This window comes from Pseudomonas sp. MPR-R2A5 (assembly GCF_058793055.1).
The window spans coordinates 57,672-113,992 of sequence record NZ_JBXAFK010000006.1; the positions used below are offsets into that span (position 1 = coordinate 57,672).

The following is a 56,321-nucleotide window of genomic DNA, read 5'->3' on the forward strand; positions in this document are numbered from 1 at the left end:
CGTTGGCCATCGTGGTGTTTGCCGCATTCGGTTGGCTGGGGGCCGCGGGGGCAATGATTGCGGCGGTGCTGCACAACCTCAGCACCTTGCTGGTGCTGGGTAACGCCGGGCGTTTGCTGCGTTTCCAGGAGCCGCTGTTGAAGCTCGACGAATAATTCCGAGGAATTTTTGCAAGCGGCTGTAACGCCGATAGGGGGCCTCACTCTAGTGGTGTGTCGAGACTGAGCAATCCGTTCAGACCGACTCCACTACTGATTGATGAGGACTACACAATGAACATCAAACAAGCCGTTTCCGGTGCTGCCCTGGCGATCGCTGCCGCTTCCATGTTTGCCGGTGTCGCCACTCAGGCGCAGGCCGCAGACGCGGCGGTTCATTGCTACGGCGTGACTTCCTGCAAAGGCATGAACGACTGCAAGACCGCTGAAAACGCCTGCAAAGGCCAGGCGGTGTGCAAGGGCCACGGCTTCAAGGCCATGACCAAGGCTGAGTGCGACAAGGCTGGTGGCAAGGTCGGCGAGTAAGCGCAAGCCGAGTGCACCCGCAGCGGGTATTCCGACCGCTGCGGACACCTTTCCAGGAGTCCATGATGGCCAGCTCTTTCCCCTCCCTGGGTTACGGCCTGGGTTTACGCAACGAATACTATGAACAGATCCTTGAGCAATCCCCTGCGGTGGATTGGTTCGAAGTGATCTCCGAGAATTATCTGGTGCAGGGCGGCAAAGCCTTGTACTACCTGGACGCAATCGCCGAGCGCTACCCCCTGGTGATGCACGGCGTGTCCCTGTCCATCGGTGGCCCCCATGCCCTCGATACCGATTACCTCCAGCACATCAAGCAGCTCGCCGAGCGTATCCAGCCAGCGTGGATTTCCGACCATCTGTGCTGGAGCCGCGGCAACGCGCATCAGCTGCATGACCTGCTGCCGCTGCCTTACACCGAAGAAAGCCTTTACTACGTCGCCAACCGTATCCGCCAGGTGCAAGACGTGTTGCAGCGCCCGTTGGTGCTGGAGAATGTCTCCAGCTATGTGCGTTCCAAGCTGGATGAATTCACCGAGTGGGAATTCCTCAACGCCCTGTCCCATCTGTCGGGCTGCCAGCTTTTGCTGGACGTCAACAATGTGTATGTCAGCGCCCGTAACCACGGTTTCGACGCCTGGACCTTCATTCTCAACCTGCCGCCCGAGAGCATTCGGCAGCTGCATCTGGCCGGGCATAGGGACTACGGCGACTATGTGGTCGATACTCATGACCAGCCGGTGTGCGATCCGGTATGGGCGCTGTATCAACGGACGCTGGAGCACCTGGGGCCGGTCTCGACACTGTTGGAGCGTGACGATCATTTCCCGCCCTTCGAAGAGTTGCTGACCGAGTTGAGCAAGGCCCGCGAACTGGGCGCCACCGCGTTGGCCAGGAGGTCGCGATGCGCCTGATCGATTGGCAGATGGCCTTCGAACAGCACCTGTTATCGGACACCTCGACTGCCGACAGCGGCTTTGCCGCGACCTTGCTCGGCGGGCCCACTTTGGATGTGGACACCGGCCTGGCGATTTACCACAACGCCTATCTGGAACGGTTGCGGGATGTCATGCGGCATGACTTCGGCGCCATCTGGTATTGGTTGGGGGATGATGAGTTTGCGCGGCTGGCCGAAGCCTATGTACGTCGTTATCCCTCGGCTCATTACAGCCTGCGCTGGCTGGGTGAGCGGTTTCCCGCGTTTATCCTTGAGCACCTGGTGGCTGCACAAAGTGCGCCGCTGGCTGAGCTGGCGCGCCTGGAGTGGGCGTTTACCCTGGCCTTCGATGCGCCGCTGGGGCAGCCGTTGACCCTGGACGCCATGGCGTCGTTGCCGCCTGACGAGTGGCCTGGGCTTAAGGTTCAGTTGGCGCCGACCGTGCAACAACTGCTCTGTCGCTTCAACACGGTGGCGATCTGGCGTGCGAGCAAGGATCAATCGGAATTCCCCGGCAGCCAGGCGCTGGAGCCGGCGCAAATCTGCCTGGTATGGCGTCATCAGCAAATCTGCCATTACCGCAGCATGGACTCGGCGCAAATCTGTGCGTTGGCCGGAATGGTGACCACCGGTTGGAGTTTTTCAGAACTGTGTGTGCAGTTGCTAGTCACTTATGGAGAGGGCGCACCACTGCAAGCGGTCACGTGGCTGAAACAGTGGGTCCAGGACGGTTTGCTCGAGCGCCGAGCCCCATAGAAGGCTGCTATTAAATCGATAGCCTCCTACTTTGTCTTCGGATGGTCTACCCTCATTCCAGACGTCTGAAACAAGGGGGGACTACTCATGCTCGCGCAACTTCCACCGGCCTTACAGAATCTTCAGCTACCGCTGCGTCTTCGACTCTGGGATGGCCATGAATTCAACTTGGGCCCTGAGCCCAGTGTGACCATCGTGGTGAAGGACCCCACGGTTGTGTCCAAGCTTAGCCATCCAACGCTCGACTCACTGGGCGAGGCCTTCGTCGAGGGCAAATTGGAGCTGGAAGGCTCCATCACCGAAGTGATCCGGGTTTGTGACGAATTGAGTCACGCCCTGGTCGATGACGACGCAGGGAATCGTCCGGTGCGCTCGATCCACGACAAGGCCACTGACGCAGCGGCGATTTCCTACCATTACGACCTGTCCAACGAGTTCTACCAGCTTTGGTTGGACCAGGACATGGCCTATTCCTGCGCATATTTCGAAACCGGCAGCGAATCCATCGACCAGGCCCAACAAGACAAATTTCGCCATCTGTGCCGCAAGCTGCGGCTGCAGCCGGGGGACTATCTGCTCGACGTCGGCTGTGGCTGGGGCGGGCTGGCGCGTTATGCGGCGCGGGAGTTCGGGGCCAAGGTGTTTGGTATCACCCTGAGCAAGGCCCAACTGGCCTTGGCTAAAGAGCGGGTAAAAGCCGAGGGCCTGGAAGGTCAGGTCGACCTGCAGTTGCTCGACTACCGTGACCTGCCCCAGGATGGCCGTTTCGACAAAGTGGTGAGCGTGGGCATGTTCGAGCACGTCGGCCACGCCAACCTGGCGCAATACTGCAAGACCCTGTTTGGCGCGGTGCGTGAAGGCGGCCTGGTGATGAACCACGGTATTACCGCCAAACATACCGATGGTCGTCCCGTAGGCCGTGGCGCCGGGGATTTTATCGAGCGCTACGTATTTCCCAACGGCGAACTGCCGCACCTGGCGATGATGACCGCAGAGATCAGCGAAGCCGGGCTGGAAGTGGTTGATGTGGAAAGCCTGCGCCTGCACTACGCCCGCACCCTGGACCATTGGAGCGAACGCCTGGAGGATAACCTGGAAGCGGCGGCGAAGATGGTGCCGGAGCAAGCGTTGCGTATTTGGCGGTTGTACCTGGCGGGGTGCGCGTATGCGTTTGCACGGGGCTGGATCAACTTGCACCAGATCCTGGCGGTGAAACCTCACGCGGATGGCAGCCATGAACTGCCGTGGACGCGGGAAGATATCTACCGCTGATCACGATGACGAAAGCACTAAAGAACTAAAGGTGGGAGGGGCGGTGCCCCTCCCACCTTTTTTCTACTGCGTTGGCTGTTAGAGAATCGGTGAGATCAAGCGCGCGATCCGCATGCCCAGGTGTTGCAGGCGGCGGGTTTCGCGGCTTTCCTCTTGGCTGACTTCATGCGCCAGGGCAAAGTCGTCCAGCAACATGTGCTCCACTTCCTTGGCGAAGGCTTCGTCGACGGTCAGTAACATCACTTCGAAATTCAACCGGAAGGAACGGTTGTCCATATTCGCACTGCCGATGGCGCTGATTTCGCTGTCCACCAACACCACCTTCTGATGCAGAAAGCCTGGCGTATAGCGGAATACCCGCACCCCGGCTCGTACGGCTTCGATGGCGTAGAGGCTGGACGCGGCATACACGATTCGGTGGTCGGGCCTGGATGGCAGCAGCAGGCGTACGTCCACCCCGCGCAGGACCGCCAGGCGCAGGGCGGCAAACACCGCTTCGTCGGGAATGAAATACGGGCTGGTGATCCACACACGCTCGGTCGCCGCGTGGATGGCCTCGACAAAAAACAGCGAGCAGGTTTCATACGGGTCTGCCGGGCCGCTGGCGAGCAATTGGCAGAGCACACCGTCGTCGGGGTAGGTGTCCGGCAGGATCAAGGGCGGCAGTTCTCGTGCGGCCCAGAACCAGTCTTCAGCGAACGACTCCTGCAGGCAGGCCACCACCGGGCCGGTGACTTGCACATGGGTATCGCGCCACGGAGCCAGCGGCGGTTTTTTGCCCAGGTATTCGTCACCGACGTTGTGCCCACCAACAAAGCCGGTGATGCCATCCACCACTACGATCTTGCGGTGGTTGCGGAAGTTGACCTGGAAGCGATTGAGCCAGCCGCTACGGGTGGCGAACGCCTTGACCTGCACCCCGGCGTCGCGTAGCGATTGCACGTAGCGATGGGGCAGGGCATGGCTGCCGATTCGGTCATAGAGCACGTAGATGCCTACGCCTTGTGCGACCTTTTCCTTCAATAAGGCGTGCAGTTGGCGGCCGAGTTCATCGTCATGAATGATGAAGAACTGAAACAGCACGGCAGTATTGGCGTTGCGAATGGCGTCGAAGATCGCACTGAAGGTGGCGTCGCCATTAATCAGCAAACGCACTTCATTGTTTGCCAGGCATGGCATGCGCCCCAGCTTGGGCATGGCACGCAGGGAGGCGTAGGCGCTGGAGTTGCGCGCGGCCAAGGCTTCCTCGACCCACGGGCGCCAGTTCAGCTCGGTGATAGCAGTGTGCATTTCCTGGTTGGCCTGGCGCCGCGCCTGGATGTAGGCATCGAAGGTGCTGCGGCCGAAAATCAGGTAGGGGATCAGGGTCAGGTAGGGCATGAACATCAGCGACAAGGCCCAGGCGATCGAGCCTTGGGCGGTCCTGACGGTCAGCACCGCATGGATCGCGGCGAGGGTCCCGAGAAAGTGCAGCGTGGCGATGAAGTAGGCGAGCAGGTGCGGGCCAAAAAAATCCATGGACGACATGACTCCAGACAATCCAATGCGTAACAGACCATGTTCGGCCACGAATGTCGCTATTTTATTTGTCGTGCAACACTGGCACGTTTACGGCGTCTAACGCCAACAATTGCCCAGGAGTTACCCGATGAATGCTCGTCTGCTTGGTTTGGCCATGGTTGTTGGTTTGTCGTTGCCCGTGGCAGCGCAGGCGCAGATGCTGGCGCCGGGCTTGTGGGAATTGACCACCAGCAATATGAAAGTCGATAACCAGGACCTGCCGGACCTGTCGCTGATACTGGGTCAGCTCAAGCAACAGATGACCCCCGAACAGCGCGCCATGTTGGAAAAGCAGGGCGTCACCATGGCCGGCAAAGGCGTGCAGGTGTGCCTCACGCCCGCCCAGGTTGCCTCTGACACGATCCCCCTGACCGACCCGCAATCGGGCTGCAAACAGGAAGTCACCGACAAGACCGGTAACCAGTGGAAATTCCGTTTCAGTTGCCCCAAAGCCCAGGGCACGGGGGTTGCCACCTTCCAGAGCCAGAAGGAATTCACCACCACCGTCAACGGCACCTTCAATGCCACTGGCATTCAACAGAAGGGTAGCCTGGACAGCCATGCCCAGTGGCTGGGCAGCAATTGCGGTACGGTCAAGCCTCGCGCTTAACGCAGGAACTGCAACGGTAAACCCTGGCAACTGTCGACCACCTTGCCGTTGTGCCAGGCCAGGTGGCCGGAGACCAGCGTGGTGCTGACGCTGTGGCGGAAGCTGCGCTCGGCGAAGGGTGTCCAGCCGCAGCGAGCCAGGATCGGCTGGCTGCTGACGGGCTTGCCCGCCGGCTCTGGTTTGATCAGCACCAGGTCGGCCCAATAGCCTTCGCGTAGATAACCCCGATCCGGGATGGCGAACAGGTCGGCGACCCGATGGCTGGTCTTCGCCACCAGGGTGGTCAAGGGCAGCAGCCCGTCGGCCACCAACTCCAGCAGCGCCGGCAACGCATGTTGCACCAGCGGCAAGCCCGATGGCGCTTCACAATACCCCAGCTGTTTTTGCGCCCAGGTATGCGGCGCATGGTCAGTGCCAATCACATCCAGACGATGACTGAGCAAGGCTTGGCGCAGGGCGTCGCGGTCGGCGTGGGTCTTGATCGCCGGGTTGCATTTGATCTGATGGCCCAGGCGGTGATAGTCGCGGTCGTCGAACAGCAGGTGGTGCACGCAGACTTCAGCGGTAATACGTTTTTGCGCCAGGGGTTTGTCCTCGAACAAGGCCAATTCGCGTGCGCTGGTCAGGTGCAGCACATGCAGGCGTGTGCCGTGGTGCCTGGCCAACTCCACGGCCAAAGAGGAGGAGCGATAACAGGCCTCGGCGTCCCGGATCAGCGAGTGGGCGACGGCGGGGATCTTGTCCCCGAAACGCTCGCGCAGGCGCCGCTCGTTGGCCAGGATGCTCGGCGTGTGTTCGCAGTGGGCCAGCAGGATGGTCGGCACTTCTGCAAACAGCCGCTCCAGAATCCGAGGGTCGTCTACCAACATATTGCCGGTGGAGGCCCCCATGAACACTTTGACCCCAGCCACTTCGCGGGGATCGAGCGCGGCGATGATGTCGAGATTGTCGTTGCTGACGCCAAAGTGAAAACCGTAGTTGGCGACTGAATGCAGGCCGGCGCGGCGCTTTTTTTCGGCCAGGGCTTGCAGGGTCAGCGTGGCCGGCTGGGTGTTGGGCATGTCCATGAAACTGGTGATGCCACCGGCTACGGCCGCCCGGGATTCGCTGTAGAGACTGCCTTTGTCGGGTGCGCCAGGGTCGCGAAAGTGCACCTGGTCATCGATCATCCCTGGCAGCAGCCATTGGCCCTCTGCGTCGATCGCCAGGGGCGCATTACAGTGCTCGATACTGCTGGCGATTTTCTCGATGCGGCCGTTGGCGACCAGTACATCAGCGTCAAATACCTGGCCTTCGTTGACCAGGCGGGCGTTACGGATCAGCAGGCGGCTCATGGTTCAGAACTCGTTTTGCAGGGCTTTGTAACCGCGGACCAAGTCGACGTTGGTGCGTGCCACGTCTTCGGAAAACTCCGAGGCGCTGACACTGACCGGCGGGAACTGCGAAAGGTCAGTGTTCGGCCCGATGCGGGTAGTGGAGGGCACGTAGAACGCGGTGGGCAAGTCGCGGCCGTCGACCACCGAGTTATGACGCACCACGCAGCCGTCGCCGACGGTGCAGTTGAACAGCACGCTGTTGAAGCCGATGAAGACACGGTCGCCGACGCTGCAGGGGCCATGGACGATGGAGCGGTGGGCGATGGAGGTGAGCTCGCCGATGGTCACCGCCGCGCCCGATTTGGAGTGGATCACCACGCCGTCCTGGATATTGGAGTTGGCGCCGATGGTGATAGGGTCCATGGCGCCGCTGGCGTTGACTTCATCGGCGCGGATTACGGCGTAGGGGCCGACGAAGACGTTCTCGCCAATGATGACCTTGCCGCAGATGATCGCCGTCTTGTCGACGTAGGCCGATTCGGCGATCACCGGCAGATCGCCGGAAGGGTTCTTGCGAATCATGGCTTACCCAACGCGGCGCATAAGGTATTGAGGTTGTATTCGAACAGCCCGGTAAAGGTGCTGGCCGGGCCTTCTGCTGCAAGAGCGTCGGAGTAAAGCGTGCCGCCGATCTGCGCGCCGCTTTCGTCGGCGATCTGCTTGAGCAGGCGTGAGTCCTTGATGTTTTCCATGAACACGGCTTTGACCTTGTCTTTACGGATCTGGGTGATCAGCGCGGCGACTTCGGCGGCCGAAGGCTCACGTTCGGTGGACAGGCCCTGAGGCGCCAGGAACTGGATGCCATAGGCCTGGCCCAGGTAGCCGAAGGCGTCATGAGAGGTCACGATGCGACGGTTGCCCGGTGGCAGCGCGCCGAATTTGGTCTTGGCTTCGGCGAGCAGGCGGTAGATTTCTTTCAGGTAGGCTTGGCTGTTGTGCAGGTAGTCGGCCTTGTTGGCCGGGTCGGCGGCCACCAGCGCCTTGGTAATGTTGTTCACGTAGATTTCGGCGTTGGCCAGGTTGTGCCAGGCGTGTGGATCGGGGATGGTTTCGCCGTCCTCCTCCATGGTGTGGGAGATCACACCTTTGCTGGCGGTGACCACCGTGGCCTTGGTTTCGGTGCTGGTGACCAGGCGGTCCAGCCAGGGTTCAAAACCGAGGCCGTTCTTGATGATCAGCCTGGCCTTGAGCAACGCCTTGGCATCGTCCGGGGTGGGCTCGTAGGTATGGGCGTCCGCGTCGGGGCCGACCATATTGCTGATCTGGATGTGATCACCACCAATCTGGTGGGTGATGTCATCGAGGATACTGAAGCTGGTAACCACTTGGAGTTTGTCGGCGGCCTGGGCCGTCGATAACGACAGGACGAGACTGAACAGCACGAGTAAAGCGCGCATCGGGAGACACCTCATTGGGATGACAGCAAGGGGGGGCGGCGCAGCAAGCCGTGCACCGGACCGAAGACCACGGACAGCAGGTACCCGCCGCCAGCCACCAGCACAATCGCCGGGCCGCTGGGCAGTGAGTAATAGAACGACAGCAACAAACCCAGCCATACCGACAGGCATCCCAGCACCGCCGATATCGCGATCAACACCGGCAGGCGCCGGCTCCAGAACCGTGACGCGATGGCCGGTAACATCATCAAGCCCACCACCATCAACGCGCCGATGGCCTGGAAACCGATGACCAGGTTCAACACCACCAGGGTCAGGAACAAACCGTGGGCCAGCGGGCCCAGGCGGCTGACGGTTTGCAGGAACAGCGGGTCGAGGGTATCCAGCAGCAGCGGCTTGTAGATCAGCGCCATGGCCACCAGGCTGAACCCGGAGACCCAGAGCATGCCGGTCAGGGTGGCCTCGTCGACGGCCAGCGCTGAGCCGAACAGCAGATGCAGCAGGTCCAGGCGTTTGCCGGCAATGCCCAGGATCAGCACGCCGGCGGCCAGTGAAATGGGGTAGATAGCCGCGAGGCTGGCGTCTTCACGCAGGCCGGTGCGGCGAGTGATCCAGGCCGCCAGCCCGGCCATGCCCAGGCCGGCACCCAGGCCACCGACGGTCAGCGCGGGCAGGCTGAGCCCGGCGAACCAGAAGCCCAGGGCCGCACCGGGCAGGATGCCGTGGGCGACGGCGTCACCAATCAGGCTCATGCGCCGCAGGATCAGGAACACGCCCAGCGGCGCGGTGCTGCAGGCGAGTACCAGGCCTCCGATCAGGGCGCGACGCATGAAGACGAAGTCAGCAAAGGGCATCCACAGATGGGAGGCGAAGTGCATCAGGCCACCTGCATGCGAGGGTGTGGACGGATCAGTTCTTGACTGGGGCCGACGACGCAGCCGGTGCTTTTGATCTGCACCACTTGCTGGGTATGTTCACGCACGGCGGCCAGGTCATGGCACACCACTACCAGCGTGCGACCTTGGGCATGCCAGGCGTGGATATGTTTCCAGCACAAGGCCTGGCCATCTTCATCGAGGGCGGCGTGGGGTTCGTCGAGCAACAGCACCGACGCCTCGGCCAGGCTCATGCGGGCGAGCAGGGCACGTTGCAGTTCGCCGCCAGACAAGGCCATCAACGGGCGATGTTCCAGGCCACTGAGGCACCAGTCCTCCAGCACCGCTTGCAGGCGTTGGCTGCGTTGTTGCGGGGTGAGTTGGGTGCCCCAGAAGCCGGCGGCCACCAACTCTTGCAGGCTGATGGGGAACTGGCGGTCGAGGTGCTGCTGCTGGGGCAGGAACGACAGGCCGCCGCGCCGTGGCACATTCACGGTGACTTTGCCCGCCAATGGCTTTTGCAGCCCGGCGATAACCTTCAGCAGGCTGCTTTTGCCGGTGCCGTTGGCGCCGATCACACCGGTGAGGCTGCCTTTTTCCAGGGTGAAATCCACGGCGGGGGTCAGCGGTTGCCCAGGGGCACCCCAGCGTAAAGCGGTACAGGTGATCATGCAGAGGGTCTCGTCCAGCGGCTTTCAGCCACGGCATCGTGCGCGTGCAGGCTTTCGGCGTGGATCACTTTGAGGTGGAAGGCTTTGACGGCATCCGAGCGTTTCAAGGCGAGGTTCAGGCGGCGGGCGGCGTCTTCGCAGAACATCAGGTTCTGCCCATTGGCCAGGGCGAAGGCTTGTTCGTCTGCACGCTTTACGGCGGTTTGCACGGCAGTGCCAAGGGCGGCTTCTGCGTCGTTGATCAACTCGGTCAGCGCCAGATGCTCGCCTTGCAGGTGGACGCGCAGCTGTGCGCTGCTGCGCTGGCTGTGGGGCGTGGCCACAATGCCATTGGCGCTGCCGAGCCAGGTCAGCACGTCTTCATGTCGCAACGGTGTGTTGGCGAAGTCATCGACAAATTGCTGCTGAATCAACTGCCTGGCGAGGGCAGCAGAGCAGGGGCAGGTTGAGGAATAAGTAACGTCAATTTTTAGTTCCACGTGGAACATCTGGTTTTCCAGGTGCGCCTCGATGCTCACCGGGTAGGCCTTCCAGCCGGCCAGTGGGCTGACCAGGGCCGGACGATTCAGGAGCAAATCGGTATGGATACGCAGGTAGGCGTTCTTAGATAAACCTTCATGACTGGCAAGAAAATGCTGCAGTACATTACGCAGAAGTGTCGGCGTCAGGGGCTGTTGGCCGAGCATTTCCAGCGCCAGGTACAGGCGTGACATATGAATGCCACGGGCGGTGCCGTCGTCGAGGCTGACGCCGGCATCGGCTTTGGCCGTCAGACGCTGGCCATCGATCAAGATGGGCAGGGCGATGCCGCACATGCCGACCCAGTCGAGGGGCAAGGCTTGGCGTGATGCTTGCGCGGCGATATCCGGCAGAGTCAGCGCATTCATAAGCAGGTCCATCGTTGGAAATAAAAAGACATGTTATATTATAACCATTGAGTCGACGATGAATTTTCTGCTCCAGCCTTTGTTCAGTCATGTCGAGCAGGGACGCTCCTTTATTTGCGGTATATGTCATGCACAGACGTCAGCTCCTCAACCTGCTCCTGGTCAGCCCGCTGTTCACCTTGCCGTTCGCCGCATCGGCCACGCAGATTCGCAATGCCCGCCTGTGGCGCTCGGACGACAAGCTGCGGTTGGTGTTCGACCTGAGCGGCCCGGTGCAGTACAAGACTTTCTCCCTGGCTGCACCCGAACGGGTGATCATCGACCTGAGCGGTGCTGGCCTCAGTGGTGACTTTTCTCAACTGGCCTTGAAGAACAGCGGGATCACCTCGATTCGCTCGGGGCATTTCGGCAAAGGCGATACGCGGATCGTGCTCGACCTGGCTGCGCCGATGCAGCTCAACAGTTTTCTACTACCGCCTCAGGATGGCCAAGGTCATCGCCTGGTACTGGACCTGACCAGCGCCACCCACGCGCCACGCCAGATCGCAGCTGAACCGGCGCCCTTGGTCGCTCCGATCGACAAGGCGCATCCCAAGCGCGACATCATTGTGGTAGTCGACCCGGGCCACGGCGGCAAGGACCCCGGCGCGGTCGACTCCAAGGGCCAGCGCGAAAAAGACGTGGTGTTGTCGATCGCGCAATTGCTGGCCAAGCGCTTGAAACGCGAGAGGGGCTTTGACGTGAAACTGGTGCGCAACGACGACTTCTTCGTGCCGCTGCGCAAGCGCGTGGAGATTGCCCACAAGTACAACGCCGACATGTTTATCTCGGTACACGCAGATGCGGCACCGCGGATCACCGCCTCGGGGGCGTCGGTGTATGCCTTGTCCGAAGGGGGGGCTACCTCGGCCACTGCGCGGTTCATGGCACAACGGGAAAACGGCGCCGATCTGCTGGGCGCCACCAGTCTGCTGAACCTCAAGGACAAGGACCCGATGCTGGCCGGGGTGATTCTCGATATGTCGATGAACGCCACCATCGCCTCCAGCCTGCAATTGGGCAGCTCGATCCTCGGCAGCCTGGAGGGCATCACCTCGTTGCATCAGAAACGCGTGGAACAGGCCGGGTTTGCGGTGCTCAAGTCACCGGATGTGCCGTCGATCCTGGTGGAAACCGGGTTTATCTCCAATGCGCGGGACAGTGCGCGCCTGGTCACCGCGCGTCATCAACAGGCGGTAGCCGATGGCTTGTTCGAAGGGTTGAAAAAATACTTTCAGAAGAACCCGCCGATGAACAGCTACGTGGCCTGGCTGCAGGAGCAGAAAAACGGCCAGGTCTAACAGCCGGTTATCCGGCTGCAGGTGAACTTGGCGCTGGTGCCACCGGAACTGGAAAACCGGTTGAGGGTGGTCCAGCCCACGCGCCGTGTGTAGCCGACCCACGCTTCACCGTCCGACGCCAACCCGGTAAAGAACGTCAGTTGCCCATAACGGCTATTGGTCTGGGCCCAATAGCGTTTGCCGATGACTTCGAAACCGCGCAAATACGTGGTACTGCCGGCCGTCGCCACGCTGTAGGCATTGCCTTGCGAGTCCACACACGCCAGCAGGTTGGCGCTGCGCGTGCAGTTGGCCAACAGGCTCGGTACTTGGGCGCAGGCAGATCCTGCTGCTGCCAATAACAGGCCGCACACCAGGTATTTCATAGGGGTTCTCGGGGCAGGAAGATGATCAAGCATTGCGCCCTTCGTCGTGACGAGCAAGGGGGATTGGCTTATTTGTGTTGTTATAATATAACATAAAAGCACAGCCTGACCCGTGAACCGTTCCCATGACCGAACAAGACCTCCTGGCCCAACCGCCCGCCGACTACATGAACGAAGCCCAGCAAGGCTTCTTCCGCACGCTGCTCCTGGCCCAGCGCAACGAGCTGCAAGCGCGAATCGACGCTGAGTTCCTGGTGCTGCGCGAACAGGAACCCAACAGCGACCCTGCCGATGTGGGCAGCGCCGAAGAACAGCGCCAATGGCAACTGCGCCTGCTGGAGCGGGAAAAGAAGCTGTTGGACAAGATCGATGACGCCCTGGAACGGCTGGCCCGCGGCGAATACGGCTGGTGCCGCGAAACGGGCGAACCCATTGGCCTGCAACGCCTGTTGCTACGCCCCACCGCCACCCTGTGTATCGAAGCCAAAGAACGCGAAGAGCTGCGCGAACGCCATAAACGGGCGATTTGACCGGCCAACCCTGATGAGGACTACCTGATGCCCAATCGTCTCCCCGTTACCGTGTTGTCCGGCTTTCTCGGCGCCGGTAAAAGTACGCTGCTCAACTATGTCCTGCGCAACCGCGACAACCTGCGGGTTGCGGTGATCGTCAACGACATGAGCGAAATCAACATTGATGGCAGCGAGGTTCAGCGCGACGTCACCCTTAATCGTTCCGAAGAAAAACTGGTGGAAATGAGCAACGGCTGCATCTGCTGCACCTTGCGCGAAGACTTGCTGGAAGAAGTCGGAAAACTCGCCAAAGAAGGGCGGTTTGATTACCTGTTGATCGAGTCCACCGGCATCTCCGAACCCTTGCCCGTGGCCGAAACGTTTACCTTCCGTGATGAAAACGAACAAAGCCTGGCCGATATCGCGCGCCTGGACACGATGGTCACCGTGGTTGACGGCATGAACTTCCTGCTCGACTACCAGACCGCCGAAAGCCTCGCTTCTCGTGGCGAAACCCTGGGAGAAGAAGACGAACGCTCCATCACCGACTTGCTGATCGAGCAGATCGAGTTCGCCGACGTCATTTTGATCAGCAAGATCGACCTGATCAGCAGCCACGAACGTGAGGAGCTGATGGCCATCCTCGAACGCCTGAATGCTCAGGCGGAAATCATCCCGATGGTCATGGGCGAAGTGCCGCTGAACAAGATCCTCAACACCGGCCGCTTTGACTTTGAACGCGCCGCCCAGGCCCCCGGCTGGTTGCAGGAATTGCGCGGCGAACACGTACCGGAAACCGAAGAATATGGCATCGCATCCACTGTCTATCGCGCCCGCCGACCTTTTCATCCGCAACGCTTCTTCGACTTTATCGATCGCCCGTGGGTGAACGGCAAGTTGCTACGCTCCAAGGGGTTTTTCTGGCTGGCCAGCAAGCACCAGGACGCTGGCAGTTGGTCACAGGCGGGTGGCCTGATGCGCCATGGCTTTGCTGGACGCTGGTGGCGCTTTGTACCGAAAAGCCAGTGGCCGCAGGATGAAGAAAGCGTCGCCGCGATCATGGGCAACTGGCAACTGAGCACGGGCGACTGCCGCCAGGAACTGGTGTTTATCGGGCAGAACATCGACTTCGCACAGATGCGTGCCGAGTTGGACGCTTGTTTGCTCACCGACGAAGAAATGGCCCTGGGCGTCGACGCCTGGCGCTTACTGGCCGATCCTTTCGGCCCTTGGTATGAAGAGGTGGCCGCCTGATGCTGGCGCCGGTCATGTCCCTGCGTCCCGTGATTCGCCAGACCCGCGGTGAAACCCCGCTGGCGCTGTCCGATATCCTTGAGGATGGTGTGAACCTGGCGCTGTGGCAGCGCCAATTACCCCTGCATATCGCCGAGTTCGGCGCCTTGCTGGTGGCGCTCAATGAGCCGTTGGCTGAATCGCTGGTGATCGAGCTGGACAGCGAAGGCGCCGAGCCCAATCTGCACGGCCTGGCGTCCAGTTGCCGCGATCTTGAGGGTTATGAGGGCTTTATCGCCGATGTGTCGTGGCTGATCAGCGCCTTTGCCTGCCTGCTGGGCGCCAGGCGCATCGGCGTGCGCCTGCGGTTGTTGGACAAGGCCATGTGCCCGCGTTTTCATGTTGATCATGTGCCTGTGCGGCTGATCACCACCTATGCCGGCATCGGCAGCCAGTGGTTGCGCGAGGGGGTGATGGACCGTCGCACGTTGGGCCAGTCGGATGCTGAACCCACTGACCGCATCGAGCAAATCCTCTGCGGTGAGGTGGCTCTACTCAAGGGTACGAAATGGCATGGCAACGAGGGTCATGGCCTGATTCACCGCTCGCCGGCCTTGAAGGCGGATGAGCGACGCTTGATCCTGACGCTGGATTGGCTGGCATAACCGCGTAGGATCAAGCGCTCTACACGGTCAAAATGATGCCTCTTATGCTGCAGAACATTCCCACCCACGTGATTGCCGGGCCCCTGGGTGCCGGCAAGACCAGCCTGATCCAGCACCTGCTCGCTCAACGTCCGGCCAACGAGCGCTGGGCGGTGTTGATCAACGAGTTCGGGCAGATTGGCCTGGACGCCGCGCTGCTGACTCAGGATGACGATGGCATTGCCTTGGGCGAAGTTGCCGGTGGCTGCCTGTGCTGTGTGAATGGCGCCCCGTTCCAGGTGGGCCTTGGCCGTCTGCTGCGTAAGGCCAAGCCTGACCGTGTCTTTATCGAGCCTTCGGGCCTGGGCCACCCGGCGCAATTGCTCAAGCAACTGCGGGACCCGCCGTGGCAGGACGTGCTGACGGTTCAACCCTGCGTCCTGGTACTGGATGCCCAAGCCCTGGCGGCGGGCAAGCCCTTGCCACCTGCGCAGCTGGAAGCGCTGGCCAGTGCCGGGCTGTTGGTCTTGAACAAAGATGAGGCGCTGGACACCGCACAGCGTCAGGCCATCGAACGGCAGTTACCCGATTGCCCGGTGTATTGGACCCGCCAGGCGCAATTGCCGCTGAACCGCTTACCAGGCTCAAGCGCACGGGCCGGCGCCACTGTGGATAACTTCACGGTGCCCAAAGGCCTCGCACAAATACCGGCCATCTGGAGCGATCCCCTGCTGCCGATCTGCCTGAGCCAGGCTCAGGACGGTGGCTGGAGCATCGGCTGGCGCTGGCACCCGAGCCAGCAATTCGACCCGCAGCGCCTGCATCAGTGGCTGACCGGTCTCGGCTGGCGCCGCGCCAAACTGGTTATCCACAGTGGCGAGGGCTGGCTATCCGCCAACGCTGTGGATAACAGCCCGATTGCCTGGCAACCCAGCGAATGGCGGCGCGACTCACGCATCGAATTGATCTTCAGCGAACCCCAGGACGTGGCCCTGCTACAGCGTTCGCTGGCCGCCTGCCGTCAGTGACGATGCTTGGTGGCGTGGTCCTGGCGCCATTGGCTCAGCTCGATGACCTCGGCGCTGGGCAGTGGTGTCTTGATCTCGAAGGGGTAGGGCGCCAGTTCGATTTGTGCGCTGTGGGCGCCGAACTGGGTGATGGTTCCCGGATGGCGGGTTTCCCCGGTCACCGTGAATTCAAAGTTGTAGACCCGCGCCAGGCGCCGGCGGCCGTTGGCATCTTTCACAAAGCCGATGCGCTTGAGTGCCACGGCGCCATCCAACAGCTCGATGTCGAGTTTGGCGCAATGCTGCTTGACCCGCTCCAACGCCCGCTCGCGCAGGCCGTGGTTGTGCCAGACCCAGGCGGCACCGGTCGCCAGCAGCATCAACACGAAGATGTTTCCCAAGGTCAGCATGCGAAAAACTCCAACAAAGTGAGAGCAGCTTAACTGTGTCGCCGGTCTGTCGTATAGGCTGCGTTTAGTCGCATACTGCGCGGCCAGAATTTAAACGGCTTTACGGAAATCTCCTGCATGAAACGCACACCTCATCTGCTTGCGATCCAGTCTCATGTGGTCTTTGGCCACGCCGGAAACAGCGCCGCCGTGTTTCCCATGCAGCGCGTCGGGGTGAACGTCTGGCCGCTGAACACGGTGCAGTTCTCCAACCACACCCAGTATGGACAGTGGGCAGGGGAAGTGTTGGCGCCGCAGCAGATTCCGGCGTTGGTGGAAGGCATTGCGGCCATTGGTGAGTTGGGCAACTGCGACGCTATCTTGTCCGGTTATCTGGGCAGCGCGGACCAGGGCCGCGCCATCCTCACCGGCGTGGCGCGGATCAAAGCGATCAACCCGAAGGCCCTGTACCTGTGCGACCCGGTCATGGGGCACCCGGAAAAAGGCTGCATCGTGCCGCAGGAGGTCAGCGATTTCCTGCTGGAGGAGGCCGCCGCCATGGCCGACTTCCTCTGCCCAAACCAACTGGAGCTGGACAGCTTTGCCGGTCGTAAGCCGCAGTCGCTGTTCGACTGCCTGGGCATGGCCAAGGCGTTGCTGGCCCGGGGGCCGAAGGCGGTGCTGGTCAAGCACTTGGATTATCCGGGCAAGCTGCCGGATGGCTTCGAAATGCTGTTGGTAACTGCCGACGGCAGCTGGCACCTGCGCCGCCCGCTGTTGGCGTTCCCCCGCCAGCCAGTGGGCGTTGGCGACCTGACCTCGGGGTTTTTCCTGGCGCGGGTGCTGCTGGGCGATAGCCTGCTGGCCGCCTTCGAATTCACCGCCGCGGCGGTGCATGAAGTGCTGCTGGAAACCCAGGCCTGTGCCAGTTACGAGTTGGAATTGGTGCGAGCCCAGGATCGTATTGCTCATCCGCGCGTGCGCTTCGAAGCGACGCCGATCGGTCTGTAAATACGCAGAACCCCATGTGGGAGGGAGCAAGTCCCTCCCACATTTTGATTGGGTTTACCGCTTGGGGTTTATAGCGCGTCGGCTTTTATTTCCTGGTAACGCTTTTCCAGCTCCTGGCGAATCTGCCGGCGTTGCTGGGCCTGCACGAACCGGCGTCTTTCCTCACTGTTATGCGGTTGCAGCGGCGGCACGGCGGCGGGTTTGCGCTGATCGTCCACGGCTACCATGGTGAAGAAGCAACTGTTGGTATGGCGCACCGAGCGTTCGCGGATGTTCTCGGTCACCACCTTGATGCCCACTTCCATCGACGTATTGCCGGTGTAGTTGACCGACGCGAGGAAGGTCACCAGCTCGCCGACATGGATCGGTTCGCGAAAAATCACCTGGTCTACCGACAACGTCACCACATAGCGGCCGGCGTAACGGCTGGCGCAGGCGTAGGCCACTTCGTCGAGATACTTGAGCAGGGTGCCACCGTGGACATTGCCAGAGAAGTTGGCCATATCAGGGGTCATCAATACCGTCATCGACAGCTGGGCGTTTCCGGGTTCCATAGCACACTCACGGTTGTAGGCATTGGTTGGGGAGGCACCTCTTCGGGTGCTGGAATCTTTGCAGCGCCATCCCTAACGGGACGCCGGTGGGCGCCTTGCCGTCACGCCTGCACCGATCTGTTTCCATATATTGCACCGGCTTTCCGGCGGAAGTCGCGGTGTTAACCTTCAAAAGCCCATATCAGGGCATTTCTTACGATCAAGGCAGACTTTTCCTTCCGCACTTTGCGACCGTTCAAAGGTGCGGGCGGAAGTGGGAAAAGCGCCAGCACCCTCAAGGAGGCCCTCGCCATGCACGCCATCAGCTTTATCCAGGACCTGGCCGTGATCATGCTGGTGGCCGGGGTTGTCACCATCCTGTTTCACCGTCTCAAACAACCTGTGGTACTGGGGTACATCGTCGCCGGGTTCATCATCGGGCCCCACACCCCGCCATTTGGCCTGATCCACGACGAAGACACCATCAAGACCCTCGCCGAGCTGGGGGTGATCTTCCTGATGTTCTGTCTGGGCCTGGAGTTCAGCCTGCGCAAGTTGTTCAAGGTGGGCGCCACGGCATTTATTGCCGCCTTCCTCGAAATCATCCTCATGATCTGGATCGGCTACGAGATTGGCCGCTGGTTCGATTGGAGCACGATGGACTCGCTGTTCCTCGGCGCGATCCTGGCGATCTCCTCGACCACCATCATCGTCAAGGCACTCAATGACCTGAAGATGAAAAACCAGCGCTTCGCCCAGCTGATTTTCGGCGTGCTGATCGTGGAAGACATCCTCGGCATCGGCATCATCGCTTTGCTGTCGAGTATCGCCGTCAGTGGCACGGTCAGCTCGGGCGAAGTGTTTTCCACGGTCGGTAAGCTCTCGCTGTTCATGATCGTCGCGTTGGTCATCGGCATTTTGCTGGTGCCGCGTTTGTTGGCCTATGTGGCCAAGTTCGACAGCAACGAGATGCTGCTGATCACTGTATTGGGCCTGTGCTTCGGTTTTTGCCTGCTGGTGGTCAAGCTGGAATACAGCATGGTGCTGGGGGCGTTCCTGATCGGCGCGATCATGGCTGAGTCCCGCGAGTTGATTAAGATCGAGCGCTTGATCGAGCCGGTTCGCGACATGTTCAGCGCGATCTTCTTCGTGGCGATTGGCTTGATGATCGACCCGCAGATCCTGTTGCAATACGCCTGGCCGATTGCAGTGATCACCGTCGCCGTGGTGTTGGGCAAGATGCTGTCCTGTGGGATCGGCGCGTTTATCGCTGGCAACGATGGCCGCACTTCGTTGCGGGTTGGCATGGGGCTGTCACAGATTGGCGAGTTTTCCTTCATCATCGCCGCGCTGGGGATGACGTTACAGGTGACCAGCGACTTCCTGTACCCGGTGGCGGTGGCCGTTTCGGCGATCACCACGCTGCTCACGCCGTACCTGATTCGCGGTGCCGACCCATTGTCGTTGAAGATCGCGGCAGTGATGCCCAAGCGTATGAGCCGAGTGTTCGGGTTGTATGGTGAATGGTTGCGCAGCATTCAGCCTCAGGGTGAAGGCGCGATGCTGGTGTCGATGATCCGCAAGATCATCCTGCAAGTGGGGGTGAACCTGGCGCTGGTGGTGTCGATCTTTTTTGCAGGCAGCTACTTCGCGGTGCGTATTGGCGCGTCCCTGGAAGGTTGGATCAGTGATCCAAGCTGGCAGAAGGCATTGATCTGGGGCGGGGCATTATTGTTGTCGCTGCCGTTCCTGATTGCGGCGTACCGCAAGCTCAAGGCATTGTCGATGTTGCTGGCAGAGATGAGCGTCAAGCCGGAGATGGCCGGACGACATACCCAGCGCGTGCGTCGGGTGATCGCCGAGCTGATCCCGATCCTGTCGCTGCTGGTGATTTTCCTGCTATTGGCCGCCTTGTCGGCGAGTATTCTGCCGACCAACAAGCTGCTGGTGCTGATCGCTGTGGTCGCGGCGGCGGTGGCGGCTGTGCTGTGGCGCTGGTTTATCCGTGTGCATACGCGGATGCAGGTCGCCTTGCTGGAGACGCTGGATAACCATAAGGATACGCCGGAGCACTGATGGGGGGCTGCTGCGCAGCCCAACGCGGGCGGTGCGACGATTCGACAAGCCCGCTCGCCACGGGGATCAGGTCTTAGCTTTCCAACCAGACGTCCCGCGCCCAGTGCCATACCGATTCCCAAGACTCCTCGGTGACAAGTTCTTCTTCGCCGGACCACAGCACCACCGTGCCGTCTTCTTCAACGCAGTAATAGTCGTCGCCGTCCTGGCAGATCGGGATCAACTCGCGCGGCACGCCGCTATCCCAGGCATTTGCTGCGACTTCCGGCAGGTAGGTGTGGGATTGCGGGTCGGTGACGGTCACCGGCTCAAGGCTGCCGTACACCACGTCGCTGACGGTCAGCAGAAACTCCTTGAAGACGAACGGAATATTGATGAACAGCTCTTCTTCGATTTCCACCAACTGGTCTTCATCAGGCAGCTCCAGAGGAACCGGAACCGGTTCGTTGGCTTCACGCAATTGTTCGATGACTTCTTCCACGTCCGGGATCCTCTTGCTAGATGGCGCGGTTATAGGGGCGTTTTATACAGTAGCTCGCTATAAGTGCAACCGTGAAATAGAAAACCCCGGACAAGTCCGGGGTTTTTGTTACGGCTTGCACAAGCGTGCGGGTATCAGCCGTTCTGACGGATACCGGCGACCAGCCATGGCTGGTTGTCGCCTTGGGCACGTTCCATGTTCCAGCTTTCGCTGAACACTTCACCTTGGTCGAAGCGCGAGGTTTTCGACACACCGCTGAACGTCAGGGTGGCGATGGTCTTGTCGGCGCGGTCATCCACACCGTCCAGCTGGACATGCAGGTCATCGATGTAGGTCGACTGGAAGCCGTCGCCCAGGTCGGCGCGTTCGCGCTTGAGGAACTCCAGCAGTTGCGGGGTCACGAACTCGGAGATCTTGTCCATTTCGTTGGCGTCCCAGTGCTGTTGCAGGGACTGGAAGTGGCTGCGGGCCGCTTCGACGAAACGCTCTTCGTTGAACCAGGCCGGTGCGTTGATCACTGGGCGGGCGGCAGCAGGGGCTGACGAACCACCGAAGATCGAACCCATGGCGGGTTTCTGCTCGAACACTTCACGCTGCATCGGCGCGCCGGCGGGCGCCAGGTGCTCCTGCTGCTTGCGGCGACGGGCGGCGATAAAGCGGAAGATCAGGAAGGCGATGACCGCCATGATCAGGATGTCGAAGATCTGCATGCCCTGGAAGCCGCCGCCCATGAACATGGAGGCGAGCAGGCCACCGGCCGCGATACCGGCCAGAGGGCCCAACCAGCGCGAAGCACCGCCGGCCTTGGCAGCAGCGCCAGCAGCACCGGCTGCGCCTGCGGTAGCGGCAGCACCGCCTACACCGGCGGATGGGGCCATTTGGCTGGTCTGGTGAGTCGGTGCCGAGCCCATGCTTTTGCCGCCACCGAAGCGTTTGGCGTTGGCGTCGAGGCTCATCGTCAGGCCTATGCATAACGCCATGGCGATGCTAAGAAAACGTTTCATAAAGGGAATTCCCATTTGTGGATTGCACGCGCGCCATGTTGCACAGGTGTCGTGACAGTGGCTAGCAACATAATGTTTCGGGCTTTTGCGTAAGATCGATTCAGGATGGTCTGTAGGACTTGTTACAGATATTGGCCCGCGCTCGTTAAAAACAAGGGCGGGCCAGCAACCTTCATGTTTGGAATTGTTTCAGACCGCTTCGAGTTTCGCGTAGCCCATCATCAGCCATTTGCTGCCTTCGGCGAAGTTCACCTGCACCCGTGCCTGGGCGCCGGCACCTTCGAAGTTGAGGATCACCCCTTCGCCGAAGATCGCATGCTTGACCTGCTGGCCCAGGCTGAATGGAGTTTCCGGAATCTCGGAACCCGCAAACATGCTGCTGGAGTTCTGCTGCTGGCCACCGCCGAACGGGCGGCTGACGCTGTTGGAAAGGCGTACTTCCTGGATCAGCCCTTTCGGCACTTCACGTACGAAGCGTGACACCTTGTTGTAGGTCTCGCTGCCGTACAGGCGTCGGGTCTCAGCGTAGGTCATCACCAGGTTCTGCATCGCCCGGGTAATGCCCACATAGGCCAGGCGGCGTTCTTCCTCAAGGCGGCCGGGTTCTTCCAGGCTCATCTTGTGGGGGAACAGGCCTTCTTCCATGCCCACCAGGAACACATAGGGAAACTCCAGGCCCTTGGCGCTGTGCAAGGTCATCAGCTGGATGCTGTCTTCGTGCTCGTCGGCCTGGGTGTCACCCGCCTCCAGCGAGGCGTGGCCGAGGAAGGCTGCGAGCGGGGTCAGCTCTTCATCTTCCTCGGTGTTTTCAAATGCACGGGCGGCGCTGACCAATTCCTCAAGGTTTTCTACCCGGGCCTGGCCTTTTTCACCCTTTTCGGCTTCGTGATAGGCAATCAGCCCGGACTGTTCAATGACGGTCTGGGTCATCAAATGCAGCGGCATTTCCGAACATTTGGCCGCCAGGTTCTCGATCAGCTCGACAAACACCCCCAACGCCCCGGCAGCCCGGCCGGTCAAGCCTTTGTTGGCGATCAGCAAGCGCATGGCTTCCCACATCGACACATCGGCATGGCGCGCGTGGTCGCGAATGGCTTCAACGGTTTTTTCGCCGATGCCACGGGCTGGGATATTGATCACCCGCTCCAGCGCCGCATCGTTGCCGCGGCCTTCGAGCAAACGCAGGTAGGCCATGGCGTTCTTGATTTCCGCACGCTCGAAGAAGCGCTGGCCGCCATAGATGCGGTACGGGATGCGCTCGCGCAGCAGGGCTTCTTCCAATACCCGCGATTGGGCGTTGGAACGGTACAGAATCGCGATATCACTGCGCGCCAGGCCGGTTTTCAGCGCGCTCTCGATGGTTTCCACCACGTAGCGTGCTTCATCGTGTTCGTTGAAGGCCGCGTATAGGTTGATCGCTTCGCCTTCGCCACCGTCGGTCCACAGCTCTTTGCCCAGGCGCCCGGTGTTGTTGGCGATCAAGGCGTTGGCAGCCTTGAGGATACCGGCGGTGGAGCGGTAGTTCTGCTCCAGGCGAATGGTGACCGCGTCGGGGAAGTCTTCGGAATACTGGTAGATGTTCTCGATTTTCGCGCCACGCCAGCCGTAGATCGACTGATCGTCGTCGCCCACCACCATCAGGCTGTCGCCGCCTTTGGCCAACAGGCGCAACCAGGCGTACTGCACGGCGTTGGTGTCCTGGAACTCGTCCACCAGGATATGCCGGAAGCGCTTCTGGTAATGGGCCAGCAAGCCTGGGTTATCGCGCCACAGGTCGAGGGCGCGCAGCAGCAACTCGGAGAAGTCGATCACGCCGGCGCGCGCGCAGGCGGCCTCATAGGCTTCATAAATGCTGCGCATGGTGGCCAGGAACAGGTCGCCGCTGGCCTGGATATGCTGCGGGCGCAGGCCCTCGTCTTTCTGGCCGTTGATAAACCACTGGGCCTGGCGCGCAGGCCAGCGCTGTTCGTCGAGCCCCAGTTCGCGGATCACGCGCTTGACCAGGCGTTGCTGGTCATCGCTGTCGAGGATCTGGAACGTCTGGGCGAGCCCGGCCTCCTGCCAGTGCGCCCGCAACAGGCGGTGCGCCAGGCCGTGGAAGGTGCCCACCCACATACCGGCCGGGCTGATGCCCATCAACTGCTCGATGCGGTGGCGCATCTCGGCAGCGGCCTTGTTGGTGAAGGTCACCGACAGGATGGAGTGCGGGGACGCGTTCTCGACCTGGATCAACCAGGCGATACGGTGCACCAGCACTCGGGTTTTACCGGAGCCAGCACCGGCCAGGACCAACTGACGGCCAACGGGGGCCGCTACGGCCTGGCGTTGGGCATCGTTGAGGGAGTTCAGCAAAAGAGAGAGATCATCGCGCATCGGCGCATTCTAGGGTGCTGGGGGGAGTGGGGCAAACCCCAATGCCGGGTGGTCGACGGAAAACATCCACGGTGATTCCGGGCGGCTGAACATTCTGCATGGGGTGATGACCGGTCAGTCAATGGCCGCAGCCCGCGCAGCGTCTCGCTCAAGCTGTCTGGCCCCTGGGTTTGCGCCGGATGACCATGCAGTTTTTATGACGTGGAGCAGTTTGGCCCAAGCGCTTGCTTGTGTATGCTCCGTCGACGTTTCGGGCTCACCATTATAAGAACACTGCCTATGACTCTCAGCACCGATCTGTTCAGCCCCTCGGCGGCGCCAGCGCAGGTCATCCACAAACACTACGCCACCGAGATGGCGGTCGAGCGCACACGCCTGCTCTATCAGGGCTCGCTGCTGCCGACCCTGTTGATGTTGGTCAACGGCCTGGTCTGCGCCTGGCTGCTCTGGAACCCCACGCAATACTTGTTGGACAGCATTTGGCTGGTCTGGCTGCTTGCCCTGGTGGCCATGCGCGTGATCCAGGTGGCGGCCTTTGATTCGGCCATGCCCAGCCGCCAGGCGCAGCCGATCTGGCGCCGCAGGTTCATGCTCGGCTCGGCCGCCAGCGGGCTGACCCTGGCCACTGCCGCCATTGCCCTGGTGCCGGTGGACAGCTTTACGCAGCAGGCCTGGGTGTTCGGCCTGATTGGTGCGGCCACGTTGTCTGCCAGCGTGGCCTACGCGGTGAGCTTGCCCGCATTCCTGTCATTCGCCTTGCCATGCCTGGTGCCGGCCATCGTCTATCTGTTCTGGAACGGTGCCCCGCAACAACAAGGCTGGGGGGTACTTGGCCTGATCCTGCTGGCGTCCCTGAGCGTGGTGGCGTGGCAGGTCAATCGCCTGATCCAGCGCGGGCTGTTGCGACGTTTCCAAAACCAGGCGCTGATCGAACATCTCCAGCAGGCGCAACAGCGCAGTGAGCAGTTGAACCAGGACCTGGTGCGCGAAGTCGAGCAACGCCGCCAAGTCGAACAGGAACTGCGCGAAGCGCAAATCGGCCTGCAAGACCGTGTGGCGCAACGCAGCCAGGAACTGGACGCGGCCAGCCTGGCCCTGAATAAAAGCGAAGCGCGCCTGGCGATGGCCTTGCAAGCCAGCGAACTGGGGCTGTGGGACTGGAACCTGCAAACCGACGAGGTGCACCACACCCAGCTCAAAGAGCTGTTCGGGCTGGAGCCCGAGTACGTCACGGCGATGCTCAGCCACCTCAAGCCGCGCCTGCACCCCGACGACCTGCCGTTGCTCAAGCGTGCCCTGGTGGAGCACCTCAAGGGCCGCAGTGAGGACTACCAGGTGGAATACCGCGTGCGCCATGGCGATGGCCACTGGGTGTGGATCGAAGACCGTGGCCGCGCCGTGGAGCGTGCGCCCAGCGGACGGGTCACGCGCATGCTGGGTACCCGTCGCGATATCAGTGCCGGCAAGGCCCTGGAAGAACAACAGCGCCTGGCCTCGACCGTGTTCGAAGCCGCCAGCGAAGGCATTGTGATCCTTGACCCGGACTACGTGCTGATCGCCGTCAACCGGGCTTTCAGCCGCGTCACCGGCTTCGACATCGACGATATGCTGGGTCGCAATGTCGTGGAGTTGCCCAGCAGTCGTGATGCGCGGCGTCACTTCCCGGTGATCCGCCAGGCGCTGCTCAGCCACGGCACCTGGCAGGGTGAACTGGTGGAGACACGCAAGAGCGGCGAGTTGTATCCGCAGTGGCTGCAACTGAACGTCGTGCGGGATGCTCGAGGAAAAGTCAGCCATATCGTGGGCTTTTTCGCCGATCTGTCGGCGCGGCGTGAGTCCGAGGAGCGTATGCGCTACCTCACCCACTATGACGAATTGACCGGCCTGGCCAATCGCTCGCTGTTTCGCGAACGTCTGCGCGAAGCCCACCAGCGCGTCCGCCAGGGCGGGCGTAGCCTGGCGCTGCTGCATATCAACCTGGACCGCTTCAAGTTGCTCAATGACAGCCTGGGCCATGAAGTGGCCGACCAGTTGTTACAGAAAATGGCGCGGCGCTTGATCAACGCCCTGCCGGAAGCCGACACCATTGCGCGACTGTCCGGCGACGAATTCGCTGTGCTCTTCGATGCCTATGGCAACTTGTCGAGCCTCGCGCGGGTCGCCACGCGGCTACTGGCCAAGCTGCGTGTGCCGGTGGCAGTGGAAGGGCATGAGCTGGTAGTCAGTGCCTCTATGGGGGTCAGCCTGTTACCGGACAACGCGCGGGAAATTTCAGCCTTGGTCAGCCAGGCGAACATGGCCATGCAGCATGCCAAGCACCTGGGCGGTAATAACTTCCAGTTCTACACCGACAGCCTGCAAGCCAGCACGCTGGAGCGTTTGCAACTGGAAAACCATCTGCGTAAAGCCATTGAAGAGCGCCAGCTCACGGTGTTCTACCAACCCAAATTATGCCTGGCCACCGGCCAACTGAACGCCGCCGAGGCGTTGATTCGCTGGGAGCATCCGCAATGGGGCATGGTGCCACCGGGGGACTTTATCGGCCTGGCCGAAGAAACCGGCCTGATCGTGCCGCTGGGCGAGTTCGTGCTGCGCCAGGCCTGCTGGCAGGCCTGCGAGTGGCAGCGCCAAGGGTTGGCGCCGATCCGGGTGTCGGTGAACCTGTCGGTGCACCAGTTGCGCCAGGGCAAGCTGGTCAGCCTGGTGCGCCAGGTGCTGGAAGAAACCGGGCTGGACCCGCAATACCTCGAACTGGAGCTGACCGAAAGCCAACTGCTCGACAGCGTGGAACATATCATCGCGACTTTCCAGCAACTGCGGGACCTGGGGGTGAAGCTGGCCATTGATGATTTCGGCACCGGTTATTCGTCCCTCAGCTACCTCAAGCGCATCCCGGTGGACTACGTGAAGATCGACCAGACCTTTATTCGTGGCCTCGGCCAGGGGCGCGAAGACGCGGCCATTACGCGGGCGATCATTGCAATGGCCCACGGGCTGGCGCTCAAGGTGGTGGCCGAAGGCGTGGAAGACCAACAGCAGTTGGATTTCCTGCGGGGGGAGCGTTGTGACGAGGTGCAGGGCTACCTGATCAGTCGGCCGATGGAAGCCGATGGCCTGGCAGAGTTGTTACGAAAAAAAGCAGATTTTTCCTAGCGCCGGGCCTTCAGCCATTGTGGCTACAACTCGCCTGCCCTTAGATTCAAAGGGCAGCAGGGCGATTAAGTGATGCATCGGACGGGCAAAACGACAATTCTTGTAGTATAACTACAAGCTTGCTACATCCCTGGCGCCTGCCAATAACAAGAGTCCTGCCCTTTGAACCTGTTGCAACATATCGCCCAGTCGCGCCACCTGTTACGCAAATCGGAACTCAAGGTTGCCGATCACGTGCTGCTAGACCCTGCGGCCGTCATGCACAGTTCCATGGCCGACCTGGCCCACAGCGTGGGCATCAGTGAGCCGACCATCGTGCGTTTTTGCCGCGCCATCGGTTGCTCCGGGTTCCAGGACTTGAAGCTCAAGCTGGCCCAAAGCCTGGCCGCTGGCGCGAGCTTCGGGCAGTTTGCGATCCATGAAGACGATTCGGTCGCTGACTACAGCCTGAAAATCTTCGACACCACCCTGCACACCCTGATGGAAGTGCGTGAGAAGCTCGACCCGGTGGAGCTGCAAAAGGCCGTGACCGCCATGTCCCAGGCCCAGCGTGTCGAGTTCTACGGTTTTGGCGCATCGGGTGCTGTCGCCGCGGATGCCCAGCACAAGTTCTTCCGCTTGCTGTTGACCGCTGCGGCCTATAGCGATCCGCATATGCAGGCAATGTCGGCCGTGACCTTGAAGCCGACCGACGTGGCCATCTGCATTTCCCAGTCCGGTCGCTCCAAAGACCTGCTGATCACCGCCAACCTGGTGCGTGAAAGCGGCGCCACGTTGATCACCTTGTGCCCGAGCCAGACGCCGTTGGCGGAACTGTCCACGGTCAACCTGGCGATCGACGTGCATGAAGACACGGAAATCTACACGCCGCTGACGTCGCGCATCGCCCACCTGGTGGTGATCGACGTGTTGGCGATGGGTGTGGCCATGGCGCGCGGTCCGAGCCTGGTCAATCACCTCAAGAGCGTGAAGCGAAGTCTGCGCAGCCTGCGGCTCTCGCCCAAGTCCGTCAAAGCCCTCGACGACTGATTCAAGGTTGCATTCGTTTCAAAGGTGGGAGGGGCTTGCCCCCCTCCCACCTTTGCATCTTCTGTGTGTCCAGAATCTTCACCAGGCTGTCATCGTCATGTCATCCGCCGAGCCGATCCTGTACTCCCCGTACTCGCATTGGGAGACTCCAAAATGACCCGGCACTACGAAGACAGCAACAGCTCCGTCAAGACCCGCCGTCAACAGGAAGACCAGCGCCGCATGGCGTTCCGTCGCGCAATCGAAGACCGCTGCGACCAGCGCCAGCTGCAGCAGAGCATCAGTGACTACCCGGAACTGCACTGGCAGGCACCCGCGGCTGCCCAGCGAAGCGCTCAGCCAACGCGCTGATCTGCACCCGCTCGCTGCGGATAAAGCCCAGGAATGCATGGGCCACCGGTGACAGGCGCTTGGCCTTGGCCTGCACCAGGCACCAACTGCGGTACAGCGGCAGCTCTTCCACCGGCAGCTCCTTGAGCCCGCCGGTGGCCAGTTCCAGGTTCAGGGCGTGGCGCGTCAACAAGGCCACGCCCAACCCTGCCACCACGCACTCACGCTGCGCCTCGGCCGAGGCCACCTCCACCGTCTGGGTGAAGTGCACGCGTTTTTCCTTGAAGTACTCCTCGCAGGCCAGCCGTGTACCGGAGCCCGGTTCGCGCAGCAACAGCGTGTAGGGTTCCAGGTCCTGCAAGCGCAAGGGGCCCTGGAGGCTCAAAGGGTGATCGGGTGGCGCCACGGCAACGATGGGGTTGTTAAGGAACGGCAGGAACTCCAGGCCCATGTCCTGAGGCACCATGGACATGATCACCAAGTCATCACGGTTGTCCGAAAGCCTGCGGATCACCTGGGCACGGTTGACCACCGTCAGGTGCAACTGCACTTCGGGATGCTGGCGCTTGAACGCGGCAAACAGGTGCGGTACGAAATACTTGGCGCTGGATTCCACGGCCAGCTTCAACTGGCCCTGCAACGAACCCTGCATGTCCGATAGCTGCATATCGAGGTTTTCCAGGCGCCCGAAAATATCGCGACTGGCCCGTTGCAGGGCTTCGGCGGCCTCGGTCATGTAGAGCTTTTTGCCCACATAGTCGAACAACGGCTGGCCGATCAGCTCTTCCAGCTGGCGAATTTGTAGGCTGACGGCCGGTTGGGTGAGAGACATTTCCTCGGCGGCACGGCTGTACGAGCGCAAATCACACACCTCATTGAAGATCTGCAATTGCCGTAATGTCAGCCTCATCAATGACTTACGCATTTTTAAATCCCCTCGATCCCATCCAGTGTGTCGACTATAAGTCTTTACTTATGCGCGACCCAATAATTATTGATTTTTGTTAATCCCTCTACGGGCTTAGTGTGGGGCTGCGACTGGCTTGAAACATTTGGTCACGCGCCGACCCGGGTCTAGCGGGTCGAAGAACGCAGCAATCGGCTCAAGGGAATTTCCAAGTGATAAAAAAGATCCTGATCGCCAACCGTGGTGAAATTGCCGTACGAATCGTGCGTGCCTGCGCCGAGATGGGCATTCGCTCGGTCGCGGTCTATTCCGACGCCGACCGCCATGCGTTGCACGTCAAGCGTGCCGACGAGGCCCACAGCATCGGTGCCGAGCCCCTGTCCGGCTACCTGAACCCGCGCAAGCTGGTGAACCTGGCGGTGGAAACCGGCTGTGATGCCTTGCACCCCGGCTACGGCTTCCTGTCGGAAAACGCCGAACTGGCAGACATTTGTGCCGAACGTGGGATCAAATTCATTGGTCCTTCGGCTGAAGTGATTCGCCGTATGGGCGACAAGACCGAAGCGCGCCGCAGCATGATCAAGGCCGGCGTACCGGTCACGCCCGGTACTGAAGGCAATGTCGCCGATATCGCCGAAGCCCTCACTGAAGGCGACCGTATCGGTTACCCGGTGATGCTCAAGGCCACCTCCGGTGGTGGCGGTCGCGGCATCCGTCGTTGCAACAGCCGCGAAGAACTCGAACAAGCCTTCCCCCGCGTGATCTCCGAAGCCACCAAGGCGTTCGGTTCGGCGGAAGTGTTCCTGGAAAAATGCATCGTCAACCCCAAGCATATCGAGGCGCAGATCCTCGGTGACAGCTTTGGCAATGTGGTGCACCTGTTCGAGCGCGATTGCTCCATCCAGCGCCGCAACCAAAAGCTTATCGAAATCGCCCCGAGCCCGCAGTTGACCCCGGAACAGCGCGCCTATATCGGCGACCTGTCGGTGCGCGCGGCCAAGGCTGTGGGCTACGAAAACGCCGGCACCGTGGAGTTCCTGCTCGCCGAGGGCGAGGTGTACTTCATGGAGATGAACACCCGGGTGCAGGTGGAACACACCATCACCGAAGAAATCACCGGGATCGACATTGTCCGCGAGCAGATCCGCATCGCCTCGGGCCTGCCGCTGTCGGTGAAGCAGGAAGACATCCAGCACCGTGGTTTCGCGTTGCAGTTCCGTATCAACGCCGAAGACCCGAAAAACAACTTCCTGCCCAGTTTCGGCAAGATCACCCGTTACTACGCGCCCGGCGGCCCCGGCGTGCGCACCGACACGGCGATCTATACCGGCTACACCATCCCGCCGTTCTACGACTCCATGTGCCTGAAACTGGTGGTGTGGGCGTTGACCTGGGAAGAAGCCATGGACCGCGGCCTGCGTGCCCTGGATGACATGCGCCTGCAAGGCGTGAAGACCACCGCCGCTTACTATCAGGAAATCCTGCGCAACCCGGAATTCCGCAGCGGCCAGTTCAACACCAGTTTTGTGGAAAGCCATCCTGAGCTGACCAACTACTCGATCAAGCGCAAACCCGAAGAGCTGGCCCTGGCCATCGCCGCCGCCATCGCCGCCCACGCAGGCCTGTGAGGAACATAATAATGAGCAAGAAAATCTTCGTTACTGACACCATCCTGCGCGACGCTCACCAATCGTTGCTGGCGACCCGCATGCGCACCGACGACATGCTGCCGATCTGCGACAAGCTCGACAAAGTCGGCTACTGGTCCCTGGAAGTCTGGGGCGGCGCGACCTTCGATGCCTGTGTGCGCTTTTTGAAGGAAGACCCGTGGGAACGCCTGCGTAAACTGCGCGCCGCATTGCCTAACACGCGCCTGCAAATGCTGCTGCGTGGCCAGAACCTGCTGGGCTACCGCCACTACAGCGACGACGTGGTCAGGGCCTTCGTCGCCAAGGCCGCCGTGAATGGCATCGACGTGTTCCGCATCTTCGACGCCATGAATGACGTGCGTAACCTGCGCGTGGCCATTGAAGCGGTCAAGGCCGCCGGCAAGCATGCCCAGGGCACTATCGCCTATACCACCAGCCCGGTGCACACCATCGACGCCTTTGTGGCCCAGGCCAAGCAAATGGAAGCCATGGGCTGCGACTCGGTGGCGATCAAGGACATGGCCGGCCTGCTGACCCCGTACGCCACGGGCGAACTGGTCAAGGCGCTGAAAGCCGAGCAGAACCTGCCGGTGTTCATCCACTCGCACGACACGGCAGGTTTGGCCGCGATGTGCCAACTCAAGGCCATCGAAAACGGTGCCGACCATATCGACACCGCGATCTCCAGCTTCGCCTGGGGCACCAGCCACCCAGGTACCGAGTCGATGGTCGCCGCCCTTAAAGGCAGCGAGTTCGACACCGGGCTCGACCTGGAATTGCTGCAGGAAATTGGTTTGTACTTCTACGCGGTTCGCAAGAAGTACCACCAGTTTGAGAGCGAATTCACCGCCGTCGATACCCGCGTGCAAGTCAACCAGGTGCCGGGCGGGATGATTTCCAACCTGGCCAACCAGCTCAAGGAGCAGGGCGCGCTCAACCGCATGGGGGAAGTGCTGGCTGAAATTCCTCGGGTGCGTGAGGACCTCGGCTTCCCGCCGTTGGTCACCCCGACTTCGCAGATCGTCGGCACCCAGGCGTTCTTCAACGTGCTGGCTGGCGAGCGCTACAAGACCATCACCAACGAAGTGAAGTTGTACCTGCAAGGCGGCTACGGCAAGGCGCCGGGCACGGTGAACGAGAAGTTGCGCCGCCAGGCCATCGGCAGCGAAGACGTGATCGACGTGCGCCCGGCCGATTTGCTCAAGCCGGAAATGACCAAGCTGCGCGGTGAAATCGGCACATTGGCCAAGTCTGAAGAAGACGTGCTGACCTACGCCATGTTCCCGGACATCGGTCGCAAATTCCTCGAAGAGCGCGACGCCGGCACCCTCACCCCGGAAGTGCTGTTGCCGATCCCCGAAGCAGGCGGCGTGGCCCGTGCCGGTGGCGAAGGCGTACCGACCGAGTTCGTCATCGACGTGCACGGCGAGAGCTACCGCGTGGACATCACCGGTGTTGGCGTGAAGGCTGAAGGCAAGCGCCATTTCTACCTGTCCATCGACGGCATGCCTGAAGAAGTGGTGTTCGAACCGCTCAACGAGTTTGTCAGCGGCGGCAGCAGCAAGCGCAAGCAAGCCACCGAGCCGGGTCATGTGAGCACGGCGATGCCGGGCAATATCGTAGACGTGCTGGTCAAGGTTGGTGACGTGGTCAAGGCCGGCCAGGCCGTGTTGATTACCGAAGCCATGAAGATGGAAACCGAAGTGCAGGCTGCGATTGCCGGCAAGGTGGCTGCGGTTCACGTGACCAAGGGCGACCGGGTCAACCCGGGCGAAATCCTGATTGAAATCGAAGGCTGATCCCTAGCCTTCGACACTACCGCTTAATCCTCGGGGGGGCAGGTGCCCCCCTTTTTTTTGTCCGCGATTTGGTACTCAGGCGGTGGGATCATTGCGTTTGAAGGTGACGAAGACGCCGTCAGGGCGATAAGTCAGCGTAGGGACCAGGGTCTTCAAGTTGCTGGTGATGCCGGCGAACGGGCTTTCGACGTGCTTGGCGCTGAGGAGCGGCAAGGGTTGCGAGAGCAGCGCATCGTTTTCGTTTTCGACGTGGATAGCCAGCGTCGCCCCGCGCAGGTCGGCGGTGTTGCCAATGCTCGAGGGGGTATGGGTTTGGTCTGCGCCCAGCGTCAGGGCCAGTGTCGAGCCATGTTGCATGCGCAGGTCCTGCTCGACGTGGGTGGCTGGATCCAGACGCAATGTTCCCGCGACCTCAAGGTTGGCCACGGTGCCGCCGGCGTAGGTGGCGTCAGGTTGGATGGTCATGGAACCGCCGATTTTGCTCTGGTTGACCAGGGTTGCACCGCTGTAGACCGCACCTTGCTGATTGACCGGGACTTCACCTGTGAGGGTCCAGTTGCCAGAGCCCACCCACAGATGCTGCATCTGGCGGGCACCATCGAATGTGCCGCCCCTGGCATCGTCCAGAATTACCTGGTTGGTGCCACTGCCCCCGTCAACCACGCCTTCGAAGCGCCCACCGCTGCGGACGATGAGCATATCGTTGCCGCCCCCCATGCTCAGCGCTACGCCATGGCTGCCAATGATCAAGCCGGCGTTGACCACTTCATCATCCTGGTCGCCGTCCAGCCTTACCCCGGCGCCATTCTTGCCGGTGATGCTGCCGTGGTTTTCGAGCCACACCGGTGCCAGGCCGGTGCTGGTGAAGCCGTTGCGCTCGCCAACGGTTTTGGCCGTCGCGCTGTTGATAATCTCGATGCCGCGCAACGAGGTTGCAGTGCCGGCTGGAGCACTAGGGATAAGCAGCCTGGCGGCGTTGTCGATGTCCAGGCCATTGCCATTGTTGAGTGTGATGGTTGCCGAGCTGAACCGGGCGTCGGGCTTGATCGCAGGTTGATCATTGAGCGCAGCGGCGATCTCTGTGCGGCCGGCCGGCTTGTCCTGGTGGGTACCCGCGGCGGTGCCAGGCGGCGTCTGCGATATGGATTGCGCCAGTGTGTGTATGCCATACCCCATCAGGGCACCGACGGAAGGGATGTACGGGAAGATCGACGACATAATTTCCGGCCTCGCAAGTGTAGGAGACCGGAATGTAGCCAGTAACGTAGCCGGCGGCTGTCAGGCCTGATAACAACGCTATGAGGGAATGTTCCTCGGTTTCATGAGGTTAAAACCTCATTTGCCATTGCCCCATCAGGCCCTGGCTGTGGCTGTTGGTGCCCGCTTCCCCCTGGTAGGCCAAGCCGACGGTGTGTTGCGGCGACAGCGCGAGGTCCAGCCCGGCCTGCCAGTTCAGGCTGTTGCGGTCCAGGGAAGCGCCGACCAGGGTGAAGTCGTCAATCGCGAACGGCATGTAGCGGTAGGACTGGCGGACGCGGCTGTCGACCTTGCCATAGAGGCGTTTCCAATCGGCGCTGATATGGGGGATGAGCCTGACCTGGTTATCGAACCGATACTGGCTCGCCAGGCGCAGGCCCAGGGTGCTGTTCAGGTTTTGCTGGGTTTGTGAGCCAACGTTCAGTGCCGCCAGGCCACCTTTTTCCTGGAACCGGTCGCGGTGATAGCGTTGATAACCAAGGCCGCCGAAGGGCTCGATACTCAAGTCCGCGCTGCCCAACTGATAGCCCACTTCCGAGAACAAGGTTTGGCTCTGGGCTTTGTAGTCGCCCTTGAGTTGCTGTTTGTTATCGAGCAACTGGACGCTGCGTTTGTTCTGCCCGGCGTGGCGGCTATAGATCGCCCCCAGGCGCAGGCCCAGCGGGCCGTCCTGGTGCACGGCATAACCGCCCAGGTGCCAACTGTCCAGGTCGGCGGAAAAACGCTGGGCGTCGAGGCGGCTGGTGGATTTTGCGCCCATTACGCCGATCCGCCAGGCGTGCTCCAGTGCCCAGTCGGCGCCTGTCAGCAGGCCTCGGTTGGCGTACTTCAGGCCCGCACTGCCGCCTTGTTTGTCGAGGCGGCCGTCTTGGCCCAGTCCCTGTACCCAGACATGCGCGTCGTCATTGGTGGGCAGGGCGCGCAGGGTCGACAGCAATTGGCTGCCCAGTTGCTGTGTGATGTTCTGGGTCGCCGCCGCCAGGTTGGCATTCTGGCTGCCGGCCAATTGTTCAAGGGCCGCACCAACCCCTCCGGGCTGCTGCATCAATGCCTCATTGAAGCGTTCCAACTCTTTGATCTGCTCTGAGGTCAGCTCGCCGGATTCCAGTAACCGAATCAAGGCAGGCTCCAGCACCTGGGCCACCCGTAGGCCATTGAGGGTCGTGGCTTGGCGAGTCAGGTAGCCGTCGAGGGGAGTGGCTTGCTCGATCGGGGCCGACATCCATTCGTCGTAATCGTCATAGTCGTCGTAGTCAGGCACAAGCAGTTCGAACTGATAAGGTGTGCCTGTTTGCGCCTGGGCGAGGGGAGCGCTGGCAATACCAATGGCGAGGATGACCGCACGCGTGAGTTTCTGGAGTGTAAAGGGCATGAATTCCTGACCTCTGATAAGTGAGGCCGGGAATTTAGCGAGATGGCGGGGCGATAACTGTCAGGCCATCGACCGCTGGTTTGCGGGAGTTGTCTCTAGTTCAGGGCGATTAAAAACGGATCTGTTTTGACCGAACGATGGTGTACGGGACCTTGATAGATATGCATTTTAATGCAGCTAAGGGTCCAACTTTAGCGCTTTGATTGCATTATATTGCGCTTCGTCTGCTGCTACAGTCAGCTTTATGCACTATATTGCGTTTATCAGGCCGGTCAATTACCTCGAGGTGCATTTAGTTGCGTATGGACAATGCCTACAGGCTTACCTTGCAGATATTCGATGCCGGTCATTGGCAGGATGCGATGACGCTTGAGTTTTCCGAGCCTGATAAAGGTTTTGCAAGCCCCTGCCGTTTTGGCTACGAGTCCACCTACCTGGTCGATCACCTGGACGAGATGGATACCCTTTTTGCCAAGGCGGTGAGTGTAAGGGTGCCATTGAACTGGTCACAGGAGACACCCAAGCACGCGCCGGCCTTTCTCCAATGAGTCTCTCGCTCAGTCAGCGTGCACAAGTGATTGAAAGCATCGAGCAGGGCTTGTCTGACGGTTCGCTCGAAATAGGCGACGCCGTACGCCGCCTGCGTACCGAAGTCACAGGCCTGCACCAGAGCCAGTTCGCGCAGATGTGCAAGATATCCGTGCGTACCCTGGTGCATATCGAGCATGGCGAAGGCAATCAAACCTTGAAATCGCTGAATGCCGTGTTCCGCCCCTTTGGTTTGCAGATGGGCGTGGTCAAGGTGCGTCGCAAAAGGGATGACTAGGTCCGTCGTACGTAGCCCTTGCCGTAATGCCGCTCCATGCGCGCCTGGATCAGCTCCAGCCCGAGGGACATCACCCAATAGATGATCGCTGCAGTGGTGAGCATCTCGATGTAGCGATAGCTGGAGCGACCATAGGATTGGGCCAGGAACATCACTTCCCATACCCCCATCACTGAGATCAGGGACGAGTCCTTGAGCATCGAGATAAATTGGTTGGTGGCGGGGGGAATGATCGTGCGCATGGCCTGGGGCAGGGTGACATGCCAGAAGATCGCACTGTCGCGCATGCCCAGGGCCAGGGCTGCTTCCCGTTGGCCATGGGGTACCCCGAGGATGCCGGCGCGGAAAATCTCGCTCAGGTAGGCGCCATAGTTCAGCGACAGCGCGATGATCCCGGCGACGATGGCGCCCGGTACCAGGCCCAGTTGCGGCAGTCCCAGATAGATCAGCAGGATCTGGATCAGCAACGGTGTACCCCGAAAGAACGAGGCGTAAAAGCTCGCAATGCCAAAGGCCACGGCGCTTTTCGACAGACGCCCCAGCGCAGTGATGAAACCCAGTATCGACGATGCCACGATCGAGCACAGGCACAGGAATACCGTCAGCGCCGCGCCTTGCAGAAAACCGTTGGGCGCCAGGTGCACGCCAACCAGGTTGGGCAGCTTGTCGAGGATGATCGAGAACTTCAGGTCAAAGCTCAGGAAGAAACTGGCGAACAGGCAAAACAGCGCGGCCCAGGTCAGGTACAGGCGCGTACGAAAACCCAGGAGTCGCTGGCGTCGCGACTCGGTCACGGGTGGCTTGGGAGGAGTGGGGAACGCGGTCATTGGCTGATGTCGGCGCCAATCCATTTCTTCGACAGCTGGCTCAAGGTGCCGTCCTGCTTCAACTGCGCAAAGACCTCACGCACTTTGGCGTCCCACTGCGGGTCGCCTTTTTCGATGGCCACCGAGTTGGGTTCGGCGTACAGCGGTTCGCCGGCAAGCTTGAAGCGTTTGTCCTGGTTCAGGCGTGGTTGGGCGGTGACCAGGTTGGTCAGGATGGCGTCCAGGCGTACACCGGCGCCCAGGCCCAGGTCCTGGAAGGCCACGTTATCGGTATCGTACGGGGCGATCTGGACGTTCTCGAAGGGGTACTGCAGTTGCGTGTCTTCGGCGCCTTCGATCACCAGGTTTTTGTTCAGGTAGCTTTCGTAACTGGAGGCGCTGGTGAGGCCGACTTTTTTGCCGCTCAAGTCCTTGGCGCCGTGGATGCGCTCATCCTGGGCGTTGACCACGATCACCGCAGGCGAGGCGTAGTACTCCACCGGGAAGTCGAACACTTCGGCGCGGGCCTTGCTTGGGGTCATCGAGCAGATGCAAATGTCATAGCGCCCGCTCCAGCGGCCGGCGGCAATGACGTCCCAGGAAGGGGTTTCCAGGCGCAGTTTCACGCCCAGTTTTTGCGCCACGGCCTTCGCCACATCGACGTCAAAACCATCGAGTTGGTTTTGTTCGTTGAGGAACGAGAAAGGCGGGTAGCTTTCCATCAGCACCCCCACCAGTTCTTTCTTCTGTTCAACCCGGTCCAGAGTCGCACCGCCGAAGGCTTGGGTGGAGGCAGCCAGAATCGTTAGGCCCAAGGCCAGGAGCGGTTTTAGTTTCAAGGGCGACACCTAAATAAAAAAGAGGTTGTGATGAACCGAAGTGTACGTATTAAATAGTTATAAGAACGACTCTCATAGTGAGTTATTTTCATAAGCTTATGAGTAAAAAGCATATGCCCGCAACACGCACAGTAATTCTCGATGGTGGCATGGGCCGCGAACTGCAACGCCGAGGCGCGCCGTTTCGGCAGCCGGAGTGGTCAGCGCTGGCGTTGAGTGAAGCTCCCCAGGCCGTGGAGGCGGTGCATGCGGCTTACATCCAGAGCGGCGCCAATGTGATCACCAGCAACAGCTATGCCGTTGTGCCGTTTCATATCGGCGAAGCCCGGTTTGCCGCCGAGGGCCAGGCCCTGGCGGCGCTGGCAGGTGAGTTGGCGCGGCGCGCGGTGGAGGCTTCCGGCCAGGCCGTACGCGTGGCAGGCTCATTGCCGCCGCTGTTTGGTTCTTATCGGCCAGACCTGTTTGAGGCCGACCGAGTCAACGAGTTACTGACGCCACTGGTGCAGGGCCTGGCTCCCCACGTCGACCTGTGGCTGGCGGAAACCCAGAGTTCGATCGTCGAGGCGCGGGCCATCCATGCCGGTCTGCCGCGGGATGGGAAACCGTTCTGGCTGTCATTTACCTTGAAGGATGAAGACACCGACGAAGTCCCGCGCCTGCGCTCCGGCGAACCGGTGGTAGACGCGGCCGAAGCGGCGGCACAACTGGGGGTGGAGGTCCTGCTGTTCAATTGCAGCCAACCTGAAGTGATTGGCGCGGCGATCGATGCGGCGCGCCAGACCTTCGAACGCTTGGGCGTGGCGATCCAGATCGGCGCCTACGCCAATGCGTTCCCGCCGCAACCCAAGGAGGCCACGGCCAACGACGGCCTCGACCCGCTGCGTGATGATCTCGACCCGCCCGGCTACCTGCACTGGGCCGCCGACTGGCAGGCGCGCGGCGCCAGCCACCTGGGCGGTTGCTGCGGGATCGGGCCGGAGCATATTGCGGTGTTGGCCCAGAAGCTGGCTTAACCGTTTAAAGAGCCTGGCGGCGACACTCCGCCAGGCTTTTCAATTGGCCTGAACCTGCCTGGTTCGCCTGCGACAACCACGCTTCAAACCCCGCCCCAACGGTTGGCCATTCCGAGTCGATGATCGAATACCACGAGGTGTCCCGGTTCTTGCCCTTGACCACCGTATGCTGGCGAAACACCCCTTCAAAACTGAAGCCCAACCGTTCGGCCGCGTATTTGGAGCGGTCGTTGGCGTTGTTGCACTTCCATTCCAGGCGGCGATAGCCCTGGTCAAAGGCGTACTTGGCCAGCAGGTACACCGCCTCGGTGCTTTTTGGCGAGCGTTGCATCGGGGCGCCGAAGGTCACGTGGCCGATTTCGATGCGGCCATGCTCCGGGACGATGGACATCAGGCTGAGGATGCCTTGGACCTGGCCGGTCGCACGGTCGATCACGCTGAAAAAATAGGGGTCGCTGTGCGCAGCATGGTTGTTCAGCCAGTCATTGAAGGCGCTGCGCTCGGGGAAGGGGCCGTAGGGCAGATAGTCCCACAGCTTGGGATCGGCGTCGGGACCTTGCAGGGCGTTGAACAGATCGTCGCCATGGCGGGCCGGGTCGAGTTTCTCCAGGCGGATGAAGCGCCCTTCGAGCAGTTGAACGGTGGGCGCCGGGACGCCTTTCCAGTCGGCGAGAGAAGTGGGCATGCTGCGCTCCTTAAAGACCTTTGCGAAATTGGATGAAACCAGGGCGTTCGGCGATGCGCTCGTAGAGCTGGATCGCGGTGGCATTGGTCTCGTGGGTCAGCCAATGCACCTTGCAGCAACCATCGGCCTTGGCGGTGGTGTAGACGAATTCGATCAGCTTGCGGCCGACACCCGTACCCCGTTGGGCCGGGTCCACCAGCAAGTCTTGCAGGTAGCAGGAATTCTCGATGCTCCAGTTGGAGCGGTGGTAGATGAAGTTGACCATGCCCACGGCCTTGCCGTCTTGCCAGGCCAGGGCTGAATGGGTTGGCTCCTGGGGATCGATCAGGCGTTGCCAGGTGTTCTGGCTCACGGCGTCCGGCAGTTCGGTGTTGTAGAACTTCAAGTACGCTTGCCACAGCGGCAGCCAGGCGGTGTGGTCGGCGGCGGTAACGGGGCGGATATCGATCTGGCTCATTCTGGCGCTCCTTGAGGCATAAAGCGGGCGAGGGTCTGGTCGCGCACGTCGACACTGGTGGCCAGGCCCGCCTGCACGCCGGCGATATCCGCCGCGCTGCGGTTCTGGCTAAGTTTGCGTTTGCCGACCAGGCGCTCGATCGGCAGGGCGAAGGCAACAATGGCCTTGAGCATGCCGTCAATGTAGTCGGCCGGGGCGTCGCTGACTTTCCATGGCTGGGGGCGGTTGCCTTCATGACGATCGGTCAGCGCGGTGACTACGGCGAGCACACGTTCGGCGTCGGTGAATACCTCGGCCTTGCCATAGGCATGCACCGCGATGTAATTCCAGGTGGGCACCACTTTGCCGTGCTCGGCTTTCGCTGGGTAAAACGCCGGGCTGATGTAGGCGTCTGCGCCGGCAAAGATCACCAGCGCATCGCTGCCATTTTGCAGGTCGTGCCACTGGGGATTGGCTTTGGCCAAGTGTCCGTAGAGTGTGCCGTTGGGGCCTTCGTCGGGATTGATCAACAGCGGCAGGTGGCTGGCTTGCAGGCCTTGCTCACCAAAGGTCACCAACTGCGCCAGGCGGGTGTGCTGGATCAGTTGCTGCAGTTCGGGCAAATCGTCGAGAACAAAGGCGCGGGGTGTGTACATGGAAATATTCCTTGGCGAATGCCTGCATCCTAGGCAGGCTAATGGTTCGTTGTAAGAGCCATCTAGGGCCAATTTCATAGGTCCAATTCGCGAGAGTCCAGCATGTCATCCAGTGCGCCGCCGTTATCGTTCAACCCAGCCGGCATTGAGCTGGATCGCCGCCAAGGGCTGACCCGCCAGCTGTACGAAGCGTTGCGCCAACGGGTGCTGGACGGCCGTCTGGTCAGTGGCACGCGGTTGCCCGCCAGCCGTGACCTGGCGGCGGCGCTGTCGATTTCTCGCAACAGTGTGGTGCGCGCCTACGATCAGCTCTATGCCGAGGGGTTTATTGAGAGCCGGGTCGGCGACGGCACTTATGTGGCGCAACTGCCCACCTCAAAAAAACTATCCACAAAACTATCCACAGGGTTTTCAACAGGCTTATCCCCAGGGTTATCCACAAATGACCTTCAAAAAGAGGCTTCAGCAGCCGAAAAAGTTATCCACAGCCCGGCCATGGGACGCCTTGAAACCAATCATTTACCCCTGCCGCCTGTGGGGCCACCTCGGGCATTTCGAGTGGGGGTGCCTGCATTCGATCTGTTCCCTTTCGATGTCTGGGCCAAGCTGAATGCGGCTTTCTGGCGCAAGCCGAACTTAGAACAGCTGTGTTACGGCCACCCGGCGGGGGATGAACGACTGCGCGGGTTGATCGCTGCCTACTTGCGCACCTCCCGAGGCTTGCAGTGCACGGCTGAGCAAATTGTGATCACCAGTGGCGCGCAGCAGGCAATCAGCCTTTGTGCACAGTTGCTGGTGGCGCCTGGCGATGGGGTCGCGGTTGAAAACCCGGGTTACCGCGCGGCCGGGCATGCCTTTGCGCTTGCCGGTGGGCGTTTGCATGGCGTGGCGGTGGACGGGGAGGGCATTGATTGCGCGGCGTTGAGCCGCCTCATCGACTGCCGTCTGGCCTATGTCACTCCGTCCCACCAGTACCCCCTGGGTGTGGTCATGAGCCTGGCCCGACGCCTGGAGTTGCTGGCCTGGGCGGAACGCAGCGGTGGCTGGATCGTCGAGGACGACTATGACGGCGAGTATCGCTACAGCGGCGCGCCCCTGTCGCCGCTGGCGGCGTTGGACCGTAGCGGGCGCGTGCTGTATGTGGGCACCTTCGGCAAAGTCGCGTTTCCGGCATTGCGCTTGGGCTACCTGGTATTGCCGCCAACCTTGGTCGATGCGTTTGCTCGGCGTCGTGCCGTGGATGTGCGGCACTCAGAGGTCAGCACCCAGGCGGTGATGGCCGAGTTCATGGCGGCGGGCCATTTCCAACGCCATATCCGCCGCATGCGCCGCGCCGCCCTCAGCCGGCGTAATGCGCTGCTGAACGGATGGCCGAGCGGACTCCAGGGGGTGAGCGGCCTGCCGAATGTCGCAGCGGGCCTGCACCTTACCGTGCGGGTGGACAGCCTGGCCCGTGAACAACAGTTGGTGGCGCAGGCTCGTGCGGTAGAGGTGGAGGTCAACGGCTTGAGCAGCTATTGGCTGCCCGACTCCAGCACGCCACCGGACCTGCGGGCCGGGCTGGTGCTGGGGTTTGCCGCGGTGCCGCAAGCGGATATCGCACAGGCCCTGGCGCGTCTCTACAAGGCCTGGCATTGCCAGCCGCCGTCAGGGCGCGGGCACCGACGGAGCGGGCTGTGTGAAGAACAGTAAACGGGCCAGGTGAGGGCCTATTTCGCTGCGGTACACGGCGATGCTCTCGTGGTCGTCGGTTCTGGTCGGTGTCTGGTACTTGCCACCCAAGCGTCGCTGCGCCTTGGTCTTGAGGTGTGCGGCGGTGTAAGCCTCTTCGGGACCTACCAGCTCTTTATAGTGAAAGTGGGCATACCACAGTGCATTCGAGCTTTGCGTGTCGAGAATCTCGTACTCCTTCAAATAGCCTTTGTTGCGCCCGGAGAGCTTGCTGCGTGAGCCGGGCAACGGTTTGATAACGATCTCTTTTTCGCGGTACAGCAGTTCGACATGGGCGGCTGTCGGTGGCCGCTGCTTGAGCATGTTGAGCTTGAGCCGGCGTCCCTCGTCATAGAGGCGCTTGACCGCCGTATCGAGATTACGATTGATCAGGGCTGCCGACGGAGCCCCGCTTTCAGTCAGGTTGCTGGCGGTCAATGCCTCCTCGATATCACGGCCGGCCTGTTCCAACTGTTTGATCTGGCGGTGGAAACGCTCTTCGATTTCCACGGGCAACCGTCGTGTGTCACTGGCCAGGCCCTTGGTGCGCTCGATGAAGGGCTCCATCTCGTCGAGCAACGTCTGGCCGCTGGCAATGGCGGCGCTCACGGTGCGTGGCATGGTGTGTGTCGATGGCGCGCTCGGGCGCTCGTGCTCCACCCACACCCCCGGTTCCTTTTCATGAAACAAGGCAATCACTTTGCCGGTCAGCGGTTGCTTCACCTCCACCAAGGGGGTGGATTCGCCACTTAATGGCGCGCGCTCTTCTCCTACCACCACGCCCTGGAAGCGGGTCTTGATCACCTTTTTCTGCGGCCTCGGCACGGGCCTGGACGGGCCCGCCACGTGCGACTCCCAGGCTTTTCGCTGGCGCAGCAATGCCGTCAAGCGTTTGACCGCACGCTGGGAGAACTCCTCGGTGAGCGCTCGCAGGTCTCCAAGGGCAGGCCGATGCACATCATCGGGAAAGTCAGCCGGTAAGTCGGCCAGGCTTTGGTCCAGGCTGGTGAACTGTTCCACCAGGCTATCGAGGGCTTCGATCTGGTCATCCAGCGGAACCGGGGTATCTGGTTGCAAGGTTTCGCAGAGGCTCTGTACCGCCAGTTCGGTTTTTTCGACGATCTGGTTGACGACCGCACGGGCGGCCGCTGAGCTGGCCGGGGCGTTCTCCTTAATACATAGGAAACGCGACAAGGTGATCCTGAAGGCCTTGAGATTCTCCAGTTCTATCTTGGGTAATAGCTTTTCATTGTGTTGAGCCCGCATCACACCCTTCTCGCCCAGGGCGCGGGCCTCGTTGAAACGCGAGTGCAGGTCACTGAAGCGATTGATCAAGTCCTGGGCCTGCAGGTCGATGGCGCGGTAGTCTTCCAGCGCTGCTTGTGTATCTGACGGCTCGGGATCGTCCAGGAATTGAGAGGCCGTGTTCAAGCTCTCCTGAAAACGCTCCAGCTGTTCGGCCGTGGCGCTTCGCGCCAGTATCATCTGCTCGTCCAGGTATTCGAGCATGGCCTCCTGGTAATTGGGCACGCTATCGAGCAGGTTCAACGATTTCACCTGGGCGATCGGCACGTCCAACTCACTCAGGCGTGTGGAAACCTGTGTGAGGAAGGCGGTGCTGGCGGCTTCACGATCGGCGGGTGTTGCCGCGTCGATGGCTCTCTGGGACTCAATGATTTGCTCGCGCCGCTGCATGGTCCGGGAGTCGAAAGCCTCCAGTTGTTCGCGTAACTCGTGGATTTTCGGCGGCCTCAGGCGCTCGCCTTTCTTGCGTCGGCTACGCAGCCCGCCGCCCCGCAGCCGCAGTCGGGTGTCGACAAACCACTGCCCCAGGCGGTTGTTGATCAAGGATGGCCCCTCCCGTCGCGGGTCCTTGGGGTCGATAATCATCACCGCGTCATTTTCATCGATGGTCACCTCAAACCAACGCTCCCCTACAGGGGCGTACCACGCTTGGCCCTTGGCATACAGGTGCAGGTGGGGCCCAGGCGTGACGGTTTGGGCCGCCAACCCTTCGGGTTTGGGCAGGCTGAAGCTGTCCAGCAGCTTGGCCAGGCTGAGGCGGCCACGGGTCAATGCACCGCTGCTGCGCAGTATCGGTTCATGGGTTGGGGTCAGGTCGGCGGTGCTGACGGTGGGTTTTTGAATGAACACAGGTTTGCGCCGTAGCGGCGGCTCGGGTGCCAGGGCGGGCTTTTCAAGTGTGCGTGTCGGCGCGTGCTGGAGGCTGATATGCAGGGCCAGGACCAGGCCCAGGGTCAGGAACGCATCCACCAGCGCCGAGGTGCTGGCCGGGCGGTCGCCGCTCGCCTCGGCATCGATGATGTGCTGGATATCGTCCATGATTTGCCAGATCCAGGCCGCGGCACCCACGGTTCGGCCCAGGAATGGCAACGCATTATTGAGAATCAGCCAGCCCGCGTGCTTCAGGCTCTCCCAGCGAGCTTCGGCATTGGAGACTGACTGGCGGTCGGCCAAGGTCACCAGGGCACGGGCGTTAGCGTTGTAAAGTTCAGTGAAGGGATCTGTGCTCAGGGCCTGGGTACTGAATTCGATGGGACCACTCATCACCAATGAACTCACCGGCTCGCTGAGCAGCGTGGGGAGTATCCAGGGCGAAGGCACGCTACCGGGGAAGACGAACTGGGCGTAGTCCGAACGTACGGCATCGGGAAGCCACGCGAGTACTGATTGGCGCAATGGTGTGTCTTGCTTGATCGCATAAAGCAGGTTGGCCAATGACGGGAATTGCATCAAAGGCGCGTCGGAAAGCGGTCGATACAAGAGGCATGGGCCGTTTTTCGGCTCCTGCGGCCCGATGATAAACATGTTGTCGACGGTGTCCGCACCGCCTAGCACACGCCACTTTGGGCGTAGCGCCAAGGGGCGAATGACCACTTCATCGCCATCCACCCGGCGTTCCTGCGCATGGGTGGCCATCGCCGCGCGCACATAGCGATAACCCTGTTCATCAATGTTGAACTGGTCGCGGATTTTGTACTGCAAGGCCAGCAAGGGCAGTTGCAGGCGTAGCTGCCCGCGGTACAACTGTTGACGCTTCAAGGCTTGTTCGGTGTTGGTCAATAACTGCGTATTGACCTGCGCCGGGTAGCTTTGGCCGATATTCGCCTGGGTGACCAGTTGTTCCACATAGGTGGGCGTCAGCCAGGCGGGTGTCGGGCTCCCACTTTTGTAGCTCACGGTTTTGTTTCCCAGCGGGAGCGCGATCAGGTTTTGCAAGGCCAATTCAACCAGGCTGAATGTCTCGGTTTGCGTCCTGCCAGGTATCGTGACCGTGCCCCAGATCACTTGGCTGGTGACCGTTATTACAATGTGCTCAGGGTCCAGGCCGGTGGCCTCGGGGTGATCCCGGGTGAGCAATGCCTTCAGGGCCTGGCGCGTAAAATCGGTGATAGCCGGCAGGCCGTCCATGAAGGTTTTTCCCTCGTCCCGGGCGTTCTGATTGGCGAGGTCGATCATGTAGCGCCCGTAAGCCGATTGATCGGCCTGCGAGGCTTGCAGCAACCATTGCGGTAAGGCGCGTCGGATATGGCCCATATGCGACTGATCGAGCCGCAGGAGTTGGGCAGCTTCTGTGCTGCCTTCTTTCAGGGACAGCAGGTCCTGGGGTTCAGCGGTTAAAAAACCGAGCGAGCCAATGGCCTCGACTTGCAGGCCAATCAAACTGCAGGCCTGGTGTTCGAAAAAATCACCGTCTGGCTCCAGCAGCCGCCAGTTCAGGGTTTCACCGGATGAGTTGCCAATGCATGCCTGCAGTGATTCGCCGAGCGCCTGGGTGTCGACGAATTTTCTGTACCCGTCGATGATCGAGTAGCTGAGGATGATGGACCGGTCGCCGTGGCTGGCGATCAGTACGGCAACTGCCGTGACGTTAATATGCTGGTTGGCTGCACCATCCTGCATATCGATGTCCACCAGGTAGGCCCGCGTTCCATATTTGTCGCGGGGCTGGCGCTCGACGTAATCGGGGTAATGAAACACCGTGCGGGCAATGGCGCAGTCGTCGGCGTCCCAGCCGTCGACTTCCTGCACATTCCAGGCATTACGCAATGCCTGGGCCAAGGCTCGCCAGCGCGGGCCCCTGCCGTCGCTTTGGTTCCAGAATTCCATCTGCTGTTCCTGGTAGGCGACAAACATCAGCGGCGCCAGCTCGTTGATCAGCCGGGCAATCGCGTCGATTCTGACGGGCAGGTGCGCTTGCGGTTTACCCGTCGAGCGATAGGCCAGATAGTGTTCACGGTCCAGATAGGTCACCGGCTCGCCGGAAAAGGCACTGCGCGCCAGTGCGCTCGTGAGGGTTTCGGTGTGCGGCTTGCCCGGGAGGATTGTGTCATCCACCGGATACCATTGGGGTTGATACACCGTGGCCAGGTCCGGGTTGATTTCCAGTTCCGGGTACATCTCGTCCAAGGCCTGGCGCAGGGTGGCCGAGGCCACTTCACGCACGGAAGGGCCGGAGCTCAGTTGGGTCAGTATTTCGCTGTTTTCGGGTGAAACAACATCGTTCATGTGGGCAGTCCTGATCAGGCGGAAAACATCCGTGTGTCAGAACTTATCGAGGAGCGGTTCGCCCAGGGTGGTAACTAACTGTCGAGTACCTTCAACGACTTACCACCCCTTTGCATTGCCCTGCGATGCCTGCGTTATGTCCCGGACTTGATCTTGGTCCAGGCCCGCGTGCGGGCGCGTTCGGCGTCACGCCCCAGCGGCTTGAGCGTATAGAGCGTGGCCATCGCCGCCTCAGTCGGGTACAGGTTGGGGTTGTTGCGAATCGAGGGGTCGACCTGTTCGGTGGCGTCCTTGTTGGGGTTGGGGTAGCCGACAAAATCGCTGATCGGCGCGATCACCTGCGGTTGCAGCAGGTAGTTGATAAAGGTGTAGGCGTCTTGCGGGTTCTTCGCCCCCTTGGGAATGGCGAGCATGTCGAACCAGATCGGTGCCCCTTCCTTGGGCAGGCGCATGTCAACGGTCACGCCGTTCTTGGCTTCCTTGGCGCGGTTGGCAGCCTGGGAGAAGCTGCCGGAATAACCGACGGCCACGCAGATGTCTCCATTGGCGATATCCGCCATGTATTTGGAGGAGTGGAAGTAGGTGATGTAGGGACGGATCTTCAGCAGCAGCGCTTCGGCTTTGTCATAGTCCTTGGGGTTGCGGCTGTTGGGATCCAGGCCCAGGTGCTGCAGGGCCAGCGGCAGGATCTCGGACGGCGAGTCGAGCAGTGCGACGCCGCATTGTTTGAGCTTGCTGATGTTCTCTTCCTTGAAGATCAGGTCCCAGCTGTCCACCGGCGCATCGGCGCCCAGCGCGGCCTTGACCTTGTCCGGGTTGAAGCCGATCAGGATGGTGCCGTACATATAGGGCACGGCGAATTTATTGCCGGGGTCATTGGCCTCGATCAGCTTCATCAGCTTGGGATCGAGGTGGTTCCAGTTCGGCAGTTGGCTGCGGTCCAGTGGTTGGAACACCCCGGCTTCGATCTGCTTGGCCAGGAACACATTGGACGGCACCACCACGTCATACCCGGAGTTGCCGGTGAGCAGCTTGGCTTCCAGGGCTTCGTTGGTGTCGAAGATGTCGTACACCAGCTTGAGGTTGGGGTTCTGTGCCTTGAAGTCTTCCAGTGCCTTGGGCGTGATGTAGTCGAACCAGTTGTAGACTCGCAGGGTTTTTTCTTCAGCGTGGACCATGCCGCTGATAACGGCGGCGCACAGCACGAGTGACTTGAGCATCTTCATTGGGCAGCCCCCTCAAAACCTTCGAGAACGTTGACGGCATTGATGCCGATTTCTTCGACGGCGTAGCCGCCTTCCATCACGAACAGCGTCGGCTTGCCCAAGTGCGCAATGCGCGCGCCCATCGCCAGGTAGTCCGGGCTGTCGAGTTTGAATTGCGAGATGGGGTCGTGCTTGAACGTGTCCACCCCCAGCGAAACGACAACGATGTCGGCGCCATAGCGCTCAATTTCTGTGCAAGCCTCTTCAAGGGCAGCGCTCCAGCGTTCCCAGCCTGAACCGGCCGGCAAGGGGTAGTTGAAGTTGAAGCCAGTGCCTGCGCCTTCGCCCAGTTCATCGGCATAGCCGAGGAAAAACGGAAACTCCGCTTCGGGGTGGCCGTGGATCGAGGTGAACAGCACATCGCTGCGTTCATAGAAAATCGACTGGGTGCCGTTGCCGTGGTGGTAATCCACATCGAGGATCGCGACGCGCTTGCAGCCTTGATCGAGGAAGGCTTGGGCGGCAATGGCGGCATTGTTGAGGTAGCAGTAGCCGCCCATCAAGTCGCTGGCGGCATGGTGCCCCGGCGGGCGGCACAGGGCGAAGGCACTGTGGGCGCCTTGTTGGATGGCAGCCTGGGCCGTGAGGGCGACTTGCGCCGCGCTGTAGGCGGCTTGCCAGGTGCCGGCGGTAATCGGCGCGCCGCCGTCGAAGCTGTAGTAGCCGAGCTGGCCGTGCAGGCTGGCGGGCAATACCCGGCGCAGGGTGCGGGCGGGCCAGGTGTAGGGCAACAGGTCGCCGTCCTGGCCGAATTCGGTCCAGCGTTGCCAGGCCCCCTGGAAGAAGTCGAGGTAGGCGTGGCTGTGGACCCGTTGCAGCGGCGCCAGGCCGAAGTCCCGCGGCCCGTGGACCGGGCCCAGTTCGCGGTCTTTGATCCGTTGCAGCACGTGGTCGGCACGCGAAGGCATCTCGAAGCAGGGCATCAGTTGCCCGTCCATCAGTTCACAACGGCCGTGGTGCAGGTGGTGATCGTCCGAGTAGATCGTCAGCATTTGTTGTTCTCCGCAGGCTGTGTCGGTGCATGCAGTCTTGCGGCGGAGGCGGTTTATGAGAACGGCAGGAGCGGCCAAAAGGGGATAAATACGGCCAAATTATCTGTCCGCAATTCGCCCCTCCGTGGGGCGTCATGCGCGAAATTGGCTCGGCGCCACGCCGCTCCAGCGCACAAATGCGTGCCGGAAGCTGGCCGTCTCGCTGAAGCCCAGCGCCTCGGCAATCCGGTAGATCGGCCATTGGTCTTGCGCCAACAGTTGCTTGGCACGCTCGAAGCGCAACTCGTCGAGCAGGTCCTGGTAGCTGCAACCCAGGTCATGCAAGTGCCGGCGCAAGGTTCGCGCTGAACAGTTCATTTGCGTGGCCAAGCCCTCCACGCCGGGCGCGGCGTGGAGCTGAGTGGTGAGCAGTTGGCGAATCCTGCCCAGCCAAGCCTGGCGCCCGGTGAACTCCAGGTTGTGTTTGCGGCAGCGTTCGGCCATGGCCCGGTGGGTAATCGCGTCAGCCAGGGGCAGCGGCTGTTCGAGCCAGTGCCTGTCGAATGCGAAAGCATTGGCGGTGGCCTGGAATTGCAGCGGGCAGGGGAAACGTTCCGCATAGCGCGCGCGGTAGTCCGGGGCGTCATGTTCGAAGCGTGCGGCGAGCAGCGGCAGGGGCTGGCCGAGCAGGTCGTCGCAGATCACTTTCAGCGACGCCAGGCACAGTTCGACGTTGAACGTCTCCAGCGTCGGGTTTTCCCGGTAGCCACTGGCAGTGAACCAGATGCGCTCGCCCTCTTCTTCAAGGCTCAGCTCGAAGAGTGTTCCCAACAGCGCTGGATAACGCAGCGCCAGGCGCAAAGCGTCACCGAAGGTGGCACTGGTGAGCAGCGCGTAACCCAGCATGCCGTAGGCCGACACATGCATCTGGCGGCCCAGCTCCAGGCCGACATCGCGACGCAGGGCCACGGCGTTGGCGCACACGCGCATTTCCTGATTGGTGGTGATGCGCGTGTCGGCGCGGCTCAAGTCCGCCGCACAGATGCCGCTGCCCGCAAGCAACGCCTCGCTGTCCTGGCCTTCGGCCTTGAAGGTGTTGAGCACCAGCGACACCGCGTTGAGGGTGGTGAGATGAGCGTGCAGCATCGACGGCTCCAACGTGGCAGGTACGGTGAAAGAGCAAGTTGTGTGCCGTCGCCCGTGCATCAGGTCAAGTTGAAAAACAGTGTTTGTGCCTGGCTCTCGTTGATCTCGCTGCGGTGGAAGGCCACGCGTTGTGCGCTGCTCAGGCGCCTGATGGTGTCGGCTGTAGCGCCAAGGCTTTGCTCCTGGGGTGTCTTGAGGCGCGCACTGAGAAACGACCTGAGGGTGGTCCAGTCGGTCGAATAGTGGAAATGCGCATACCAGAGCACCTTATGGGTGCTGCGATCGGTGATGGAGTACTCGTCCAGGTAGTCCGGAGTGGCGGATTTTATGCGGCGTCGGTTGATTGTTTTTTTGATACTGATGGCGTTGCGATCCTTGAGCCATTGCACGCCGGAAGGCGTGGGCGGGTGCTGCTTGGTCATTCTCAGCACGTTTTCTATGGATTGCTGATACAGCGTGGCGGTAGCCTCGGCGAGGGATTTCTTGACGCTGCTGGCCAGGGTGACGTCGCCCTGGGCAAGGTTTTTCTGGGTCAGTGCTTGCTCGATGTCGCGGCTGGCCTGCTCCAGGCGATGGGCGTGTTGATGGTAGAGGTACTCGATGCCGATGGGCGTGCGTTGGGCTTGATTGGCCAGCTCGGTGATTCGCTGTTTGAAGGCTGTCAACCCAGTGAGCAGGGTGTTGCCCGTGGTCACACTGGCTTGCAGGTCGATGGGCAGGTTGACCGTTTTTACGGCCTTGGCCCGCTGGACCCAAAAGCCGTCTGATTTTTCGTGAAACGTGGCCACCACGGTATTGGACAGGGGCGAGCGGACATCCACCAGCCCGGTTTCCTGGCCCGTTGCAGACAACTGCGGTTCGCCGACCACCATGCCGTGGTAGCGAGTTCTGATGAACTTTTTCTGTGGGAGTGGGGGCGTGGACGGCGGACGGGGGGTGGATCGCAGGGTGCTGCGGCTGGCGGCCAGCAGCGCCAGCTGAGTCGTGGTCTGTTTGGTGTACCCGCTGAGTTGGTCGCGCAAGCGAGTCAATGCTTGCGCCTGGGAAATGTCGGGGAATTCAGTGGGAAAGTCTCGCAGGCGTTCGTCCAGCAGCGTGAACTGTTCGATCAGGCTGCTCAGTGTTTCGATCTGCTCGTCGATCCGCCTGTCACTGCGCTCGCGCAATGTATCGCGCAGGGCCTGGATGGCGATGTCGCAGGCGTCGACAATCTGGTCGATGGCCAGCCACGCCTGGGGTTCGCTCAGTATGGTGTCTTCACGCAGGCAGAGATTGCGGGCAAGGGACACCTGTAACGCCTTGAGGTCATCGCTGCGGTAACTGGGCAGCAGGCTTTTGGTGCTTTGTATCAAGCGTAACCCTTCGCTTGAAAGATCGCGCAGTTGGGTGAATCGTGATTCGAAGTAATCCATGCATTGAATCATTCTCCCCAACATTTCAGTCATTTCGTTGGACTGGGGGATATCCCGCTCTTGCGGGGCTTTGGCCTGGCGCTCGATCTGCTCCAGCGTTGTCTTGAGCTTGGGGGCGAAGGTTTTCAGTATTTCAGTGAGGCCCGCCTGGCTCAAACTCAACTGAGCTTTGATGTACCCGATGGCGCGAAACTGGAAGTCTGGTGTCGGTGCAAAAACATTCAAGGTCTTGAGGTCTTGCAGGGCTGTTTCATAGTTCGCGCATTGACTGTCCAGCAGTCCGAGGTAGACGTTGCGCTTGGCCTGGGCTGTGGCTGCGGGAGCGTCGAGCATGGCTTGCAGTGCACGTTGCAGCTCCTCTTGCGCAGCTTGTTTGCGTTGCTCGAAAGTCGTGAGTTGGTTGCGCATCTGGTTCACTTGACGCTCGGCCAGTGCCCGGGCTTTTCTTTCCTGGCTCTTGGAGCCGCCTCCGCGCAGACGCAAGCGGGTGTCGATGAACCACTCCCCCTTGAGGTTGCCGATCACAAAGGGGCCAGAGCGAGTGGGTTGCTGGGGATCGATGATCTGCACCTCGTCATTTTCGTCGACCGTGACTTCAAACCAGCGTTGGCCCACTGGTGCGTACCACTTACTGCGCAACGGGTAGAGGTATCGTTGAGGGCCCCTACGTGACGAGGCCGGGTTTTGCACCGCTGGTTTTTCGACTTTGAAACTGTCCAGCAGCTTGCCCAGGTCGGTGGTAGTACGGTTGATCGCGCCGAGGGTATGCAGCACGTGGGGATGATCGCTGGGCAGGGCAGGCGAACTGATGTCGGTCAGTTGTTTGATCACCGTGGGTTTTGCGGTGGCCGTTTGTTGCGTTTGCTCTACCGGTTCTTCGACTGCCAAAGCGCTGCCTGACGGGGCGTTGCGGCTGGCAATATGCAGGGTCAACGCCATGCCCAGGTTGAGGAACAGGCCTGTCAGGGCCGACCATTCGGCCGCTTTGTCTTGCTTTTTATCCGCGTCGACGGCCTCTTGCAGTTGGTCGAGGATCTGCCAGATCCAGGCCGCGGCGTTTACGGTTCGCCCCAAAAAAGGCAGTACGGCAGTGAACGCCAGCCAGCTGGCCTGCTTGAACGATGCCCAGCGGGCTTCTGCATTTGAAACCGATTGATGGTCTGCCAATGTAACCAGCGCATTGGCGTTGGCTTTGTACAATTGGCCGGCCAGGTGGTCGTTGAGCGTCTGGTGGCCCAGGCCCATGGGCCCGTTCATCAGCAGCAGCTTCGCAGGGTCTACGAGAAGCTCGACGGCGGCCCAGGGCGACGGCAGTTCGCCGGGAAAGGCGTAGCGGGCATAGTCGCTGCGCACACCGTCGGGCAGCCAGGCCAATACTGAGTCGCGCAACGCTTGGGATTGGCGGATCGCATACAGCAGGTTGGCCGGTGACGGGTATTGCATCAACTGCGGCTCCAGCATCGGACGGTACAACAGGCAAGGGCCGGTGTCCGGGTCCTGCGGGCCAATCACATACATATTGGCGACCGTGTCTTGCGTGGCGTTGTCACGGTGTTTCGGAATGAAAGCCAGGGGGCGCAGGACAATGGTCTGACCGTCGACCTGACGGTTTGACACCTCTTTATTCAATACGGCGACGATGTAGCGATACCCCAACTCGTCAATCCCATTTTCCTGACGGATCTTGAACTGCAATGCCAGGAGCGGCAGTTGGATACGCAAATGGTTGCTGTACAGGTATTGCCTGCGCGCGGACTCCAGCGGGTTGTCGAGCAGTTTCTGTTTGACCAGGGCGGGGTACTGTTGACCGATGTCCACCTTGCGAATCAGGGCCTCGACGTACGCTACGGTCATCCAGGCCGGTAAGGCATTGCTGTCGCTATCCAAGTGAATGCTTTTGTTACCGACCGGCAGGCTGATCAGGCTTTGCAGGGCAAGTTCGGCAAGGCTGAAGGTTGTGACGTCGACCTTGCCTGGAAGGGTAAAACTGCCCCAGACCACGGGGCTTTGCACCCGGATCTCGACTCTATCCAGGCGCAGGTTCGCGGCATCGCTGTGTTCCTTGAGCATTTCTGCGCGCAGCTTGGTCAGTGCGTATTCCTGAATGGGAGGGATGTCGTCTTGAAAAGACTTGCCAGCATTCAGGCTGTGCAGGGCGGCGAGGTCTTTCAGGTGGCGCGCATAGAGATCCAAGTCGCTGGTGGAGGCGACTTTCAGCCAATCGGGTAGCAGGTGACGTAAGCGTGCCAGGTCGGGGTGTTTATCACCGGCCAGTTCTTCAGCGGCGGCCGGGACGTTGAGTGAGGACTCGGTGGGGTCGACGCGACGCAGTTGCCCAAGGTCGAGCTGCCCGATGAACGCGATCTGCTGGGCAATCAACGCGCAGGCCTGGTGGTCAAAAAAGTGGCCATCGGGCTCGAACAGTCGCCACTGTATGTTCGTGGGGGCTGGGGAGGGCAAGTGACTGGGTAAGCTGCGTCCCAGTTGCTCCAGCGAGGTGAACTTTTCGTAGCCGTTGAGCAGTGAGTACATGAGGATCATCGGCTTCCCTGCGTGGCTGCCGATCAGCACGGCCATTGACAGCATGGCCAGGTGTTTGACGGTTTCGCCGTCCACCCTGTCGACATCTATCAGGTAGGCCCGGCTGGCATAGGGGTCCTTGGCTTGACGGAGCTTGTGCTCCGGCGACATGAACAGATTGCGGGCCATCGCGCATTCCTGCGCGTTCCAGTCTTCGACGGCAGTGACATTCCAGATTGATCGCAATGTGTTGGACAGCACTTGCCAGTGTGGGCCGGAGGTTCCATTGGTTGAGTTCCAGAAGTCCACTTGAAGTTCTTGATACGCCGTTTTCATCACGGGCGCGAGCACGTTGATCAACTGCGCTATTTGAGCGATACGCACGGGGAGATGGCGGGGGGAATGCGTGTTTTTTGGCTGAATGAGGTAATGCTGGCCCTCAGTGAACAACGTCGGAATGCCCGAGACCGCCTGGTTGGCGAGAATATCGGTGAGATGCTGTTGCGTCGGAGCGCCGACGACGATCTCGTCGTCAACGAGCTCGGCTACCGGTGTGACGACCGTGGCAACATCGGGATCGATATGCAGGTCCGGGTAAAGCTCTTGCAGTGATCGGCGCAACAGCACGCCGGCGGCTTCCCTGAAGGCGGGGCCTACGCAGAGCTGAGTGATCAGCGAATCAGTGGGGCTGTGAGGAGCGGTAGAAGGTAGTTGGCTCATGGGGTCCTGCCTTGCCGTTTCATGAATGCTGCCGAAAGAACAGCTTCGGCATGCTAGAAAGGCGCAAGGCAGGCATGAGGCTAACTATGTAGTGGGCCGGTGTTTTTACTCAGGTTTACAGCGCAGCTCAGGCCAGCTCACCGCACAGGTCAAGCTCCACCAGGTGTCGGACCTCATCCGTTGCAAGCCCTGCACCGAGCAGCGCGTGGAGCTTGCCGAAGACGGCTTCACGGGTCATGCCACCGCCGGAAAGCACACCTGCACCGCGCAACCGGCTGCCGGCCTCGTACACGTCCAGTTCAACGCCGCCTTCGTGGCATTGGGTGATTGCAACCACGACCACGTCCAGGTCTTGCGCCCGCTTGAGGCTGGCGAGGAACGCAGGGTTATCACTCGGTCCCGTGCCGCTGCCAAAGCATTCCAGCACCAGCGCCTGAAGGCCGCTGTCGACCAGTGCATCCAGTTGCCCGGCGGCGATACCTGGCACCAATGGCAGCACGCCCACATTCGCGATGGCCTTGGGTTGGCGGTAATGCAGGGCGGCCGGGATCATTTCGGCCTGGGCGACGCCACCATTACGCTGCAAGGCCGCAAACGGATGGCGACCAAAGCTGCGGATCTTCGCGCAACGGGTGGGCGCCATCAGCGCACCGTGGAAGTACAGTTGCACACCCGGTGCCAGGCCTTCGCCCAGCGCCTGCAAGGCACCGCTGACGTTTTCCCAGGCATCGCTGTCGGGTACCCCGGCAGGCAGCATGGAACCGGTGAACACGACCGGCGCGGGCAGGCCCAGCAATTGAAAACTCATGGCGGCCGCGCTGTAGGCCAGGGTGTCGGTGCCGTGCAGGATCAGTACCGCGTCGCAACCCTCGTCCACCGCCTCGACCACGGCGGTGCGCAGGTGCTGCCAGTAGGCGGGGGTCATGTTGGCGCTGTCGATCAGCGGCGACATTTCCCGAAAGCGCCAGGCGGGCAATGGCTGGTTGGCAAGTTGTTCGCGCATGCGCGCTTCGAAACCGGACGCGGGCGCCAGGCCGTTGGCGCTGGCCTGCATACCGATGGTGCCACCGGTGTAGAGCACCATGATGTTGTGGGATGGGGACATGAGTTTTCTCCTGAACGAAAAACGCCGCCGGGCCCAGAGCATGCCCAAGGCCGGGCGGCGTGTCATCTATCTACCTGGGCTCAGCGTTGCACTTGAGCGTTCAGCTCAGCTGCCGGGGCCGCTTGCGGCTTTACCGGGTTGGCCGGCCAGGCCTTGCGGTCCAGGTCCAGGTCAGGGAACTGGCTGGAGTCGAACACCGGGGTCTTGATGCCTGCCGCGCGCTGGTTGTCGTAGTCATTCAGGATGCGCATGGCAATCTTGAACAGGAACGCCAGGGCGAACAGGTTGACGAACGCCAGCAGGGTCATGGTGATGTCGGCGAAGGCGAACACGGTGCTCAGGTTCTCGATCGAGC

Annotated in this window: 50 protein-coding genes (2 of these 50 cut by a window edge); 22 read left to right on the plus strand and 28 right to left on the minus strand. The window is 61.0% G+C overall.

What is annotated here, in order from left to right:
* The 5 genes from AC1Q6I_RS06775 to cfaB form a co-directional block, all read left to right on the plus strand.
* Positions 1-155, plus strand: the 3' end of a protein-coding gene (locus AC1Q6I_RS06775; protein ID WP_102623572.1) for a cation-translocating P-type ATPase. The gene continues 1,732 nt to the left of window position 1, outside the view; only the last 155 of its 1,887 coding nucleotides appear in the window; its start codon lies beyond the left edge, outside the window; the stop codon is at positions 153-155.
* Between the two features lie 117 nt (positions 156-272).
* Positions 273-524, plus strand: coding sequence for a BufA2 family periplasmic bufferin-type metallophore (gene bufA2 / locus AC1Q6I_RS06780; protein WP_024078208.1), 252 nt, complete (start codon positions 273-275; stop codon positions 522-524).
* Between the two features lie 65 nt (positions 525-589).
* Positions 590-1,435 (plus strand): MNIO family bufferin maturase, encoded by an 846-nt coding sequence (bufB, locus tag AC1Q6I_RS06785; RefSeq protein ID WP_069077319.1) that lies wholly within the window; start codon positions 590-592, stop codon positions 1,433-1,435.
* Positions 1,426-2,214: an HvfC/BufC N-terminal domain-containing protein gene (locus tag AC1Q6I_RS06790; protein ID WP_102623573.1), complete on the plus strand. Its 789-nt coding sequence runs from the start codon at positions 1,426-1,428 to the stop codon at positions 2,212-2,214. Before bufB ends, AC1Q6I_RS06790 begins: the two co-directional genes overlap by 10 nt.
* An 87-nt stretch (positions 2,215-2,301) precedes the next feature.
* Positions 2,302-3,486 (plus strand): C17 cyclopropane fatty acid synthase CfaB, encoded by a 1,185-nt coding sequence (gene cfaB, locus AC1Q6I_RS06795; RefSeq protein WP_024078205.1) that lies wholly within the window; start codon positions 2,302-2,304, stop codon positions 3,484-3,486.
* 78 nt (positions 3,487-3,564) lie between these two features.
* On the opposite strand, the gene cls is transcribed toward cfaB, so the two are convergent.
* Positions 3,565-5,004: a cardiolipin synthase gene (gene cls, locus AC1Q6I_RS06800; protein WP_024078204.1), complete on the minus strand. Its 1,440-nt coding sequence runs from the start codon at positions 5,002-5,004 to the stop codon at positions 3,565-3,567.
* Between the two features lie 130 nt (positions 5,005-5,134).
* Between cls and AC1Q6I_RS06805 the strand changes: the two genes are divergently transcribed.
* A complete protein-coding gene (locus tag AC1Q6I_RS06805) occupies positions 5,135-5,656 on the plus strand; it encodes a DUF3617 domain-containing protein (RefSeq protein ID WP_024078203.1) in 522 nt (173 codons plus the stop codon).
* Here AC1Q6I_RS06805 and AC1Q6I_RS06810 read toward each other — a convergent pair.
* Genes AC1Q6I_RS06810 through folE2 form a run of 6 tightly spaced genes read right to left on the minus strand, consistent with a single transcriptional unit; the run spans position 5,653 to position 10,862 of the window.
* Positions 5,653-6,990: a dihydroorotase gene (locus AC1Q6I_RS06810; RefSeq protein ID WP_102623574.1), complete on the minus strand. Its 1,338-nt coding sequence runs from the start codon at positions 6,988-6,990 to the stop codon at positions 5,653-5,655. The genes AC1Q6I_RS06805 and AC1Q6I_RS06810 overlap by 4 nt on opposite strands.
* A gap of 3 nt (positions 6,991-6,993) precedes the next feature.
* Positions 6,994-7,554 carry a gamma carbonic anhydrase family protein gene (locus tag AC1Q6I_RS06815; RefSeq protein ID WP_102623575.1) on the minus strand — a complete coding sequence of 187 codons (561 nt, stop codon included), beginning with the start codon at positions 7,552-7,554 and terminating at the stop codon, positions 6,994-6,996.
* Complete coding sequence (locus AC1Q6I_RS06820; RefSeq protein WP_102623576.1) at positions 7,551-8,429, minus strand: metal ABC transporter substrate-binding protein; 879 nt, start codon at positions 8,427-8,429, stop codon at positions 7,551-7,553. Before AC1Q6I_RS06820 ends, AC1Q6I_RS06815 begins: the two co-directional genes overlap by 4 nt.
* A gap of 11 nt (positions 8,430-8,440) precedes the next feature.
* Positions 8,441-9,307 carry a metal ABC transporter permease gene (locus AC1Q6I_RS06825; protein ID WP_102623577.1) on the minus strand — a complete coding sequence of 289 codons (867 nt, stop codon included), beginning with the start codon at positions 9,305-9,307 and terminating at the stop codon, positions 8,441-8,443.
* Complete coding sequence (locus AC1Q6I_RS06830) at positions 9,307-9,975, minus strand: metal ABC transporter ATP-binding protein (protein ID WP_069077323.1); 669 nt, start codon at positions 9,973-9,975, stop codon at positions 9,307-9,309. Before AC1Q6I_RS06830 ends, AC1Q6I_RS06825 begins: the two co-directional genes overlap by 1 nt.
* Complete coding sequence (gene folE2 / locus AC1Q6I_RS06835; RefSeq protein WP_024078197.1) at positions 9,972-10,862, minus strand: GTP cyclohydrolase FolE2; 891 nt, start codon at positions 10,860-10,862, stop codon at positions 9,972-9,974. Before folE2 ends, AC1Q6I_RS06830 begins: the two co-directional genes overlap by 4 nt.
* Positions 10,863-10,990: 128 nt before the next feature.
* Here folE2 and AC1Q6I_RS06840 point away from each other — a divergent pair, with 128 nt between their 5' ends.
* Positions 10,991-12,202: an N-acetylmuramoyl-L-alanine amidase gene (locus tag AC1Q6I_RS06840; protein WP_102623578.1), complete on the plus strand. Its 1,212-nt coding sequence runs from the start codon at positions 10,991-10,993 to the stop codon at positions 12,200-12,202.
* On the opposite strand, the gene AC1Q6I_RS06845 is transcribed toward AC1Q6I_RS06840, so the two are convergent.
* Positions 12,199-12,567 (minus strand): glutamine synthetase, encoded by a 369-nt coding sequence (locus AC1Q6I_RS06845; RefSeq protein ID WP_102623579.1) that lies wholly within the window; start codon positions 12,565-12,567, stop codon positions 12,199-12,201. The genes AC1Q6I_RS06840 and AC1Q6I_RS06845 overlap by 4 nt on opposite strands.
* 125 nt (positions 12,568-12,692) lie before the next feature.
* Between AC1Q6I_RS06845 and dksA the strand changes: the two genes are divergently transcribed.
* Genes dksA through AC1Q6I_RS06865 form a run of 4 tightly spaced genes read left to right on the plus strand, consistent with a single transcriptional unit; the run spans position 12,693 to position 15,984 of the window.
* Positions 12,693-13,097 carry an RNA polymerase-binding protein DksA gene (gene dksA / locus AC1Q6I_RS06850; protein WP_024078194.1) on the plus strand — a complete coding sequence of 135 codons (405 nt, stop codon included), beginning with the start codon at positions 12,693-12,695 and terminating at the stop codon, positions 13,095-13,097.
* A gap of 27 nt (positions 13,098-13,124) precedes the next feature.
* On the plus strand, positions 13,125-14,333 hold the full coding sequence (gene zigA / locus AC1Q6I_RS06855) for a zinc metallochaperone GTPase ZigA (RefSeq protein WP_024078193.1): 1,209 nt from the start codon (positions 13,125-13,127) through the stop codon (positions 14,331-14,333).
* On the plus strand, positions 14,333-14,977 hold the full coding sequence (locus AC1Q6I_RS06860) for a DUF1826 domain-containing protein (protein WP_069077326.1): 645 nt from the start codon (positions 14,333-14,335) through the stop codon (positions 14,975-14,977). Before zigA ends, AC1Q6I_RS06860 begins: the two co-directional genes overlap by 1 nt.
* A gap of 44 nt (positions 14,978-15,021) precedes the next feature.
* Entirely contained in the window at positions 15,022-15,984 is a 963-nt protein-coding gene (locus tag AC1Q6I_RS06865) for a CobW family GTP-binding protein (RefSeq protein ID WP_069077327.1), read from the plus strand.
* Here AC1Q6I_RS06865 and AC1Q6I_RS06870 read toward each other — a convergent pair.
* A complete protein-coding gene (locus AC1Q6I_RS06870) occupies positions 15,978-16,373 on the minus strand; it encodes a DUF3301 domain-containing protein (RefSeq protein WP_024078190.1) in 396 nt (131 codons plus the stop codon). The two genes, AC1Q6I_RS06865 and AC1Q6I_RS06870, sit on opposite strands and share 7 nt — an antisense overlap.
* Before the next feature lie 117 nt (positions 16,374-16,490).
* Between AC1Q6I_RS06870 and pdxY the strand changes: the two genes are divergently transcribed.
* Positions 16,491-17,363 (plus strand): pyridoxal kinase PdxY, encoded by an 873-nt coding sequence (pdxY, locus tag AC1Q6I_RS06875; protein ID WP_102623580.1) that lies wholly within the window; start codon positions 16,491-16,493, stop codon positions 17,361-17,363.
* Positions 17,364-17,431: 68 nt separating this feature from the next.
* Here the strand turns inward: pdxY and AC1Q6I_RS06880 are convergent, their stop codons facing one another.
* A complete protein-coding gene (locus AC1Q6I_RS06880) occupies positions 17,432-17,917 on the minus strand; it encodes an acyl-CoA thioesterase (RefSeq protein WP_024078188.1) in 486 nt (161 codons plus the stop codon).
* A 291-nt stretch (positions 17,918-18,208) separates the two neighbouring features.
* On the opposite strand from AC1Q6I_RS06880, the gene AC1Q6I_RS06885 reads away from it, so the two are divergent.
* Positions 18,209-19,972 carry a cation:proton antiporter gene (locus AC1Q6I_RS06885; RefSeq protein WP_024078187.1) on the plus strand — a complete coding sequence of 588 codons (1,764 nt, stop codon included), beginning with the start codon at positions 18,209-18,211 and terminating at the stop codon, positions 19,970-19,972.
* 73 nt (positions 19,973-20,045) lie between these two features.
* Here AC1Q6I_RS06885 and AC1Q6I_RS06890 read toward each other — a convergent pair whose 3' ends face one another.
* The 3 genes from AC1Q6I_RS06890 to uvrD all read right to left on the minus strand — a co-directional run bounded on the left by AC1Q6I_RS06890 (position 20,046) and on the right by uvrD (position 23,830).
* Entirely contained in the window at positions 20,046-20,453 is a 408-nt protein-coding gene (locus AC1Q6I_RS06890) for an SMI1/KNR4 family protein (protein WP_024078186.1), read from the minus strand.
* A 134-nt stretch (positions 20,454-20,587) separates the two neighbouring features.
* Positions 20,588-21,457, minus strand: coding sequence for a Tim44 domain-containing protein (locus tag AC1Q6I_RS06895; protein ID WP_024078185.1), 870 nt, complete (start codon positions 21,455-21,457; stop codon positions 20,588-20,590).
* A gap of 189 nt (positions 21,458-21,646) precedes the next feature.
* Positions 21,647-23,830, minus strand: coding sequence for a DNA helicase II (gene uvrD, locus AC1Q6I_RS06900; RefSeq protein WP_024078184.1), 2,184 nt, complete (start codon positions 23,828-23,830; stop codon positions 21,647-21,649).
* A 279-nt stretch (positions 23,831-24,109) separates the two neighbouring features.
* On the opposite strand from uvrD, the gene AC1Q6I_RS06905 reads away from it, so the two are divergent.
* The 3 genes from AC1Q6I_RS06905 (at position 24,110) to AC1Q6I_RS06915 (ending at position 28,363) form a co-directional block, all read left to right on the plus strand.
* Positions 24,110-26,983 (plus strand): EAL domain-containing protein, encoded by a 2,874-nt coding sequence (locus AC1Q6I_RS06905; RefSeq protein ID WP_024078183.1) that lies wholly within the window; start codon positions 24,110-24,112, stop codon positions 26,981-26,983.
* 162 nt (positions 26,984-27,145) lie between these two features.
* On the plus strand, positions 27,146-28,012 hold the full coding sequence (gene hexR / locus AC1Q6I_RS06910; RefSeq protein ID WP_010168370.1) for a transcriptional regulator HexR: 867 nt from the start codon (positions 27,146-27,148) through the stop codon (positions 28,010-28,012).
* Positions 28,013-28,165: 153 nt separating this feature from the next.
* Entirely contained in the window at positions 28,166-28,363 is a 198-nt protein-coding gene (locus AC1Q6I_RS06915) for a PA3496 family putative envelope integrity protein (RefSeq protein WP_081329271.1), read from the plus strand.
* Here the strand turns inward: AC1Q6I_RS06915 and AC1Q6I_RS06920 are convergent.
* On the minus strand, positions 28,293-29,267 hold the full coding sequence (locus tag AC1Q6I_RS06920; protein ID WP_024078182.1) for a LysR family transcriptional regulator: 975 nt from the start codon (positions 29,265-29,267) through the stop codon (positions 28,293-28,295). The genes AC1Q6I_RS06915 and AC1Q6I_RS06920 overlap by 71 nt on opposite strands.
* A 194-nt stretch (positions 29,268-29,461) precedes the next feature.
* Between AC1Q6I_RS06920 and AC1Q6I_RS06925 the strand changes: the two genes are divergently transcribed.
* Together AC1Q6I_RS06925 and oadA are read left to right on the plus strand one after the other, a co-directional pair.
* Entirely contained in the window at positions 29,462-30,877 is a 1,416-nt protein-coding gene (locus tag AC1Q6I_RS06925; RefSeq protein WP_024078181.1) for an acetyl-CoA carboxylase biotin carboxylase subunit, read from the plus strand.
* 11 nt (positions 30,878-30,888) lie between these two features.
* Entirely contained in the window at positions 30,889-32,697 is a 1,809-nt protein-coding gene (oadA, locus tag AC1Q6I_RS06930; RefSeq protein ID WP_024078180.1) for a sodium-extruding oxaloacetate decarboxylase subunit alpha, read from the plus strand.
* Between the two features lie 75 nt (positions 32,698-32,772).
* Here the strand turns inward: oadA and AC1Q6I_RS06935 are convergent, their stop codons facing one another.
* Positions 32,773-33,915, minus strand: a complete 1,143-nt coding sequence (locus AC1Q6I_RS06935) for a hypothetical protein (protein WP_102623581.1) — start codon at positions 33,913-33,915, stop codon at positions 32,773-32,775.
* A gap of 109 nt (positions 33,916-34,024) precedes the next feature.
* Positions 34,025-35,326, minus strand: a complete 1,302-nt coding sequence (locus tag AC1Q6I_RS06940) for an autotransporter outer membrane beta-barrel domain-containing protein (RefSeq protein WP_102623582.1) — start codon at positions 35,324-35,326, stop codon at positions 34,025-34,027.
* A gap of 302 nt (positions 35,327-35,628) precedes the next feature.
* Between AC1Q6I_RS06940 and AC1Q6I_RS06945 the strand changes: the two genes are divergently transcribed.
* Both AC1Q6I_RS06945 and AC1Q6I_RS06950 read left to right on the plus strand, forming a co-directional pair.
* Positions 35,629-35,874, plus strand: coding sequence for a hypothetical protein (locus AC1Q6I_RS06945; protein WP_024078177.1), 246 nt, complete (start codon positions 35,629-35,631; stop codon positions 35,872-35,874).
* Positions 35,871-36,152 (plus strand): helix-turn-helix domain-containing protein, encoded by a 282-nt coding sequence (locus AC1Q6I_RS06950; RefSeq protein WP_024078176.1) that lies wholly within the window; start codon positions 35,871-35,873, stop codon positions 36,150-36,152. The genes AC1Q6I_RS06945 and AC1Q6I_RS06950 overlap by 4 nt, the downstream gene beginning before the upstream one ends.
* On the opposite strand, the gene AC1Q6I_RS06955 is transcribed toward AC1Q6I_RS06950, so the two are convergent.
* Positions 36,149-36,979, minus strand: coding sequence for an amino acid ABC transporter permease (locus AC1Q6I_RS06955; protein ID WP_024078175.1), 831 nt, complete (start codon positions 36,977-36,979; stop codon positions 36,149-36,151). The two genes, AC1Q6I_RS06950 and AC1Q6I_RS06955, sit on opposite strands and share 4 nt — an antisense overlap.
* Positions 36,976-37,797 (minus strand): ABC transporter substrate-binding protein, encoded by an 822-nt coding sequence (locus AC1Q6I_RS06960; protein WP_024078174.1) that lies wholly within the window; start codon positions 37,795-37,797, stop codon positions 36,976-36,978. The genes AC1Q6I_RS06955 and AC1Q6I_RS06960 overlap by 4 nt, the downstream gene beginning before the upstream one ends.
* 113 nt (positions 37,798-37,910) lie before the next feature.
* Here AC1Q6I_RS06960 and AC1Q6I_RS06965 point away from each other — a divergent pair, with 113 nt between their 5' ends.
* Positions 37,911-38,810, plus strand: a complete 900-nt coding sequence (locus AC1Q6I_RS06965) for a homocysteine S-methyltransferase family protein (protein ID WP_102623583.1) — start codon at positions 37,911-37,913, stop codon at positions 38,808-38,810.
* 4 nt (positions 38,811-38,814) lie between these two features.
* On the opposite strand, the gene AC1Q6I_RS06970 is transcribed toward AC1Q6I_RS06965, so the two are convergent.
* From AC1Q6I_RS06970 to AC1Q6I_RS06980, 3 genes are read right to left on the minus strand one after another with little or no spacing between them, the layout of a single operon-like run.
* Positions 38,815-39,495, minus strand: coding sequence for a GNAT family N-acetyltransferase (locus AC1Q6I_RS06970; RefSeq protein ID WP_102623584.1), 681 nt, complete (start codon positions 39,493-39,495; stop codon positions 38,815-38,817).
* A 10-nt stretch (positions 39,496-39,505) separates the two neighbouring features.
* Positions 39,506-39,952 (minus strand): GNAT family N-acetyltransferase, encoded by a 447-nt coding sequence (locus AC1Q6I_RS06975; protein WP_102623585.1) that lies wholly within the window; start codon positions 39,950-39,952, stop codon positions 39,506-39,508.
* Positions 39,949-40,587: an FMN-binding negative transcriptional regulator gene (locus AC1Q6I_RS06980; protein WP_069077335.1), complete on the minus strand. Its 639-nt coding sequence runs from the start codon at positions 40,585-40,587 to the stop codon at positions 39,949-39,951. Before AC1Q6I_RS06980 ends, AC1Q6I_RS06975 begins: the two co-directional genes overlap by 4 nt.
* A gap of 102 nt (positions 40,588-40,689) precedes the next feature.
* Here AC1Q6I_RS06980 and pdxR point away from each other — a divergent pair, with 102 nt between their 5' ends.
* Positions 40,690-42,279 carry a MocR-like pyridoxine biosynthesis transcription factor PdxR gene (gene pdxR, locus AC1Q6I_RS06985; RefSeq protein WP_102623586.1) on the plus strand — a complete coding sequence of 530 codons (1,590 nt, stop codon included), beginning with the start codon at positions 40,690-40,692 and terminating at the stop codon, positions 42,277-42,279.
* Here the strand turns inward: pdxR and AC1Q6I_RS06990 are convergent.
* From AC1Q6I_RS06990 to AC1Q6I_RS07020, 7 genes are all read right to left on the minus strand, one after another.
* A complete protein-coding gene (locus AC1Q6I_RS06990) occupies positions 42,235-46,827 on the minus strand; it encodes a dermonecrotic toxin domain-containing protein (RefSeq protein WP_102623587.1) in 4,593 nt (1,530 codons plus the stop codon). The two genes, pdxR and AC1Q6I_RS06990, sit on opposite strands and share 45 nt — an antisense overlap.
* Positions 46,828-46,961: 134 nt before the next feature.
* A complete protein-coding gene (locus AC1Q6I_RS06995; RefSeq protein ID WP_024078167.1) occupies positions 46,962-48,053 on the minus strand; it encodes a polyamine ABC transporter substrate-binding protein in 1,092 nt (363 codons plus the stop codon).
* Positions 48,050-49,084, minus strand: coding sequence for a histone deacetylase family protein (locus AC1Q6I_RS07000; RefSeq protein ID WP_102623588.1), 1,035 nt, complete (start codon positions 49,082-49,084; stop codon positions 48,050-48,052). The genes AC1Q6I_RS06995 and AC1Q6I_RS07000 overlap by 4 nt, the downstream gene beginning before the upstream one ends.
* 132 nt (positions 49,085-49,216) lie before the next feature.
* Positions 49,217-50,209, minus strand: a complete 993-nt coding sequence (locus tag AC1Q6I_RS07005; RefSeq protein WP_024078165.1) for an AraC family transcriptional regulator — start codon at positions 50,207-50,209, stop codon at positions 49,217-49,219.
* Positions 50,210-50,268: 59 nt separating this feature from the next.
* Positions 50,269-54,861, minus strand: coding sequence for a dermonecrotic toxin domain-containing protein (locus AC1Q6I_RS07010; RefSeq protein ID WP_102623589.1), 4,593 nt, complete (start codon positions 54,859-54,861; stop codon positions 50,269-50,271).
* Between the two features lie 127 nt (positions 54,862-54,988).
* A complete protein-coding gene (locus AC1Q6I_RS07015) occupies positions 54,989-55,966 on the minus strand; it encodes an asparaginase (RefSeq protein WP_102623590.1) in 978 nt (325 codons plus the stop codon).
* 80 nt (positions 55,967-56,046) lie between these two features.
* Positions 56,047-56,321, minus strand: the 3' portion of a protein-coding gene (locus AC1Q6I_RS07020; RefSeq protein WP_069077340.1) for an alanine/glycine:cation symporter family protein. Its footprint extends 1,171 nt past the window's final position; the window shows 275 of its 1,446 coding nt (coding positions 1,172-1,446); its start codon lies beyond the right edge, outside the window; its stop codon occupies positions 56,047-56,049.

Bases quoted from the DNA above. Each gene is read 5' to 3' on its own strand.
- bufA2 (WP_024078208.1), top strand. From the start codon at position 273: ATGAACATCAAACAAGCCGTTTCCGGTGCTGCCCTGGCGATCGCTGCC.
- bufB (WP_069077319.1), top strand. From the start codon at position 590: ATGGCCAGCTCTTTCCCCTCCCTGGGTTACGGCCTGGGTTTACGCAAC.
- AC1Q6I_RS06790 (WP_102623573.1), top strand. From the start codon at position 1,426: ATGCGCCTGATCGATTGGCAGATGGCCTTCGAACAGCACCTGTTATCG.
- cfaB (WP_024078205.1), top strand. From the start codon at position 2,302: ATGCTCGCGCAACTTCCACCGGCCTTACAGAATCTTCAGCTACCGCTG.
- cls (WP_024078204.1), bottom strand. From the start codon at position 5,004: ATGGATTTTTTTGGCCCGCACCTGCTCGCCTACTTCATCGCCACGCTG.
- AC1Q6I_RS06805 (WP_024078203.1), top strand. From the start codon at position 5,135: ATGAATGCTCGTCTGCTTGGTTTGGCCATGGTTGTTGGTTTGTCGTTG.
- AC1Q6I_RS06810 (WP_102623574.1), bottom strand. From the start codon at position 6,990: ATGAGCCGCCTGCTGATCCGTAACGCCCGCCTGGTCAACGAAGGCCAG.
- AC1Q6I_RS06815 (WP_102623575.1), bottom strand. From the start codon at position 7,554: ATGATTCGCAAGAACCCTTCCGGCGATCTGCCGGTGATCGCCGAATCG.
- AC1Q6I_RS06820 (WP_102623576.1), bottom strand. From the start codon at position 8,429: ATGCGCGCTTTACTCGTGCTGTTCAGTCTCGTCCTGTCGTTATCGACG.
- AC1Q6I_RS06825 (WP_102623577.1), bottom strand. From the start codon at position 9,307: ATGCACTTCGCCTCCCATCTGTGGATGCCCTTTGCTGACTTCGTCTTC.
- AC1Q6I_RS06830 (WP_069077323.1), bottom strand. From the start codon at position 9,975: ATGATCACCTGTACCGCTTTACGCTGGGGTGCCCCTGGGCAACCGCTG.
- folE2 (WP_024078197.1), bottom strand. From the start codon at position 10,862: ATGAATGCGCTGACTCTGCCGGATATCGCCGCGCAAGCATCACGCCAA.
- AC1Q6I_RS06840 (WP_102623578.1), top strand. From the start codon at position 10,991: ATGCACAGACGTCAGCTCCTCAACCTGCTCCTGGTCAGCCCGCTGTTC.
- AC1Q6I_RS06845 (WP_102623579.1), bottom strand. From the start codon at position 12,567: ATGAAATACCTGGTGTGCGGCCTGTTATTGGCAGCAGCAGGATCTGCC.
- dksA (WP_024078194.1), top strand. From the start codon at position 12,693: ATGACCGAACAAGACCTCCTGGCCCAACCGCCCGCCGACTACATGAAC.
- zigA (WP_024078193.1), top strand. From the start codon at position 13,125: ATGCCCAATCGTCTCCCCGTTACCGTGTTGTCCGGCTTTCTCGGCGCC.
- AC1Q6I_RS06860 (WP_069077326.1), top strand. From the start codon at position 14,333: ATGCTGGCGCCGGTCATGTCCCTGCGTCCCGTGATTCGCCAGACCCGC.
- AC1Q6I_RS06865 (WP_069077327.1), top strand. From the start codon at position 15,022: ATGCTGCAGAACATTCCCACCCACGTGATTGCCGGGCCCCTGGGTGCC.
- AC1Q6I_RS06870 (WP_024078190.1), bottom strand. From the start codon at position 16,373: ATGCTGACCTTGGGAAACATCTTCGTGTTGATGCTGCTGGCGACCGGT.
- pdxY (WP_102623580.1), top strand. From the start codon at position 16,491: ATGAAACGCACACCTCATCTGCTTGCGATCCAGTCTCATGTGGTCTTT.
- AC1Q6I_RS06880 (WP_024078188.1), bottom strand. From the start codon at position 17,917: ATGGAACCCGGAAACGCCCAGCTGTCGATGACGGTATTGATGACCCCT.
- AC1Q6I_RS06885 (WP_024078187.1), top strand. From the start codon at position 18,209: ATGCACGCCATCAGCTTTATCCAGGACCTGGCCGTGATCATGCTGGTG.
- AC1Q6I_RS06895 (WP_024078185.1), bottom strand. From the start codon at position 21,457: ATGAAACGTTTTCTTAGCATCGCCATGGCGTTATGCATAGGCCTGACG.
- uvrD (WP_024078184.1), bottom strand. From the start codon at position 23,830: ATGCGCGATGATCTCTCTCTTTTGCTGAACTCCCTCAACGATGCCCAA.
- AC1Q6I_RS06905 (WP_024078183.1), top strand. From the start codon at position 24,110: ATGACTCTCAGCACCGATCTGTTCAGCCCCTCGGCGGCGCCAGCGCAG.
- AC1Q6I_RS06915 (WP_081329271.1), top strand. From the start codon at position 28,166: ATGACCCGGCACTACGAAGACAGCAACAGCTCCGTCAAGACCCGCCGT.
- AC1Q6I_RS06920 (WP_024078182.1), bottom strand. From the start codon at position 29,267: ATGCGTAAGTCATTGATGAGGCTGACATTACGGCAATTGCAGATCTTC.
- oadA (WP_024078180.1), top strand. From the start codon at position 30,889: ATGAGCAAGAAAATCTTCGTTACTGACACCATCCTGCGCGACGCTCAC.
- AC1Q6I_RS06935 (WP_102623581.1), bottom strand. From the start codon at position 33,915: ATGTCGTCGATCTTCCCGTACATCCCTTCCGTCGGTGCCCTGATGGGG.
- AC1Q6I_RS06940 (WP_102623582.1), bottom strand. From the start codon at position 35,326: ATGCCCTTTACACTCCAGAAACTCACGCGTGCGGTCATCCTCGCCATT.
- AC1Q6I_RS06945 (WP_024078177.1), top strand. From the start codon at position 35,629: ATGGACAATGCCTACAGGCTTACCTTGCAGATATTCGATGCCGGTCAT.
- AC1Q6I_RS06950 (WP_024078176.1), top strand. From the start codon at position 35,871: ATGAGTCTCTCGCTCAGTCAGCGTGCACAAGTGATTGAAAGCATCGAG.
- AC1Q6I_RS06955 (WP_024078175.1), bottom strand. From the start codon at position 36,979: ATGACCGCGTTCCCCACTCCTCCCAAGCCACCCGTGACCGAGTCGCGA.
- AC1Q6I_RS06965 (WP_102623583.1), top strand. From the start codon at position 37,911: ATGCCCGCAACACGCACAGTAATTCTCGATGGTGGCATGGGCCGCGAA.
- AC1Q6I_RS06970 (WP_102623584.1), bottom strand. From the start codon at position 39,495: ATGCCCACTTCTCTCGCCGACTGGAAAGGCGTCCCGGCGCCCACCGTT.
- AC1Q6I_RS06975 (WP_102623585.1), bottom strand. From the start codon at position 39,952: ATGAGCCAGATCGATATCCGCCCCGTTACCGCCGCCGACCACACCGCC.
- AC1Q6I_RS06980 (WP_069077335.1), bottom strand. From the start codon at position 40,587: ATGTACACACCCCGCGCCTTTGTTCTCGACGATTTGCCCGAACTGCAG.
- pdxR (WP_102623586.1), top strand. From the start codon at position 40,690: ATGTCATCCAGTGCGCCGCCGTTATCGTTCAACCCAGCCGGCATTGAG.
- AC1Q6I_RS06990 (WP_102623587.1), bottom strand. From the start codon at position 46,827: ATGAACGATGTTGTTTCACCCGAAAACAGCGAAATACTGACCCAACTG.
- AC1Q6I_RS06995 (WP_024078167.1), bottom strand. From the start codon at position 48,053: ATGAAGATGCTCAAGTCACTCGTGCTGTGCGCCGCCGTTATCAGCGGC.
- AC1Q6I_RS07000 (WP_102623588.1), bottom strand. From the start codon at position 49,084: ATGCTGACGATCTACTCGGACGATCACCACCTGCACCACGGCCGTTGT.
- AC1Q6I_RS07005 (WP_024078165.1), bottom strand. From the start codon at position 50,209: ATGCTGCACGCTCATCTCACCACCCTCAACGCGGTGTCGCTGGTGCTC.
- AC1Q6I_RS07010 (WP_102623589.1), bottom strand. From the start codon at position 54,861: ATGAGCCAACTACCTTCTACCGCTCCTCACAGCCCCACTGATTCGCTG.
- AC1Q6I_RS07015 (WP_102623590.1), bottom strand. From the start codon at position 55,966: ATGTCCCCATCCCACAACATCATGGTGCTCTACACCGGTGGCACCATC.